The 55,725-nt window shown below is 40.8% G+C and carries 54 protein-coding genes and 2 pseudogenes; 12 read left to right on the forward strand and 44 right to left on the reverse strand.

Going from position 1 to position 55,725, the window contains the following annotated elements; genetic code table 11:
- Positions 1-101: 101 nt before the first annotated feature.
- The 12 genes from ileS to glmU form a co-directional block, all read right to left on the reverse strand.
- On the reverse strand, positions 102-2,900 hold the full coding sequence (ileS, locus tag ACFOSE_RS01020) for an isoleucine--tRNA ligase (RefSeq protein WP_380429328.1): 2,799 nt from the start codon (positions 2,898-2,900) through the stop codon (positions 102-104).
- Between the two features lie 267 nt (positions 2,901-3,167).
- On the reverse strand, positions 3,168-4,019 hold the full coding sequence (locus ACFOSE_RS01025; protein ID WP_380429331.1) for a DivIVA domain-containing protein: 852 nt from the start codon (positions 4,017-4,019) through the stop codon (positions 3,168-3,170).
- Positions 4,020-4,264: 245 nt separating this feature from the next.
- Positions 4,265-5,053 carry a YlmH family RNA-binding protein gene (locus ACFOSE_RS01030; protein WP_380429333.1) on the reverse strand — a complete coding sequence of 263 codons (789 nt, stop codon included), beginning with the start codon at positions 5,051-5,053 and terminating at the stop codon, positions 4,265-4,267.
- Complete coding sequence (locus tag ACFOSE_RS01035) at positions 5,047-5,304, reverse strand: YggT family protein (protein WP_380429336.1); 258 nt, start codon at positions 5,302-5,304, stop codon at positions 5,047-5,049. Before ACFOSE_RS01035 ends, ACFOSE_RS01030 begins: the two co-directional genes overlap by 7 nt.
- Positions 5,305-5,310: 6 nt before the next feature.
- Complete coding sequence (locus ACFOSE_RS01040; RefSeq protein ID WP_380429339.1) at positions 5,311-5,919, reverse strand: cell division protein SepF; 609 nt, start codon at positions 5,917-5,919, stop codon at positions 5,311-5,313.
- A 9-nt stretch (positions 5,920-5,928) separates the two neighbouring features.
- On the reverse strand, positions 5,929-6,603 hold the full coding sequence (locus tag ACFOSE_RS01045; RefSeq protein WP_380429341.1) for a YggS family pyridoxal phosphate-dependent enzyme: 675 nt from the start codon (positions 6,601-6,603) through the stop codon (positions 5,929-5,931).
- A gap of 2 nt (positions 6,604-6,605) precedes the next feature.
- Positions 6,606-7,892, reverse strand: a complete 1,287-nt coding sequence (ftsZ, locus tag ACFOSE_RS01050) for a cell division protein FtsZ (RefSeq protein ID WP_380429344.1) — start codon at positions 7,890-7,892, stop codon at positions 6,606-6,608.
- Between the two features lie 19 nt (positions 7,893-7,911).
- Positions 7,912-9,291: a cell division protein FtsA gene (ftsA, locus tag ACFOSE_RS01055; protein ID WP_380429347.1), complete on the reverse strand. Its 1,380-nt coding sequence runs from the start codon at positions 9,289-9,291 to the stop codon at positions 7,912-7,914.
- Positions 9,292-9,515: 224 nt separating this feature from the next.
- On the reverse strand, positions 9,516-10,208 hold the full coding sequence (locus tag ACFOSE_RS01060; RefSeq protein ID WP_380429350.1) for a 5'-methylthioadenosine/adenosylhomocysteine nucleosidase: 693 nt from the start codon (positions 10,206-10,208) through the stop codon (positions 9,516-9,518).
- Positions 10,209-10,217: 9 nt separating this feature from the next.
- Complete coding sequence (gene macP / locus ACFOSE_RS01065) at positions 10,218-10,466, reverse strand: cell wall synthase accessory phosphoprotein MacP (RefSeq protein WP_380429352.1); 249 nt, start codon at positions 10,464-10,466, stop codon at positions 10,218-10,220.
- Positions 10,467-10,478: 12 nt separating this feature from the next.
- Positions 10,479-11,027, reverse strand: a complete 549-nt coding sequence (locus ACFOSE_RS01070; RefSeq protein ID WP_380429354.1) for an NUDIX hydrolase — start codon at positions 11,025-11,027, stop codon at positions 10,479-10,481.
- A gap of 165 nt (positions 11,028-11,192) precedes the next feature.
- On the reverse strand, positions 11,193-12,572 hold the full coding sequence (gene glmU / locus ACFOSE_RS01075) for a bifunctional UDP-N-acetylglucosamine diphosphorylase/glucosamine-1-phosphate N-acetyltransferase GlmU (RefSeq protein ID WP_380429357.1): 1,380 nt from the start codon (positions 12,570-12,572) through the stop codon (positions 11,193-11,195).
- A gap of 199 nt (positions 12,573-12,771) precedes the next feature.
- Here glmU and ACFOSE_RS01080 point away from each other — a divergent pair, with 199 nt between their 5' ends.
- A complete protein-coding gene (locus ACFOSE_RS01080; RefSeq protein WP_380429359.1) occupies positions 12,772-13,377 on the forward strand; it encodes a TVP38/TMEM64 family protein in 606 nt (201 codons plus the stop codon).
- Positions 13,378-13,434: 57 nt separating this feature from the next.
- Here ACFOSE_RS01080 and ACFOSE_RS01085 read toward each other — a convergent pair whose 3' ends face one another.
- From ACFOSE_RS01085 to ACFOSE_RS01100, 4 genes are all read right to left on the reverse strand, one after another.
- Entirely contained in the window at positions 13,435-14,403 is a 969-nt protein-coding gene (locus tag ACFOSE_RS01085) for a Gfo/Idh/MocA family protein (RefSeq protein WP_380429361.1), read from the reverse strand.
- A 206-nt stretch (positions 14,404-14,609) separates the two neighbouring features.
- Positions 14,610-15,023, reverse strand: coding sequence for a hypothetical protein (locus ACFOSE_RS01090; RefSeq protein ID WP_380429364.1), 414 nt, complete (start codon positions 15,021-15,023; stop codon positions 14,610-14,612).
- A 133-nt stretch (positions 15,024-15,156) separates the two neighbouring features.
- Positions 15,157-17,166: a methionine--tRNA ligase gene (metG, locus tag ACFOSE_RS01095; RefSeq protein WP_380429366.1), complete on the reverse strand. Its 2,010-nt coding sequence runs from the start codon at positions 17,164-17,166 to the stop codon at positions 15,157-15,159.
- Positions 17,167-17,323: 157 nt separating this feature from the next.
- A complete protein-coding gene (locus tag ACFOSE_RS01100) occupies positions 17,324-18,502 on the reverse strand; it encodes a hypothetical protein (protein WP_380429369.1) in 1,179 nt (392 codons plus the stop codon).
- Between the two features lie 230 nt (positions 18,503-18,732).
- Here ACFOSE_RS01100 and ACFOSE_RS01105 point away from each other — a divergent pair, with 230 nt between their 5' ends.
- Genes ACFOSE_RS01105 through ACFOSE_RS01115 form a run of 3 tightly spaced genes read left to right on the forward strand, consistent with a single transcriptional unit; the run spans position 18,733 to position 20,575 of the window.
- Positions 18,733-18,852 carry an SPJ_0845 family protein gene (locus ACFOSE_RS01105; RefSeq protein ID WP_380429371.1) on the forward strand — a complete coding sequence of 40 codons (120 nt, stop codon included), beginning with the start codon at positions 18,733-18,735 and terminating at the stop codon, positions 18,850-18,852.
- Between the two features lie 7 nt (positions 18,853-18,859).
- Positions 18,860-19,762, forward strand: coding sequence for a permease (locus tag ACFOSE_RS01110; RefSeq protein ID WP_380429373.1), 903 nt, complete (start codon positions 18,860-18,862; stop codon positions 19,760-19,762).
- Positions 19,763-20,575: a TIGR03943 family putative permease subunit gene (locus ACFOSE_RS01115; protein ID WP_380429376.1), complete on the forward strand. Its 813-nt coding sequence runs from the start codon at positions 19,763-19,765 to the stop codon at positions 20,573-20,575.
- Positions 20,576-20,912: 337 nt separating this feature from the next.
- On the opposite strand, the gene ftsY is transcribed toward ACFOSE_RS01115, so the two are convergent.
- From ftsY to ACFOSE_RS01145, 6 genes are all read right to left on the reverse strand, one after another.
- Positions 20,913-22,313: a signal recognition particle-docking protein FtsY gene (ftsY, locus tag ACFOSE_RS01120; protein ID WP_380429379.1), complete on the reverse strand. Its 1,401-nt coding sequence runs from the start codon at positions 22,311-22,313 to the stop codon at positions 20,913-20,915.
- 9 nt (positions 22,314-22,322) lie between these two features.
- The gene (locus ACFOSE_RS01125) at positions 22,323-23,141 is read right to left on the reverse strand and encodes a Cof-type HAD-IIB family hydrolase (protein WP_380429382.1); all 819 of its coding nucleotides are present in this window, start codon (positions 23,139-23,141) and stop codon (positions 22,323-22,325) included.
- The gene (locus tag ACFOSE_RS01130) at positions 23,142-23,939 is read right to left on the reverse strand and encodes a Cof-type HAD-IIB family hydrolase (RefSeq protein WP_380429385.1); all 798 of its coding nucleotides are present in this window, start codon (positions 23,937-23,939) and stop codon (positions 23,142-23,144) included.
- Positions 23,940-24,085: 146 nt separating this feature from the next.
- Positions 24,086-24,472, reverse strand: a complete 387-nt coding sequence (locus ACFOSE_RS01135; RefSeq protein WP_380429388.1) for a DUF4430 domain-containing protein — start codon at positions 24,470-24,472, stop codon at positions 24,086-24,088.
- Positions 24,453-24,959 carry an ECF transporter S component gene (locus ACFOSE_RS01140; RefSeq protein ID WP_380429391.1) on the reverse strand — a complete coding sequence of 169 codons (507 nt, stop codon included), beginning with the start codon at positions 24,957-24,959 and terminating at the stop codon, positions 24,453-24,455. Before ACFOSE_RS01140 ends, ACFOSE_RS01135 begins: the two co-directional genes overlap by 20 nt.
- Before the next feature lie 244 nt (positions 24,960-25,203).
- Positions 25,204-26,325: a vitamin B12 independent methionine synthase gene (locus ACFOSE_RS01145; RefSeq protein ID WP_380429394.1), complete on the reverse strand. Its 1,122-nt coding sequence runs from the start codon at positions 26,323-26,325 to the stop codon at positions 25,204-25,206.
- Positions 26,326-26,567: 242 nt separating this feature from the next.
- Between ACFOSE_RS01145 and ACFOSE_RS01150 the strand changes: the two genes are divergently transcribed.
- The 5 genes from ACFOSE_RS01150 (at position 26,568) to ACFOSE_RS01170 (ending at position 30,026) form a co-directional block, all read left to right on the forward strand.
- On the forward strand, positions 26,568-27,422 hold the full coding sequence (locus tag ACFOSE_RS01150) for a glycoside hydrolase family 25 protein (protein ID WP_380429396.1): 855 nt from the start codon (positions 26,568-26,570) through the stop codon (positions 27,420-27,422).
- Between the two features lie 88 nt (positions 27,423-27,510).
- Complete coding sequence (locus ACFOSE_RS01155; protein WP_380429398.1) at positions 27,511-28,488, forward strand: N-acetylmuramoyl-L-alanine amidase; 978 nt, start codon at positions 27,511-27,513, stop codon at positions 28,486-28,488.
- Positions 28,489-28,533: 45 nt separating this feature from the next.
- Positions 28,534-29,007, forward strand: a complete 474-nt coding sequence (locus ACFOSE_RS01160) for an aminoacyl-tRNA deacylase (protein ID WP_380429401.1) — start codon at positions 28,534-28,536, stop codon at positions 29,005-29,007.
- A gap of 2 nt (positions 29,008-29,009) precedes the next feature.
- Complete coding sequence (locus ACFOSE_RS01165; protein ID WP_380429403.1) at positions 29,010-29,375, forward strand: YccF domain-containing protein; 366 nt, start codon at positions 29,010-29,012, stop codon at positions 29,373-29,375.
- Positions 29,376-29,387: 12 nt separating this feature from the next.
- The gene (locus ACFOSE_RS01170) at positions 29,388-30,026 is read left to right on the forward strand and encodes a histidine phosphatase family protein (RefSeq protein WP_380429406.1); all 639 of its coding nucleotides are present in this window, start codon (positions 29,388-29,390) and stop codon (positions 30,024-30,026) included.
- A gap of 54 nt (positions 30,027-30,080) precedes the next feature.
- Here ACFOSE_RS01170 and ACFOSE_RS01175 read toward each other — a convergent pair whose 3' ends face one another.
- From ACFOSE_RS01175 to ccpA, 7 genes are all read right to left on the reverse strand, one after another.
- Entirely contained in the window at positions 30,081-30,836 is a 756-nt protein-coding gene (locus ACFOSE_RS01175; RefSeq protein WP_380429408.1) for a class I SAM-dependent methyltransferase, read from the reverse strand.
- A 272-nt stretch (positions 30,837-31,108) separates the two neighbouring features.
- A complete protein-coding gene (gene thrS, locus ACFOSE_RS01180) occupies positions 31,109-33,052 on the reverse strand; it encodes a threonine--tRNA ligase (protein WP_380429410.1) in 1,944 nt (647 codons plus the stop codon).
- A 247-nt stretch (positions 33,053-33,299) separates the two neighbouring features.
- Positions 33,300-33,617 (reverse strand): MazG-like protein, encoded by a 318-nt coding sequence (locus ACFOSE_RS01185; protein ID WP_380429412.1) that lies wholly within the window; start codon positions 33,615-33,617, stop codon positions 33,300-33,302.
- Positions 33,618-33,923: 306 nt separating this feature from the next.
- Positions 33,924-35,261 (reverse strand): glycosyltransferase family 4 protein, encoded by a 1,338-nt coding sequence (locus ACFOSE_RS01190; protein WP_380429414.1) that lies wholly within the window; start codon positions 35,259-35,261, stop codon positions 33,924-33,926.
- 1 nt (position 35,262) lies between these two features.
- Positions 35,263-36,261 carry a glycosyltransferase gene (locus ACFOSE_RS01195; RefSeq protein ID WP_380429416.1) on the reverse strand — a complete coding sequence of 333 codons (999 nt, stop codon included), beginning with the start codon at positions 36,259-36,261 and terminating at the stop codon, positions 35,263-35,265.
- A gap of 134 nt (positions 36,262-36,395) precedes the next feature.
- Positions 36,396-37,865: an alpha-amylase gene (locus ACFOSE_RS01200; RefSeq protein WP_380429419.1), complete on the reverse strand. Its 1,470-nt coding sequence runs from the start codon at positions 37,863-37,865 to the stop codon at positions 36,396-36,398.
- A 53-nt stretch (positions 37,866-37,918) separates the two neighbouring features.
- A complete protein-coding gene (gene ccpA, locus ACFOSE_RS01205) occupies positions 37,919-38,920 on the reverse strand; it encodes a catabolite control protein A (protein WP_380429422.1) in 1,002 nt (333 codons plus the stop codon).
- Positions 38,921-39,121: 201 nt separating this feature from the next.
- On the opposite strand from ccpA, the gene ACFOSE_RS01210 reads away from it, so the two are divergent.
- Positions 39,122-40,207, forward strand: a complete 1,086-nt coding sequence (locus tag ACFOSE_RS01210) for a M24 family metallopeptidase (protein ID WP_380429425.1) — start codon at positions 39,122-39,124, stop codon at positions 40,205-40,207.
- Between the two features lie 91 nt (positions 40,208-40,298).
- Here ACFOSE_RS01210 and ACFOSE_RS01215 read toward each other — a convergent pair whose 3' ends face one another.
- The 5 genes from ACFOSE_RS01215 to ACFOSE_RS01235 form a co-directional block, all read right to left on the reverse strand.
- On the reverse strand, positions 40,299-41,618 hold the full coding sequence (locus ACFOSE_RS01215) for a ClC family H(+)/Cl(-) exchange transporter (protein ID WP_380429428.1): 1,320 nt from the start codon (positions 41,616-41,618) through the stop codon (positions 40,299-40,301).
- A 103-nt stretch (positions 41,619-41,721) separates the two neighbouring features.
- Positions 41,722-42,621, reverse strand: a complete 900-nt coding sequence (locus ACFOSE_RS01220) for an SLAC1 family transporter (protein ID WP_380429430.1) — start codon at positions 42,619-42,621, stop codon at positions 41,722-41,724.
- Between the two features lie 10 nt (positions 42,622-42,631).
- Positions 42,632-43,696: an acyl-CoA dehydrogenase family protein gene (locus ACFOSE_RS01225; RefSeq protein ID WP_380429433.1), complete on the reverse strand. Its 1,065-nt coding sequence runs from the start codon at positions 43,694-43,696 to the stop codon at positions 42,632-42,634.
- 60 nt (positions 43,697-43,756) lie between these two features.
- Entirely contained in the window at positions 43,757-44,308 is a 552-nt protein-coding gene (locus ACFOSE_RS01230; RefSeq protein ID WP_380429436.1) for a carboxymuconolactone decarboxylase family protein, read from the reverse strand.
- A 465-nt stretch (positions 44,309-44,773) separates the two neighbouring features.
- The gene (locus ACFOSE_RS01235) at positions 44,774-45,037 is read right to left on the reverse strand and encodes a hypothetical protein (RefSeq protein WP_380429439.1); all 264 of its coding nucleotides are present in this window, start codon (positions 45,035-45,037) and stop codon (positions 44,774-44,776) included.
- Positions 45,038-45,195: 158 nt separating this feature from the next.
- Between ACFOSE_RS01235 and ACFOSE_RS01240 the strand changes: the two genes are divergently transcribed.
- Both ACFOSE_RS01240 and gloA read left to right on the forward strand, forming a co-directional pair.
- Positions 45,196-45,873, forward strand: a complete 678-nt coding sequence (locus ACFOSE_RS01240) for an NAD(P)H-dependent oxidoreductase (protein ID WP_380429441.1) — start codon at positions 45,196-45,198, stop codon at positions 45,871-45,873.
- A 36-nt stretch (positions 45,874-45,909) separates the two neighbouring features.
- Entirely contained in the window at positions 45,910-46,305 is a 396-nt protein-coding gene (gloA, locus tag ACFOSE_RS01245) for a lactoylglutathione lyase (protein WP_380429443.1), read from the forward strand.
- Between the two features lie 102 nt (positions 46,306-46,407).
- Here gloA and ACFOSE_RS01250 read toward each other — a convergent pair whose 3' ends face one another.
- The 10 genes and pseudogenes from ACFOSE_RS01250 to ACFOSE_RS01295 form a co-directional block, all read right to left on the reverse strand.
- On the reverse strand, positions 46,408-47,781 hold the full coding sequence (locus tag ACFOSE_RS01250) for an NAD-dependent succinate-semialdehyde dehydrogenase (RefSeq protein WP_380429446.1): 1,374 nt from the start codon (positions 47,779-47,781) through the stop codon (positions 46,408-46,410).
- A gap of 182 nt (positions 47,782-47,963) precedes the next feature.
- Positions 47,964-48,431: an SsrA-binding protein SmpB gene (gene smpB / locus ACFOSE_RS01255; RefSeq protein WP_380429462.1), complete on the reverse strand. Its 468-nt coding sequence runs from the start codon at positions 48,429-48,431 to the stop codon at positions 47,964-47,966.
- A gap of 204 nt (positions 48,432-48,635) precedes the next feature.
- Positions 48,636-50,882 (reverse strand): annotated as a pseudogene (gene rnr / locus ACFOSE_RS01260) (ribonuclease R); the annotation flags it as partial.
- Between the two features lie 86 nt (positions 50,883-50,968).
- Positions 50,969-51,205, reverse strand: coding sequence for a preprotein translocase subunit SecG (secG, locus tag ACFOSE_RS01265; protein ID WP_380429451.1), 237 nt, complete (start codon positions 51,203-51,205; stop codon positions 50,969-50,971).
- Positions 51,206-51,254: 49 nt separating this feature from the next.
- The gene (gene rpmG, locus ACFOSE_RS01270; protein WP_380429454.1) at positions 51,255-51,401 is read right to left on the reverse strand and encodes a 50S ribosomal protein L33; all 147 of its coding nucleotides are present in this window, start codon (positions 51,399-51,401) and stop codon (positions 51,255-51,257) included.
- On the reverse strand, positions 51,401-52,573 hold the full coding sequence (locus ACFOSE_RS01275) for a multidrug efflux MFS transporter (protein ID WP_380429465.1): 1,173 nt from the start codon (positions 52,571-52,573) through the stop codon (positions 51,401-51,403). Before ACFOSE_RS01275 ends, rpmG begins: the two co-directional genes overlap by 1 nt.
- Positions 52,574-52,730: 157 nt before the next feature.
- Positions 52,731-53,481: pseudogene (locus ACFOSE_RS01280) on the reverse strand (class I SAM-dependent methyltransferase).
- A 17-nt stretch (positions 53,482-53,498) separates the two neighbouring features.
- Positions 53,499-54,095, reverse strand: coding sequence for a dephospho-CoA kinase (gene coaE, locus ACFOSE_RS01285; protein ID WP_380429457.1), 597 nt, complete (start codon positions 54,093-54,095; stop codon positions 53,499-53,501).
- The gene (mutM, locus tag ACFOSE_RS01290) at positions 54,092-54,913 is read right to left on the reverse strand and encodes a DNA-formamidopyrimidine glycosylase (RefSeq protein WP_380429468.1); all 822 of its coding nucleotides are present in this window, start codon (positions 54,911-54,913) and stop codon (positions 54,092-54,094) included. The genes coaE and mutM overlap by 4 nt, the downstream gene beginning before the upstream one ends.
- Before the next feature lie 155 nt (positions 54,914-55,068).
- Complete coding sequence (locus ACFOSE_RS01295) at positions 55,069-55,593, reverse strand: mycothiol transferase (protein WP_380429460.1); 525 nt, start codon at positions 55,591-55,593, stop codon at positions 55,069-55,071.
- Positions 55,594-55,725: the final 132 nt, after the last annotated feature.

Below are 55,725 nucleotides of genomic sequence, written 5' to 3' on the forward strand. Positions count from 1 at the left end.
TTTAGTATACTCCTAAACAGAGCAAAAAGCTCTTAGAAATGCAATTCCAAGAGCTTTGTCTTCAGTCTGAAATTCAGCACTTAAGTGCTGAATTTTTTATCTTATTTAGCAGCTTTAACTTCAAAACCTTGGGTTACTGCTTCAGGAAAATTTGCTTCAACAATTTCCGCACAGTGATCACAAATTTTAGCATTATAGCTACGTTTTTTCGTAGTTACATCATTGCGACGACAGCGATCACAGACATCACCTTGGGCATGTTCAACTGTGAAAGTCAAATCATCAAATTGCAAGGCTCCTGCTGGAGCTGGAGCATCTGTTACTGTCAGTTGGGAAACAATCAAAAGCTGAGCGATATCGCTGTCTAAACTGTCCAGTAAGCTTTTCGTTTCTTGATCAGCATAAATGGTCAAATGAGCTTCCAAAGATTTACCGATAAGTTTTCCATTGCGGGCTTCTTCCAAGGCCTTCTGAGCTTGAGTACGGAAATTCATGAAGGTTTCCCAGATTTCAAGTAAAGCCTCCTGATTTTCAAATGTTTCTACCTCCGGCATCTCAGCTAATTGAACAAACTCCTCTTCTTCTTGCTCGAGATAAGACCAGATTTCTTCAGATGTATGAGGCAGAATTGGAGTCAGCAATTTAGTGATTTTAACCAGAATATCATAAAAAACAGTTTGCATTTGGCGACGCACCAAGCTGTCTGCTGCTTCAATATAGACTACGTCTTTAGCAAAATCCAAATAGAATGCTGATAAGTCAACTGTAAGGAAGTTATTAACCGCCTTGTAGGCACTCATGAAATCATAATTTTCATAAGCTTCAAGAATAGTTTTCACCAGTGTATTAAATTTAGCAGTCATATACTGGTCAACCTGACGCAAATTTTCGTAAGCGACGGTATCCTCTTTCTTGAAATCGGAGGTATTAGCCAGCAAGAAACGCAAAGTATTACGAATCTTACGGTAACTTTCTGATACTTGTCCAAGAATTTCCATCGAAACACGAACATCATTATCCGTATCGACAGAGGCTACCCAGAGACGAAGGATCTCTGCCCCGTATTGCTTAGCAACATCATTTGGCAAAATGGTATTCCCTTTAGATTTAGACATTTTCTCACCTTTACCATCGAGGACGAATCCTTGTGATAAGACAGCTTTATATGGCGCATGACCATTGACGGCAGTAGAGGTGATCAGGGATGAATTAAACCATCCGCGGTACTGGTCAGAACCCTCCAAGTAGAGATCAGCCGGATAACCGAGCTCCTCACGAGCATTCATGACCCCCTCCCATGAAGAGCCTGAGTCAAACCAAACGTCCATAATATCCGTTTCTTTGATAAATTTGCCATTTGGTGAACCTGGGTGGCTAAAGCCATCAGGCAAGAGGTCTTTAGCATCACGTTTCCACCAGATAATTGACCCTTCTTTCTCAAAAAGATCAGCCACATGGTCAGTCACTTCTTTTGTCATGATGGCTGTTCCATCTTCTGCATAAAAGATTGGCAGCGGAACACCCCATGAACGTTGACGGGAAATAACCCAGTCCCCACGATCACGAATCATGTTGTAAAGGCGAGTGCGGCCCCACGATGGATAAAAGTCTGTTTTTTCAATTTCCGCTAGAATATCCTCACGGAATTTTGCAACCGAAGCAAACCATTGTGGTACCGCCCGCCAGATGATTGGTTTTTTAGTCCGCCAATCGAATGGGTAGGAGTGGGTGATTTCAGCACTGGCCAAAAGTAAGTCACCTAATTTATCAACTACCGTTGGCAAGACTTTGTCATAAAACTGCCCTTGGAAATCAGGACCGGCTTCTTCTGTCATGATTCCACGACTATCAACGGTTACAGCAACTTCCAAACCATATTTTATACCAACATTATAGTCATCCTCACCAAAGCCAGGAGCCGTATGGACAATACCAGTACCAGAATCAAGGGTAACATGATCACCAACCATAACAAGCTCTTCAACAGCCATATCCCAAGGGTGTTCTGTCTTAATGTACTCCAAATCAGAACCATTATAGCGGTTGATAATCTCGTAGGAATCCCAACCAAAGCGCTCAGCCAATTCTGGCAAGAGTTCTTCTGCCACAATATATTTGCGAGTATCATCAGCCGGTTTCACAACAGCATAGATAAAATCAGCTCCGACAGTCAAACCGCGTGAAGCTGTCACAGTAAATGGTGTTGTTGTCCAAACCACAATATAGGTATCCATATCGAGGATACCTTTACCATCCTTGACCTTATTGGCATAGTAAAGGGAGGTTGATACCAAGTCGTGGTACTCAATTTCTGCCTCTGCTAAAGCGGACTCAGATGACCAAGACCAATAAACTGGCTTGGCACCACGATAGATATAGCCTTTATCAGCCATCGCACCAAAAACACGAATCTGGGCAGCTTCAAAATCGGGGTTCAGAGTAACATAAGGGTTTTCCCAATCCCCAGAAACACCCAAACGTTTAAAATCTTGACGCTGCTTATCTACTTGAGAAAGGGCATAGTCACGACACATTTGAAGATATTCGACCAAGTCAAGTTCTTTGCGCTTAACACCTTTTTTGGCTAAAACCTGCTCGATTGGTAATCCGTGCGTATCCCAACCGGGGACATAAGGAGCACGGTAACCCATCATTGATTTAGAGCGAATAATGATATCTTTAGAAATCTTGTTGAGGGCATGCCCAAGGTGAATATTCCCATTTGCATAGGGAGGCCCATCATGAAGGAAGAAAGCTGGTTTATCAGCGTTCAATTTCTGACGTTTATGATAAAGATCTTTCTTGTCCCATTCAGCCTGCCACTGAGGTTCCTTATTAGGAAGTCCAGCCCGCATTGGAAAGGCCGTCTTACCAAGATTCAAAGTCTCTTTTAATTTCATTTTTACTCCTTTAACACTAATAATATCATCGTTAAATATTGATAAAAGGTAAGAAAAAAGTTTTCATCACAAAGGACGAAAACTCGCGGTACCACCTTATTTCAGATTAGACTCGGGCTAATCCCTCTTTGATGATAAGGTAATCAACCTCCCACCTTACTATCTTTCAGGTAGAAAAACTGTGAAATGATAATAATCTCATCAGGGAATGCAGGACTCACACCATCACCTGCTCGCTGGAAATATCAATGAGATATCTTGTTTTCATTAGTTTTGAATATTTAATTTAAAGGTTTGAGCTTCACCGCCAGCAAGTTCGCTCGCTGACAATTCAGAAGTATCTTGAATAGCATCTTCTTCATCTTGCCCTCCTGCTTCCGCAGCTTCCACCGCAGCAGAAATTTCACCAAGATCAAGTTTTTGTGTTTCTTCAAGAATGCGATTACTCTCTTCGACACGGCGTTGTAATTCAGCCATTTCAGATTCTGTAAATTGACGGGTTGCATCTTCAGCAGAATCAGACTCTGCAATAGTTCCAGCACTCGTTAGATTTTGATTATCATCTAAAACTTTTTCAACAACTTCCTTGAAGGCATCATCAGAATTTTGCAAGTAAACAGCTGTTGGTTGCAGAAGTTCACTCCACTCTTGTGAGTTAATCATATTTAATTGACCTTCAATAGTGCTCAACAAACGTTGGTGGAAGACACGGCTCTGACGCTTAAGCGCTTCTGTTTCAATAGCTACAGCCTTAGCTTCATCAGTTGCATCGCGTAAAATTTTATTGGCACGGCTCTTGGCTTCGTCAATCAACTGGTTGGCATCATAATTAGCCTTACTCAAGAGATTGGTTGCTTGAGTATTAGCAGAAAATTTAACTTTCTCTGCAGTCTCCTGAGCCAAGATAACGGATTGACTCAACGATTCCTTCATTTCATCAAAGTAGACCAGTTTTTCTTCCAGATTTTTAACTTTTGCTTCAAGGTCACGATTTTTTTGAGTCAAATCTTCAAAATCATCAAAGATGATGTCTAAAAAATCATCAACCTCACGTTCGCTGTAGCCACGGAATTTAGTATGAAAAGTTTTGTTTTTAATATCGAGTGCTGTAATTGCCATGTCACCCTCCTTATTTATTTTTTAATTTTTAGTTTGCCCATCGGCCATGAGCTTTACCCTATTTAAACTCTAAAGCGTTCACAAAATCCGAGAATCACCAGTTCTCCCATCCAGCAAACTGACGGGTTATGTCAACGCTTCATCTAAGACCATTCTAAGTCTTTCTTTTTAATCCAGAAATAGTATACCTAAATTTTGTACATGTCACAAATTTTATAGTTACAAAATTCCTAGTATAACTCCCCTTATTTATTGACATATTTTTTAATCGTTAGCTTATGCTTCTTATTTTTAGATAAGCCATCATCACGATAAAGTTCAAAGCGACCATAGCCTCGAACACTTACCAAATCTCCCAATTCAAGTAATTCTGACGGTCTTGTCATAGTCACATAATTCAGCTTTACCTTTTCTTGTTCCACCAACTTACTGGAAATCGAACGTGACAACTTAAAAACTGAGGCGATAAGCTTATCAAGCCTCAGACTGGAGACCAAAACATCTATCTCTTTGGTCTTCTTGTCATGCTTTAATAATTGCGAGAAATCAACTTCTCTAAGCTTTACAGATGTCTTTCCAATTTTTTCGACTGTTGAAAAATAGGTAATCATTGATGTATTAACAATAATTTGAGCACGATTGTCAGCTAAGATGATGTCTCCAAAAACTGTCCGCTGAATACCTAGTTTGTTAATGAAACTCCCCATTATCTGAGCATGGGTTAGCTGATTAAATTTTGAATTATAGCTAATCTCCAGAAGAGACAGGTCAAAATCTTGCTGTTCCAACTCATAATAATCTGGTGCCAGAATGATTTTGGCGTATTCCGTTGGGATATAATCACTCGAAACATAGTAACGAATGCCCATTTGTCCACATACGCTTCCGGTAATCATGACCTGTCTAGGATCCAAAAAATCTGTCACCTGAAAAGTGTAGGTATCTTGAACCCTTTTAGCCAAATCAGTCATCTTATCAATGAAGGTTCTCTCTTCCTTGAGGAAGTGTTGATAGATATCTCGCTCCACTACCATAGCAAAATGAAATAAAGGAGCCTATTCAGAACTTGGAGCAAAATCAAAGCCACTAAAGTTGTGAAATCAAAGCCACCATATTGTAAATTGAAGCGATAAAGAGGCGCCAATAAAGGATCAACTATTTTTTCAATCAATCGCCCCAATGATGACTCACGCGCACCGGGTAACCAAGATAAGAGGGCATAGAGAACTAAAGCAATGCTCAGAAAGCGTATGAAATAATTAAAAATTATGTAGATAGTAACCATGTTAACTCAACGACGCTTCATATCATAGTCAAAAGAAACCTCTTGACTAGAATTTGGCAAATTCATCTCTTCTATATCTACGACAACGTCCTTAGGAGTCAACAAATACATAGAAGAACCAACTTTTTGAAGACTTCCATAAAGGACACGACTAGCGCCGTCAATAAAGTCCAGGCAACGACGCGCCTGAGCCTCCAGCATATATTGGAAATCAATTAAGACACATTCATGCTTAATCAATAAATCAACAATCTCTTGAGCATCCTCATATTTGCGCGGAAACTTCAAGGCAATCGTTGTACCAGAATTACCTGCTGGAGCTGCTACACCAGCAGAGCGCGATGACAAATCTCTAACATTCTCTTCCTGTGAAGAACGATGAGAAGCGGCCTGCCCTTGAGCATACTGTCGCGTAGCTGCTTGAGAACGTTGTTGGGATTGAGGTTGCTGTTGAGACTGTACCTGCTGTTGACGCTGAGGAGCTTGCTGCTGGGGTTGGCGCACTGGACGAGGTCCCTGTGTAGTCGTCGTCTCCTCCTGAGTTTCTTCTACTTCGTTAGCATCATCCGTATCAAAGTAGGAAACGATTTTTTCAAATCTGTCTTTTATAGCCATGATTCTCTCCTATTCTCTAAAGAATGATGTTCCGATTCGGACAAATGTTGAGCCATTTTGGATAGCTATCGGAAAATCCCTGCTCATCCCCATGCTCAAATCATCGAAAGGCATATTCTTTATGTTTCTCTCTTTGAGACTCTGTCTCAAATCATTTGTCTGTTTAAAAATATAATTTAATTCACGTTCCGTGGCATCAATCGGAGCCATGGTCATCAACCCGACAATTTTTAACTTATCATAAGATGATAATTCCTCAAGAACTTCATCAAGCTCATCAGGTTTAAAACCATGTTTACTTTCTTCACCAGATATATTTACTTGTAAAAAGCACTTAATTGGATACTGTGCTCGCTTTTGAATTTCTTTGGCTAACTTCACAGAATCCAAAGCATGGAAGTAATCCACAAGATTGATTACTTCCTTAACTTTGCGCCTCTGCAAGGTTCCAATCAGATGCCAAGTGACATTTTTATCTTTAAGATGCTCATATTTATCGAGAAATTTATCAACGCGATTTTCTCCGATATGCTGAACACCTAAATCTACCAGCTGGGCAACCGTATCACTGTCAACATATTTGGTAACAGCAACTATTGCAACACTTGACTCCGGACGATTCGCCTGATGGATCGCTCGAGCCACTTCTTCATAAACTAAATCTTTATTTTTTTGTAAATCCATGATTAACGATTCTTAAAGAATGGCGGTGTTTCAAGTTCATCATCACCAGTATCAACATCTGAAGCTGAGAAAGAAGAAACATCTAATTGGCTATCCAACTCATTTTCTTTTGGACGGCTGATGTTATCACGACGAAGATCCCAATCTCCAAATGCTGATGGCTGATGTTGCGGTTGAGTTGAACGTGGATTTGCCTGTGGCATCTCACGTTTTTCAGCCATATCAAAATCAAAATTAGATGGGCGGCGTTCAAAGCCAGTTGATTGATCATTGTTAGAACCGGATTGCGTAAATACACGTGATTGCGGCACACCAGCAACCTTCTCAACCTTGTCCGGACGCACACCAGTTGCCACAACAGTCACCCGGATTTCATCCTTCATGCTGTCGTCAATGGCCGTACCCAACCAAATATTGACACCTTGACCAGCTGCTTGACTGACAATTTCAGAAGCTTCTTCGGCTTCAGTCAATGTCATATCAAGACCACCAGTAACATTGACGATGACATCTTCTGCACCATCAATGGTTGTTTCAAGTAAAGGTGAGTAGATAGCCTTACGCGCTGCTTCGATAATGCGTTCTTCGCCAGAACCAATACCGATTCCCATAAGGGCATTACCTTTGTTTGCCATAACAGTTTTCACATCGGCAAAGTCAAGATTGATGAGACCTGGACTTGTGATAAGGTCTGTAATCCCTTGAACACCTTGGCGAAGAACATTATCTGCTTCGCTGAGTGCTTCAAGAAGAGGTGTTTTCTTATCAACAATTTCAAGAAGGTTATTATTTGAAATGATAAGCAGGGTATCAACTTGTTCGCGAAGTTCGTTGATTCCTTCGACAGCGAAAGTTCCACGTTTGTTTCCTTCAAAACCGAATGGACGCGTCACAACAGCCACTGTTAAGGCCCCGAGACTTTTAGCGATACGAGCGATGACAGGTGCAGCACCTGTACCAGAGCCTCCGCCCATACCAGCAGTAATAAAGACCATATCAGCACCGGTAAGCGCTTCAGTCAAAACTTCTTCACTTTCTTCTGCCGCTTTACGACCAACTTCAGGTTGACCGCCAGCACCAAGACCACGAGTCAATTTTGGTCCAAGCTGAATAACTGTTTCTGCTTTAGATGAGCTTAAAGCCTGAATATCTGTATTGGCTGCGATGAATTCAACACCAGCAACACCTTCTTCAATCATGCGGTTAATGGCGTTACCACCGCCACCACCGACACCAATTACTTTAATAACTGCCCCTTGAACAGACGCAGCATCGAATGAAAATGCCATTTTATTTCCTCACTTCAAATTAATCAAACATACTGCCAAAGATATTGCGGACACGATCGGTCATTTTGGGCTTTGGCTTACTTTCCTGTTGTGCATTGTTATTTTGAACAGGTTCTGGAACTGAAAAATTACCAGCCTGTTGTTGAGGGTGTTGCATGACAGGAGTAGATTGTTGCACTTGTTGCGGCGCAACAGTTGGTGTTTCAGGAACTACAGGTTTACGACGAAGGAGTTCTTCACCAAGGACAGCTCCTTGAGCAATGATATCAACTTCACTCATAATACCAACATATTCTACTAGGCTGATAACATTAGCAAACATTGGGTTTCGGATACCAACTTGATTAGGAATATGCAGTTTCACCTGAGTTCCAAACACTTCTTGTGCCAATTCGACAACACCTGGAAGCATAGCGGCCCCACCGACGAGGACGATACCACCAGGCAGGTCGAGCAGACGACCGCGTTCTAAATCTTGTTTAACACGATCAAAGATGTGGCGGACGCGAGCAGTAATGATCTCCGAAAGATAACGTTCAGAAATCTCAACCGGTTCATCGCTACCGACACATTCAACTTGGGCTGTTTCTGTTTGACTAGCTTCAGTCAAGTCTGCCGTCCCAAAATTAAATTTCAAAGCTTCAGCTGTCTGAATTGATGTTTGCAAAACTTTTGAAATATCTTTAGTGACAAAATCGCCACCTTCTGGATAGATATTAGTGTATTGTAACTCTTGAGCTCGCATGGAAGCTACTGTTGTTTGACCACCTCCCATGTCAATGACGGTAGCACCAAACTCACGTTCACCTTCATTTAAAACAGATTTAGCCAATGACAATGGTGTGATGATGATGGTCTCAACAGAAATACCAGCACGTTCAACTGTTGTGCGCAAGTTATGTAAAATAGTGCTTGGACCAGTATAAATGAGACCGCGCATTTCCAGACGAATCCCCATCATACCACGTGGATCACGAATTCCTTGGAAACCATCAACGATAAACTCTTCTGGCACCAATGAAATGACTTCACGTTCTGGTGTGATGCTCTTAGTCAGAGCGGATTGCACTACGCGCTCAATATCCTCATCTTTAATTTCTTTTGATTCAGTGATAACTGGGATCATCCCTTGAGTAGGCTCAATTTGCAAGAGGTTTGCCGGCAAACCAACATTGACCTTATCAATACTGATGCCAGCTTTTTCCTCAGCTTGCTCTACTGCTTCTTTAATGGATGTCGCTGCCGCTTCAATATCAACAATGATTCCGTCTTTTACACCCGAACTCGGTACATTGCTCACACCGATGACGTTCATCTGCCCGTCAACCCACTCAGCAACCAATACTTTAATCGAGCTTGTTCCTATGTCCAAACCTGTAAAAAAGCCATTTCTAGCCATTCACTCGACCTCTCTATCTTTCCGAACTATTCTTATCTAATTACTCTACCGCATTTGGGCAGAGTTACTCAGAAGGTATTATATCATAAAAAAACCGAAAATGGACTGATTTTCTATTTTTTGTCATATATTCTTAATTTCTTTCGAAAACAGCCCAAATAAAATAAAAAAAGAGATTTTCTCTGTCTTTTAGTGACACACTCAAGAAGAGATTTTCTCGTTTTTTAGGACAAAATATGTAAAAAATCAATCAGAATTTCTGCCGAACGTTTACCCGCTTCAATGATAAATTCATCAAAAGTAACATTCGCATCGTGAGCTGCTGTATCGCTCATGGCTCGTACAACAATGAAGGGTTTAGCCGCTGCTTGAGCTGCCTGGGCAATAGCCGCTCCTTCCATTTCAACAGCAAGGACTTCTGGGAAATGAGACTTAATCATTTCCGTTTTGTCCTGATTTGCAATAAAGCTATCCCCTGTCGCAATCAAGCCTATCTTGCTAGGGCATTTGTGCCCCTGCAAAACTTTCTCAAAGGCTGTAATAAAATTGGGCGCACTTTCAAAGTAGAGGGGCTGCATAGACATTTGACCATAAGGGTAGCCAAAGGCCGTCAGGTCAACATCATGATAGACCAAACGATCAGCGACAACTACATCTCCTATTTTAAGACCTGAAGCAAGGGCACCGGCTGACCCAGTATTGATCAAGGCATCCACTCCAAAATGATCCACTAGAATAGCGACAGACATAGCGGACATGACTTTACCAACACCGGATTGTACTAGAATGACTTCATGATTGCCCAGCTGACCGCTATAATAGGTGCTAGTGAGTACCTGCTCCGACCTTTTGTTTTTTAACTGTTGAATTAAGAGCCGAAGTTCCTGCTCCATAGCGGCAATAATCCCTATTTTCATTGAATCTCCTTAGAGCTTAAAGATGGCATAAATCAAAACGGCCAAAAGAATGAGCACAATGATTAGAACCTTGTTGAGTTTGGCCTGAAAAGCACCACGTTTAGCATTTTCAATACGACGACTTTTGTAAGTGTGTTGGTAGTCATCGCCCAAATCTTCAAAAATCTGGGTATCTTGACCATCCATATAGGGATCGTCAAGTTCTTCACCCCGATTAGCACGCGCAATCATATCATCTGTTAATAAAGGCTTCCCCATGAGTAATCCTTTCTACCATTTATTTCCTTGCAAACCCAGATATTGGAGGGCTACAATGGTTTTAGCATCCTTAATTTGACCGCTTTGAACCATGTCCACACATTCCTGATAGGACAGTTCCAGTAGTTCCAGAAATTCATCATCATCTTGAGAACGAGGATTTTCAACAGGCTGGAGATTCTTGGCAAGATAAAGCTTAATCTTTTCATTGCAAAAACCGATAGCCGTGTAGAATTCATAGAGGAGTTCAAGTTGACCTGTATAACTGGTTTCTTCTTCCAGTTCTCTCAGGGCTGCTGCGACCTCTTGACCAGCCTCCCCTTCTTCCAATTTACCGGCTGGAATCTCATAAGAGATATCTTCAATAGCCTTGCGGTATTGCTTAACAATAATAATTTTATTATCAGGAGTAATCGCCAGAACAGCAACAGCACCCCGATGAAAGACCAATTCTCTACTGGAAGTCTTACCATCAGGCAAGGCAACTTGATCCTTAGCCACAGTCATAATTTGACCTTCAAATAGAATGTCTCGCTTGAGTGTTTTTTCTTCAAAGTCCATTGATTGAACCTCCGACTCTTTTTTGATTCTCCTGTTATCAAAAGGATCCAAACTTATATTGTACTATTTTACTACAAATACTTCATAAAAGCCAATTTCAATTTTATAAAGCTTACGGAGCAAAGCAAAAAATCCAACACAAGGTAGTGCCAGATTCATCTTTTATTATTGCTGTGAAGGATGGTGAGCTTTTTTACGAGCGTAACCTTCTTTATTGACTTGATGGCTACGTGCAATAGCAACAGCATCGGCAGGAACATCCTCTGCAATAACAGAACCGGCCGCGGTTAGGGCATTATCCCCCAACTCTACTGGAGCAATGAGTGTTGAATTACTACCAATAAAGACATTATTACCAATAACAGTTGTGTATTTGTTTTGTCCATCGTAGTTGGCCAAAATAGTCCCTGCGCCAAAATTGACATCACTACCGACCTCAGCATTCCCAATGTAAGTTAGGTGTCCTGCCTTGCTATTTTCTCCTAAACGAGAAGCCTTAACCTCCACGAAGTTACCGACATGGGCGCCCTTCTTGAGAGTTGAGTCTGGTCGGAGATGGGCATAGGGACCAACCGTCACATTGCGCTCAACCTTCGAAGACTCAATCATGGAATTAGTAATCACAGCATTTTCACCAATAAGCGAATCCACAATATAGCTGCCATTGGTTAGGACAGCTCCCGACGAAATCTTTGTCTGCCCTTTCAGCGTGACATTTGCCTCAATAATGACATCTGGCGCAATCTCAACATCAACATCAATATAAGTGGCTTTTGGATTTTGGAAAGACACGCCATTTAGCATATGCTTTTTATTGATACGACGGCGCATAACGTCTTCGACTATGGCTAGGGCAGCACGATCGTTAACGCCCAAACTTTCCTCAAATTCATGAAGGGTAAAGGCCCCAACCTTTTCACCATTTTGACGGAAAATAGAGATAAGATCTGTCAGGTAGTACTCTCCTTGCGCATTGTTGGTATTGAGGTCTTTAAGAGCGTCAAAAAGGCGTTTGTTATCAAAAATATAGGTTCCCGTGTTGATTTCTTTGATTTGCTGCTCAAATTCAGAAGCATCTTTTTGTTCAATAATTTTAACCACTTCGCCGTTTTGATTACGAATGATACGACCATAGCCGAAAGGATCTTCCGCTGTTGCCGTTAAAATAGTAGCTACATTTTTATGGTTAACATGGAAATCCACTAAATTCTGTAAACTTTCACCCGTAATTAAGGGAGTATCGCCAGCAATGACCAAGGTTTGACCATCAAGGCCAGCTAGCTCTTCCTGAGCCATCATCACTGCATGACCCGTCCCTAGCTGTTCGGTTTGCAGGGCAAACTCGGATTTCCCTTGCAGAACCTCACGAACTGATTCTGCCTTGTGACCGATAACTGTGATATTTTTAGCTGGAGAAATGGCAGAAACACTTCTAAATACATGTTCTAACATAGTGATACCTGAAACCTTGTGTAGGACTTTAGGCAAGTTCGATTTCATTCGTGTTCCCTTACCTGCTGCTAGAATAATCGCATAATTGGTCATTTTCTTTTTAACAGAGAATAGCAGCTAATCTGCCTTCTCTTTTCCTTTCATTTCTGTCTTTGATGTCACCATCTATTATAGCATACTTATAGCGTATTGCTAAAAAGGATTTATAATAAGTGACAGCCTTTTGATCCATCCTCATCTAAAAATGTGCTATCATAGCATTATGTAAAAATAGAATGAAGGCGAAGTAAAGATGTCAACAAAGATAAAACACAAGCAACATAAGCATATAAGAAAGATTTTTCAAGTGAGTTCCTGGTTCGGTATCATTTTAACAATTATCCTAGCCATCATCCTCTATCAGACAGGTTATCTAACAGATATCAATAAATTGAATAAACTGATTTCTGGAATGGGGCTTTGGGGTGGCTTCTTTTTTGTGCTTATACAAATCATTCAAGTGGTGATTCCCATCATTCCAGGTGGTATTTCAACAGCTGCTGGTGTCATCCTTTTTGGTGGTTTTTGGGGCTTTGTCTTAAACTATATCGGAATTGTCATCGGTTCGCTCATCGTCTTTCATATCAGTAAAATATTTGGGCGCCCCTTGCTTCACTCAATTTTTAAGCCAAAATTGATCGATAAATACGATCACTGGACGCATGATAATAAGAAGTTAACGATTTTATTCGCCATCGCCATTGTATCGCCTGCTGCTCCTGATGACTTCCTCTGTTATCTAGCTGGAACGACGGATATGTCTTACAGGACCTATATCTTGATTATTCTTTTAGGAAAAATCCCTGCTATTATTGCCTATAGTTTTGGATTGACCCAACTCTTTAATTTCTTCCTTTAGTTTTAAAATCGCCTTTGATTTTCTATCAAAGACGATTTTCTTGCTCTTTATTTCTGATTATTTTGACAAATACTCACTAGCCTGTTGTAAAACCGCCATAACCTTGAGACTGTGTTCAAGATAGACTTGGGCTTGAGCATAATCTCGTTCGGAAATCATCGCTTCAAAAGTGAGAAACTCATCGTACATTCGATGCTGTGGTCGGTTATGATTCAAGTGCTGTGTATCTTGGCCATTCAAGCTGATGGTTAGTTCTGGCATCGCATTGGTTGGTCCCAAAACCGCCATGGAACCCTTATCTCCCTGAATGGTAGATCTAATGGCAGCACTGCAGTCTTTGGCACTGATACAAACTGCCTTGAAATGCCCATAGTCCATTACCAAGATACCAGAGGTGTCGACCCCTTTTTCCATGTTGGGCAGATACTGGACCTTTTGAGGCAAGCCAAAGAGACCAACAACCAGATGAATATTATAGATATTAAGATCACGCAGGGCACCGCCTCCCATGTCTAGATTAAAAGCTGGCGCAATCTCACCGCGTTTAAAGGCATCATAACGCGATGAGTACTGGGAATAATTGCATTCGACAATCTTAATATCCCCTAATTTAGCGAGATTGTTCTTTAAAAACTGAAAATTCCCCAGATATTGATTAGTAATAGCTTCGAGAAGAAACAGTCCCCTTTCCTGAGCTATAGCTGCTAGATCTTCTAATTCAGACAGTGTCAATGTAAAGGGCTTCTCACAAATAACATGTTTATCAGCGAGCAAGGCCTGTTTGGCATAGGTATAGTGGGTATGGTTGGGTGTCCCAATATAAACCGTATCAACATCAGGATTTTGTAAAATCTCTTGATAGTCACTGCTAGATTGGGGAATACCATACTGAGATGCTAATTTTTGGGCTGTGGCTAATGAGCGAGGTGTCGATAAAATAGCCAAAAGTTTAATTCCATCAATGGTTTGCAAAACAGGTAAAACTTCTTTAACAATCATACCTGCTCCTAAAAGTGCTAGTTTCATACCAGTACCTCTCTTTACATAGTGATAAATGATTGGACCTTAAGTAACCTGCCAGCAGAAAGAACAGCAAGCCACTTTAATATAGACAGGATTATTATAGCAAATTTTCCAAAGCAAAGAGGTAAAAAACACCTTCTAATTGGGGTCGCGTCCAACTTAGAGATACCAGTTCATCTTACTATTAGGTCACTATAAGCCAGTTAGTCTTACTTGTAATGCACATCATTCATGTATTTTTTAACATATTTATCGTAGTCCGGCTGCTCAGACTTACTCATGGCAAAGTAGACCTCCCCTTTTAAATCATCTTCGCCATCAGTTTTCAAAAGAAGCGCTGTTTTATTATCTTTTTCGGGGAAGAATGCCGTAAAATATTCGCCCCCTGAGGTGAATGTGATATAGCGATTACCATTTTCATTGCCTTTACCATTGACTTTATAACTGATGCTATCGCCATCTAGCTTAATCTTATCCTTCTTGAAATCGATCGTAACATCATTGCCTTGAGCATCCTGGGCCTTCCACTTACCCTGGAGATCTTCTTTCTTAATCCCACAAGCAGTCAAAAAGAGCAAACTGACTGCTAGGAATGTTAAAACAACAAACACTTTCTTCTTCATTATAAAAAATAAAAACTCCTTTAATCGATAGTGTGCATTTATTATAACAAACCTTAAAATTTTTTAAAGTGTTATTTAATTTATATAGAACTGATATGAAAAGTCAACCCCGGATGGAGCTGACTTTATATTATTATCCAATAATAGAACCATTAGGCACAGATGGATCGACCGTCAACAGGGTCAAACCACCAGTATGCTCAGCTGAGAGAATCATTCCCTGACTAACGTATTTCTTCATCATTTTGCGCGGTTTGAGATTGGCAACAATCTGGACTTTTTTACCAACCAATTCCTGCTCATCAGGATAGTATTTAGCAATTCCTGAGAGAATTTGGCGATCTTGTCCATCACCAGCATCTAAGCGGAAGCGCAGGAGCTTGTCTGAACCTTCCACCTTTTCAACTTCTTTGACCTCTGCCACACGAATTTCAGCAGCGTCAAAGGTGTCGAATTTGATATCTTCTTTAGTTGATTTGAGTTCAACTTCTTCTGGATTCCAATCAGCATCAGCTGTTGTCTTATCAGCAGCCATCTGCTCTTTAATATAGGCAATTTCTTGCTCCATATCCAGACGTGGAAAGATTGGACTACCTTTTTCCACCACCTGCACACCGGCTGGCATGCTGGCTAAACTCAGGTTTTCAAGGTCAAAGTTGAGACCAAAGCCCAGTTGCTCCATGATGGCATTTGAGGTTGACATCATGAAAGGTTGAATGAGGTGAGCCACTAGGCGTAAGCTAGCTGCTAGGTGAGCCATGACAGCAGCTAATTCTTCTTGCTTGCTTTCATCTTTAGCTAAAAGCCAAGGAGCTGTTTCATCAATATACTTATTGGTACGAGCAATGATATTCCAAACAGCCTCTAGGGCACCTGGAAAATTTACAGCATTCATCTGTTTATGATAGTCAGCTAAGTTTTCAGCCACTATCTCAGCCAAATCCCCATCAAAATCTGTAACATTCTCGGCATAAGTCGAAATAGAACCATCAAAGTATTTATTGATCATGGCAATTGTCCGATTGAGTAGATTCCCTAAGTCATTAGCTAATTCGTAATTGATACGGCCAACATAGTCTTCTGGAGTAAAGGTCCCATCTGAGCCCACTGGCAGAGAACGCATGAGATAGTAACGCAGTGGATCCAGACCAAAACGCTCAACCAGCATCTCTGGATAGACAACATTTCCCTTAGATTTGGACATCTTACCATCTTGCATAACAAACCAGCCGTGAGCCACCAAACGAGTAGGTAGAGGCAAATCCAAAGCCATGAGAATGATAGGCCAGTAGATGGAGTGGAAGCGCAAAATATCCTTACCGATCATGTGCAACACTTCATGTTGGTCATCATTGTGCCAAAAAATATCAAAATTCCCATGTTCATCTTGGCCATAACCGAGGGCTGTAATGTAGTTGACCAAGGCATCAATCCAAACATAAACAACATGCTTAGGATCCGATGGTACTTTAACTCCCCAGGTGAAAGTGGTGCGAGATACAGCCAAATCTTCCAAACCAGGTTCGATAAAGTTCTTCAGCATTTCATTCATGCGCCCCTTAGGCTGGATGAATTCTGGATGTTCTTTGAAAAAGGCTACCAAACGATCAGCATATTTACTGAGCTTGAAGAAATAGGATTCCTCAGAAACCAACTCCACTTCATGACCGGACGGTGCTAAACCACCGATGACTTGACCGGCATCGTCGTAATAGACTTCGGCGAGCTGACTTTCTGTAAAGAATTCTTCATCAGAAACCGAATACCAACCTGAGTATTCGCCCAGATAAATATCCCCTTGAGCTAGTAATCTTTCAAAAATATCAGCGACCACTTTTTCATGATAGTCATCTGTCGTCCTAATGAACTTATCATAGGAAATATTCAACAAGTCCCAAAGGTTCTTGACACCGACAGCCATATTATCGACATATGCTTGAGGAGTGATACCGGCTTCTTGAGCTTTTTGCTGAATCTTTTGACCATGTTCATCGAGTCCAGTCAGATAGAAAACCTCATAATTCATCATACGCTTGTAGCGTGCTAAAACATCACAAGCAATTGTTGTATAGGCTGATCCGATATGCAGTTTCCCAGAAGGATAATAAATCGGAGTTGTCACATAAAATGTTTTATTAGACATGTTTTTTCCTTTCATTCACCACAATTGAGGCAGCAAGACAGCCACTTTTTTCTGATGAATCCTGTTATTTTATAAAATGATGAAACATTTGTTTCGCGACAGTTTATTATAACACAAAACAGAAACTGAAAAAAGCGAGGATCCCCCGCTTTTTATCTTAATCAATATTATAGTTGTCTTCAAATTTTTTCTTAACGTTGTTGAAGGTTTTCTTGAGCTTTCTGGCCTTAGAATCTGACAAGCGCTGATAAACTGCCTTGGAAATCACCTTACCATTTTGGTCTTTAGTAATGATGGTCAAACGATTCCCTTTGACAGTGTAGTCTCTTGAATAATCATAGTTAGCTACAATACCGTCAATATCATCGTTAACATCAGCAGTCTTAACAGAATTATAATAACCCTTTAGGTCATTCTTTAAAATTTTTGTGACTTGCCTTTCATAAGACTGAGACGATTGCCCGATTTTAATATTTTTATCCCACTGATTAACCTGATAAACATCATCCAAATAACTTCCTAGCGATAGATAAGGATAATTTTTATAATCATTAGCATAGAAATAAGAATCTTCTTGAAAATTGCGATTTTCATCGATCGTTACAAAATCTGAATAGGTATAATCGCGATCTTTATAACGCTTGAGAACATCAACCCATTCTCTGTCTTTTTGATTATAGTAAGACCATTGCGTCAGTTGCCAAGCCCCTTCAATTTTACCAGAATCATAGCGCCACCAAGCGTAACCTCCTGCCCCTGCTAAAAGCAGAAGAAGAAAGGCAACGAGACCACCCAAAACTTTAGGCCACCTAGCCTGCTTCTTAGAAAGCGATACAGATTCAGACTGACTTGAGAAGGTATAGCCCTGACTTGATGGTGAAGTCATATCTGACTGCTCTACTTCTTGCGAAGCAACAGCCAATTGACTTGGTGCTTGATGAACCTCATGCACTCCACCAAAACTAGAGCGGTGAGACGCAGCGGGCTGGGAGGCTGTCTCACCTGCTTTTTCTATCGTTTTTTCTGAATCAGCAACTGATTGCGATTGAGCAGCGGCTGACAGTTCCTGCTCTGATTCTGAGCTAACAACCTCTTGTTTTTGATTTTTCTCCATAGCCATCTCCCGATGGAAGATTGGCTCTTTAGGTTCTTCTTTGACATTCTGATTGGCTATTTTTTCAATTTTAGTGCGGATTTCTTCCCTGTCAGCAACGCCATTAGTTACCTCAGCTGCATCAGTAACCACACCTTGATCCATCGCAGCTTTTAGCTCTTCTGGGCTAGGCCAGCGGCCATTGACGGAAGCAAAAAGCTCTAACCATTCTTGCTTTTTCATTTAATCTAACACCTTCGTATCTTTTATTTTTCTTTAGCTATTATACCATATAAAGACAAACCTTTATATAATCTTAATTTTAGAACATCAATTTTTATTTAACCTATCTAAAAGATATAGAAGGCCAATACCAGTCTTTAGGTCAGCCAAACCATAAGTACAGTTGAGGATAACCTCAATTCTCACCTTGGGGTCTTTTTTTAGTATAATAAATAAAAAGGAGATTTATTATGGCAATTCAATATAAAAAAACTGATGAACTTGAAAAAATGCTAGAAGGTTTTGCTTCATTCCCAGACTTTGAGGAAGGCGATGACCCTAAATTAAAACAAAAGAAAGCTGATAAATAATCTTAAGATGACTATTTTTAACAATCTACCCGATAGTGTTCTGCAATGCTTGGCTATTTTTTTATCCATTATCGTTGAAGCATTGCCCTTTGTTCTTTTGGGATCCATTCTGTCTGGTTTTATTGAGGTTTATCTAACGTCTGAGTTAGTCAATAAATACCTGCCCAAACAAAAATTCTTGCGCATTCTCTTTGGAACCTTCGTCGGTTTTATTTTCCCATCCTGTGAATGCGGGATTGTTCCTATTATTACACGTTTTTTGGAGAAAAAAGTGCCCAGTTATACGGCCGTTCCTTTCTTAGCGACTGCACCTATCATCAATCCTATCGTTCTTTTTGCAACCTATTCTGCTTTCGGTAATTCCTTCTATGTCTTATCACTGAGATTGATAGGGACTATTATCGTAGCCGTCAGTCTAGGAATCTTGCTCGGATTTTTTGTGGATGATAATATCCTCAAAGACGGTTTTGTAACTCATAAGCATGAGGATTACAGTCAATTAAAGGTTGGTCAAAAAATCTTTCAGTCGCTAGCTCACGCCATTGAGGAATTTTTTGATACAGGACGCTATCTGATTTTTGGTAGTCTGGTCGCATCAGTTATGCAAATCTATATTCCAACACGGATTTTAACAACTGTTGGAAACACTCCCTTGCTTGCTATTTTAGTGATGATGCTACTAGCTTTCATCCTTTCACTTTGTAGTGAAGCAGATGCCTTTATCGGCGCCAGCCTGCTACCAACCTTGGGCATCGGTCCTGTAACTGCCTTTTTGCTCATCGGTCCCATGGTTGATATTAAAAATTTGATGATGATGGTTAAGTCATTTAAACCTCGCTTCATCCTGCAATTTGTCAGTGTCTCTAGTATTGTTATTATCATCTACTGTTTGTTTGTGGGGGGATTGTAAATGATTCGATTTCTAATTTTAGCTGGTTATTTCGAGCTTACCATGTATTTACAACTATCCGGAAAACTCAACCAATACATAAACATCCACTATTCTTATCTATCCTATATTTCGATGGTGCTTTCCTTCATTTTAGCCTTAGTCCAGCTAATAATTTGGATGAGAAAAATCAAAATGCACAACCATTTAACCGGTAAATGGGCCAAATTTTTCAGCCCGCTTATCCTTGTTTTCCCTGTCACTGTCGGCCTCTTAGTACCTACAGTGACCCTCAATTCCACAACCGTTTCCGCTAAGGGCTATAATTTCCCACTCGCGGCCGGCTCATCTGGAGGAACCAGCCAAGATGGTACGACCGTTCAATATCTCAAACCTGATACCTCAGACTATTTCACATCATCAGCCTATCAGGCTGAGATGAATAAGGAAATCAAGCACTATTTAAAAAAAGATGAGATTAATATTACCACTCAAAATTATATGGAGGTCATGGAGCTCATCTATCTCTATCCCGATAAATTCGTAGGCAAAACAATCAGTTATACCGGTTTTGTCTACAACGATCCCAGTCAAAAAGATCATCAATTTCTGTTTAGATTCGGTATCATCCACTGTATCGCTGACTCTGGTGTCTATGGCCTTTCCACAACAGGGAATACACAGCACTATAAAGATAATACCTGGGTCAAGGCCAAAGGAGCAATCCATATTGAGTATAATCAGACTTTAAAACAAAGTCTGCCTGTGCTAGAAATGACTTATTGTCACGAGGTGGACAAACCTGACAATCCTTACGTCTACCGTGTATTTTAGTGTAAAAAATAGCAATAAAGAATTTTAGTATTTTGATACTACGACTTTACATTTCAAGACAAAAAATTAGCATTTTAGGATAAATCTATCGCCTTCTTTTAGTATTCAGATATACTAGTCATTAGATGTAACATTTATAAAATATAAACTAGATTACTTTTATTCTTTTTCCAATGTAATCATTCTTTCCTAATTTACCTTTAATTTTAAGAGTAATCTAACTGAGTAAATATTACATCCTATACTACTTCTTTACCTATCCTGTTTGACAGGATAGCGCAAACAAAAACACCCGCCCTCCCAAGCGGGTGTTTTTGTTTTACTCTTATCAATCATTTTAAATAATTCCAGACAAAAGACCTTGCATAAATTCTTCAGACTGAAATTCACCGATATCATCAATTTTTTCACCAAAACCGATAAACTTAACTGGAATATCTAATTCTTCACGAATGGCCAAAACGACACCGCCTTTGGCTGTTCCATCAATTTTCGTTAGCACGATACCTGTCAAAGGAGTGATTTTTGAAAACTCCTTAGCTTGACTGAGGGCATTTTGCCCAGTTGAAGCATCAAGAGCTAACAGAGTTTCATGCGGTGCATCCGGCACTACCCGTTTGACAATGCGACCAATCTTTTCTAGCTCTGCCATAAGATTATCCTTATTTTGCAGACGACCAGCTGTATCAATCAAAAGGATATCAACGCCTTGCGCAACAGCCTGCTCCATTCCATTGAAAACAACACTAGCTGGATCAGATTTTTCAGGCCCTGTGATAACAGGAACATCAACGCGACGCCCCCATTCAACCAATTGAGCCACAGCTCCAGCACGGAAGGTATCAGCAGCAACCAGCATGACCTTCTTGCCTTCTCCTTTGTATTTATGAGCTAGTTTTCCGATAGAAGTCGTTTTCCCAACACCATTGACACCGACAAAAAGCATAACAGTTAGGCCATCTTGGAAATTGATCTGCTCATTGAATTGTCCATCTTTTTCATAGATATCAACTAGCTTTTCAATGACAACGCGACGAATATCTTCTTTTTTCTTGGCATTTTCCAACTTGACCTCAGACCGAAGATCCTCTGTCAAATTAGTTGCAACCTGAACGCCGACATCGGAAAGAATGAGCAATTCTTCTAACTCTTCAAAAAACTCTTCATCAACTCGACGGAAATTAGCGAAGAAAGCATTGAGCCTAGCTCCAAAGCCTGTTCGAGTCTTTTTAAGGCTGCGGTTGTATTTTTCCTGCTCAGTTTCTTGATTTTCTTCAAGGCTGGATTGATTCGAAACGACTTCTTCTTTGGCAGTTGCTTGAGCCATCACGACTTCTTCATCCGATTGAGAAGTTTCGTCAGTCTTTATTTCAGACTCTTGTTCACTTGTTTCTGAATATCCTTGATCTAGTTGGCTACCTTGCTCTGGCTCGGCTTCATTATCTTCAGTTTGTTCAGCAGTTTCAGCCATTTTAGCTTCTAGGGCTGCCTTATGAGCATAATATTCAGCCATAAAATTTTCAACAGCCTTTGCAGAAGCCTCTTCAGTGGATTCGGCTGAAGCATCCTTACTGCTAACTTTTTCTGCTAACTCTGAAGTAATTGACTGATCAGACGGTAAAGGTTTATCTGTTCCTACTGAATGCTCATCTGTTTCTTGAACAGTTGTTTGGGACACTTCTGATGGTTTGTCTGAGTTTTCTTGATTGTTTCCAAATAAGCGGTCAAATAATCCCATAATATCTCCTTACTTGTGTAAAATATAGTGATTAACAGCTTGAGTAACACCGGATTCCTCATTGGTTCTTGTAGTAACAACATTAGCTTTGGCTTTGACGCTAGGAACTCCATTAGCCATAGCGACACCAAGACCAGCCCATTCTATCATGCTTAAGTCATTTTCCTCATCACCAACGGCCATAACCTGACGTCTATCAAGGCCGAGATGTTGGCAAAGTAGTTGTAAGCCTATCGCCTTATGAACACCCTTTGGCATAATCTCCAGAATAATATCACGCGACTTAAACACTTCATAATCTTCACGAAATTTAGCTGGTAACAGAGCAATCCGCTCATCCAAATAGGCTGCGTCACAGACCGTCACGATCTTATTGTAGACAATATCTCTTGGGAGATCGGCTAAGCTAGCAATTTCGACAAAAGTCAACAGAGGGTTCGCCGTATGGTAGAGAGACTTGTACCCCTGACTAGGAATACTATAGACAATTCCCTCACTGAGAATATCAACAGGTAGACCTAAGGGCGACAAAACATCATGAATGGCTTCTAAATCCTCAAGACTAAGTGCCTTCTTGGCTAGGACTTTACCATTATTGCGTTGCACCAAACCCCCATTGAAGGTGATGCTGTAATCATCGGAGTTATTCAAGCCTAGTTCTTCCAACAAGTTACCAATAGCTGCTAGTGGTCGACCTGTAGTAATAACAACCTTGATACCTTGTTGATGGGCTTCTTTCAAGGCTCTAATATTTTCTGGGGTCACTTCTTTTTTACTATTAAACAAGGTGCCATCTAAATCTAGCGCCAAGAGTTTGATATCTGTCATTTATTCTATCAATCCTTCCATATAACTAATAACCGCTTGATCATTGCAGTGACCGATAACCTCATTGGCTAGATCTTTAATTTCTTGACGGGCATTAGCTGTAGCAATGGCTGTTCCAGCAAACTGCATCATCTGATAATCATTCATATTATCACCAAAAGCAATGACCTGACTTGCTTCTATGCCTAGTTCCTGACACATGGATTTCAAACCGGTTGATTTATCAACGTCTAACAAGATAATATCCACAGACTTAAAACCGGTCGTCAAGGCAATGGCTCCTGATAAATGCTCATTAAGCCAAGATTCACGATCAGCCACAGTTTTCTGAGTAAAGTTGACTGTTATTTTAAAAATATCATCATCAAGGTCAGCTAAACTATCGACAGGCTGGACATTTTCATAATAATGCTTAACAAATTCAATGTAGTCTGGGGATGAACTTTCTAAAGTATAAGCTCCCTTTCGACCGGATAAGAGGTATCCGGTCATATCAGGTAAGACATCCAGCTGCTGAGCAATACGCATATAGAAAGCCTCATCCATTTGAGCTTCAAAAAGGACCTGCCCATCGTACTGAACGAAAGATCCATTTTCGGCGACAAAAGCCATATCATGCTCAAATCCTGCAAAGATCTTTTTCAAGGCTAACATGGAGCGACCACTGGCTACGGTAAAAAGCTTTCCCTGCCTTTTATAGGCTCTTAACAGCCTATGTAGACGTTCTTCGTCGAAACTACCATCTTCCTGTAAAAAGGTTCCATCCATATCTGTAGCGACTAGTTTGATATCCGGCACTGCCTTCTCCTTTGTAAAAACATTTATAGTTATTGTAGCAGAATTTCCTATAATTTTCCCCTTTTTTTCCATAAACTATCCAATAGATTGCAAACACTTATTAAAATTTAAAAAATATAGAAGCCAGGTATCCCTAGCTTCTGGACTTATTTATAAACATCCTGATAAAATTCAATCTTATCGCCGTTCTTAACCTTAATTTGGTTAGCAGCCTTAGGTGCGAGCTTATCATTGATTTTGAACATCCAATATTTCCCGGCAGATTCATCTTGTGCTGTTCCATTGATTGAGGTGATGAAACCATTTTTTTCCTCAACCTTGGCATGAGCCTTTAAGACATCCATTACCGTATCCCCTTTTTTAAAAATGAGGTCTTGGTTCTTCTCACCGTCATTCGATTTGATGATGAGGGTTATCTTATTATCTGAGTCAGCTTTACTATTGTCAGCTGTCTTATCAGACTTAGCATTACCACAAGCCACCAAAAGCAAGAGGGATAGAACGATAGCCAAACTAGTCAATATTTTTTTCATGGGGGAGCCTCCTAAAAATAGTTAAGATAATGGGATAGAATAGGGCGGTGGAAATAGCGTGTAAAAAATTGAAGTAAATACCATTTAAAATGTAGGTCCAGACTGGCACATTGTAAATGTAGGCTGAGCCAATATCTAGCAAGATACCATATAAAATAGAAAGACAGGCTACTACGATAATCTGGAGAGAGGCTGATAGCTTAAATGGCAATTGTTTTAAGAATGGATAGCTGAAATACCAGATGATACAAAGCAGGGCAAAGACTAGCATTTGTCTGGCAACGACTTCACCAAAACCTATCAAGAAACCTGTCAACACCATGGTCAAACTCGACAAAAAGATTCCATCCCACAGGCCATAAGCAATGGTCACCACCAAAAAGATAGCAGTGATGGGCTGAATATTGGGTAAACTTGAAAAAGCCTCTCTCAGCACAATACACAGAGCCGTCAACAGAGCCAGTCGGGTCAATCTCTTAAGCGCCATAGCACCTCCTTTCACTACTTCTATTAGTCTATGATAGAAAACTAGGGCTGTCAAGTCGGTAAAATACTTCAATTTTAAACTAATAAATGCAAGGACTTAGTGAAATAAATCCTAAAAGTTTTGATGTGCTAAAAAATACCCCACACAGTGATATTGACAAACTCTGATAGCAACATCACAGTAGTGGAGCACTCATTATTCTTTTTAGAGGACGATGGAAAAATCATTGGGTGAGTTATCTTATTTACTCACCGTCTCCCCATACCTTTTGGGTAATCGTTCGAATCAGTTGGAGTTTCTTCCATTCATCGGCTTCGGTTAAGATATTGCCTTCCTCAGTCGAGGCAAAACCGCACTGGGTTGAAATACCAAGATTCTCAAGAGGGATTAGCCGAGCTGCTTCTTGGATACGAGCAATTACTTGATCTACATCTTCAAGGACAGGACTCTTAGAAGTAATCACCCCTAGAATCAATTGGACCTGCTTACGACCATTCCAAATATCTGTCAGAGGAGCAAAGCTCCCGCTGCGGGCATCATCATATTCTAAGAAGAAAATATCATAATTGAGCTGACCGAGATATTTAGCTACCGTATCATAACCACCTTCAAATAGATAGGTAGACTTAAAGTTGCCACGACAGATATGGGTAGCCAAGGTTAGATCTTCTGGCAGTCCAGCTAGAGCTTTATTGATAGTGTAGACATCATCTTTAGCTATTTTTTGTAAGCGAGCAGTTTCTTCCGGATCATTTTTATGGTCTTCAAATTGTTGGATGAGATAACCCCAAGTCGTATCATCCAGTTGGACATAGCGAGCACCTAGGTCATAAAAATGTTGAATGGTATCGTGGTAGGCCTGAGCCAGACCATCTAAAAAGTCCGTCCAACTGCCATAATAATCCAAAGCCAAATCACTGCGATAATCACGTTCAATGACTAAAGATGGACTTGGAATAGTCACCTTGGGAGTGATACCGTTGGGTGTGATAGATTTTAAGTACTCAAAATCACGATAGAAAGGGTGCTGAGGATTTTCAGTCACTTTACCATTTAAACGAACATTGGTTGTCCGAGTCTTAGCCCCGTGGAATTTATAAGAATCTTTTTGTTGATAAGCTTCAAAACCATTTAAATTCCATAGAAAATCAAGATGCCACCAAGAGCGACCAAATTCACCATCAGAGACAACCTTGAGCCCATTTTCAATCTCATGACTGACAAGATTAGCTACCAATTTATCTTGGATAGTCAAAAGCTCTTGCTGGCTAAGCTCTCCTGCGGCGTATTGTTCACGCGCTTCTTTCAAGTCTGCTGGTCGTAAATAGCTTCCTACATGGTCAAAATGGTATTTAATTTTCGTCATAATCGCTTCTCCTTCATATTATGCCTTTATCAGGATAGGAACATCCTGATAATTGCCCTTATTTTATCACTAAGCTATATAGTTGTAAAATATATATTTTTTATTATTTTACATAGTTATTAACTATACATCAGATTTTTTTATTCTCATAGAGTCACTAATTAATGATTCTATTCTCAAAGCAACCTATTTCAGTTATACAACTTTGATTTTTTTAGACTTTTACGCTACAATAGTTTTTAATGAGAAAAAGAATTAAACCGATTGTCGTTTATGTCTTTCTAGGTTTGATTGGGATTTTCTTGAGTATTGCAGCTGTGACAGCCAATAATCTACAGAACTCTACCCTAGAGTCTGCTAAAAAGACTATTCCTTCTGCAACGTCAACACCTCGCTCAAAGACATCAGCGCCTAGTTCATCGGACGACGATAACTTAAATCTTGATCCGATTGTTGATTTATCGGGCTGGCAGCTTCCTAAACAAATCGATTATGACACCCTATCTCAGAATATCTCAGGGGCTATAGTACGTGTTTATGGTGGTTCTCAAATCTCCAAGGATAGCAATGCTGCCCATTCGACTGGTATTGATAAATCGTTCAAGACACATATTGAAGAATTACAAAAGCGTGATGTCCCCGTAGCTGTTTATAGCTATGCTCTGGGGGGCTCTGTTAAGGAAATGAAGCAAGAAGCCCAAACTTTCTATAAGAACGCCTCCCCTTATAAACCTACCTATTATTGGATTGATGTCGAAGAAGAGACCATGAAAAATATGGATAAAGGAGTTGAAGCCTTCCGCGCTGAATTAAAGCGTCTAGGAGCTCAAAAAGTAGGAATTTATATTGGGACTTATTTCATGACTGAGCAGGAAATTTCAGTGAAAAAGTTTGACTCTGTCTGGCTGCCAACTTATGGCTCTGATACTGGTTATTATGAAGCACAGCCAGAGACCGATGTTGATTATGACCTTCATCAGTATACTTCTCAAGGTTGGTTGCCAGGCTTTGATGGAGCCGTTGACTTGAATCAAATCAACCCTAATAAAGACACACGTCAGGTATTTGAAAAGCTCTTTGGTGACATCAAGGAGTAACAACTAGACGTCATCGCTAAATCACCAAGGTTGGAGACTTTTTGTCCCAACCTTATTTTAAACGCTAATCAAAAGGGAAAAGAAAACAATGAGCACGAGCATTTTCAAAAGCTGGACTGGGATAAAAAAGAGTAAATATGGCAGAGAATATCTACTAGCAGGGGCCGGTATTATCATAACTCTTGGTCTCAGTATCTTCCTTTTGAAAGCCTATGTTTTTTACGGCAAATCAGAACTTATGTATTCTTACCAAGCTGACATTCAGATGACTTCTCATGCTAAACAGACGAGTGCTGTTTATACTGATATTCATACGCTCAAGGGAACTGCTGTTGTCTCATCAGGGACGCCTTTAACAGTGATCGGTTACGATGTTGTTAAACACAGGATGGAAAAACAGGTTTACGCCCGAATCAAGATTGATGATGAGATCTTTTATATCCAAGCCAAGTCCCTAGCCTTAAAACAAGATAATCCCGTCAATGCCTACATTGCACGTCTAGATTACCCCAAGGTCGAAATAAAAGAAAATATTTATTCTGGTTTTAAAAAATCACCCTACCAGACAAAAACAGGAAAAGCGGCTGGTATTGTTATTCATGATACTGGAACAGAAAATTCTACTGTCAAAGATGAAATTACTCATATGGAAAATCAGTACGCTGACAGTGGAGTCTTTGTCCATACTTTTATTGATGACAAAACGATTATGACCATTGCCAACCCTAATTACGAAGCCCAGGGAGCAGGCCTTGAAGCCAATCCCTATTACCTGCAGTTCGAGATGACCCATGTCTATACCAAGCAAGCTTTCACCAAACAAATTGCCAATGCTGCTTATTATACGGCCTATATGCTCAAAATTAACAATTTGGCGGTAACTTTAGGCAAGAAAGATGGATCCGGAACAGTTTGGACCCACGATAGAGTTTCTCGTTATCTTGGCGGAACCAACCATATTGATCCCAAGGACTATTGGTCCGATTCTGCCGGTCAATTCTTTGGTAGTAGCTATGATGAAGAGGATTTTATCCAACTAGTACAGACCTACTATAATCAGCTGTAATATGCTATAATGGAGCAGAAAGATTAGTGATTTTTAGAGGAAATAATGGCGAAAAAAGCTAAAATCAAAAAGACCTTGGTCGATCAGATTCTGGACAAGGCTAAAATTCAACATGATTCCCTGGATTTTAATGGACTTGATGGTGACTATCCTGAGGGTATTGAAGCAGCTAATATTTTTAAAACTTTAGCGCTAACTGGTGACAAAACCGGTCCGATTATCGGCATTCTTCCCATCACAGAGCATCTATCCGAAAAGAAATTAGCCAAGATTTCAGGCAATAAAAAAGTGAGTATGATTCCACAAAAAGATCTGGAAAATACAACTGGCTATATCCACGGGGCCAACAATCCCGTTGGTATCCGCCAGAAGCATCGCTTCCCTATCTATATTGATAATAGTGCCTTGAGCATGGGAAAGATGATTGTATCAGCTGGAGAATTAAAGCGTTCCATTCGCATTGATAGCCAAGAGTTAGCTGATTTTGTCTCGGCAGATTTTGCAGATATTAAGGAGTAATTATGCGCCTATTAGGTAATTTAATTTGGTTTCTCTGCTCAGGATTGTGGTCGGGGCTCGCTTGGTATGCCATTGGGATACTGCTCTGCCTCACAATCATTGGGATACCCTTTGGTTTACAATGCTTTAAAATTGGAAGTTTCGGTTTTTTCCCTTTTGGCAAAACAATTGTTCCGTCTTCTCGTTTTTCAAATCTACTCTTTAATCTTATTTGGATTTTCCTCTTTGGCTGGGAGTTAGCACTTATGCATCTAGTCAGTTCCGCCCTGCTTTGCCTTACAATTATCGGCATCCCCTTCGCTCTACAATCTATCAAAATGGCTGGAATCAGCCTCTTACCTTTCGGTGTTACTATTACAGAAATTTAATTAGGAGAAAACATGCGCTTATATTTTGTCAGACACGGTAAAACTCAGTGGAATCTAGAGGGACGTTTTCAAGGAGCTAATGGAGATTCACCACTTTTAGAACAATCTATTCGGGATCTAACAGAACTAGGTCGCTATCTATCAGATATTCGTTTTGATAAGATCTATACCAGCGACCTTAAACGAGCCAAGGAAACAGCCTTAATCATTAATAAGGAGAATCGATTCTCTACTGATATCTTTCCGGAAAAAGCTCTGAGGGAATGGGGCTTAGGACGGTTAGAAGGTCATAAGATTTCGACGGTCACTTCTATTTATCCCAAACAGATGCAGGCTTTTCGCCATAATCTAGCCAAATTTGACAATACCTTTTTCGGAGCTGAATCGGTCTATCAGGCTACGCAAAGAGTGGCTAAATTCGTAGCAGGCCTAGATTATCAAACCGATCAAAATGTCCTCTTGGTTGGCCATGGCGCCTGTTTTACGGCTGCTATCAATTATCTTCTTGGTTTAGAACCTGCACAATTACGGGAAAATGGGGGATTGGATAATGGGAGCCTGACCATTTTAGATAGTCCAGATGGTCAGCACTTTGAATTAATTCGCTGGAATGATACCTCTTACCTAGATAACCAAGGAGAGCCATCATAATAAAAGACGAATAGAAACTCAAGAATTTTATATTCTGGTTTTCTATTCGTCTTTTTATATCAACTTTTTAAAACCGTAATGAAATTTCTGACTAGGTTTAAGTTGACGCTCAAAACCAAATTCTTCAAAAACTGAGTCTCGAAAATGGGCTTTGATAATAATTTTTTCTTTAGCCACGCGCTGGGCTTCCTTCATCAAGTCATAGCTTAGGGGACTCGTGTTTGCCAAGGGGCTCAATGCTTCAAGATTGCTAGATTCAACAATCTTTTCAGAAAACATAGGGTCTATATAAACAATATCAATACTCTTATCAGGCTGCTTACTCAAATAACTAGTAGCCTCTTGATTGATCGTTTTTATAGAGCGCATAGCCTGATTGAGTTGAGGATTCTCTGACACAAATCGCTGCAGTCCCTGACTGACTACCAAATAGATGAGGGGATTAGACTCTAGTGCAGTAACCAGATGTCCAGCATAAGCCATCACTAGACTATCGCTAGCAATACCCATTGTCGTATCCAAAACAATTTTTGGAGTAACTCCTAGAAGATCCAGCAAGGGATCGTGTTGAGCCTTAATACGGAGCATAGCCGTATCGGGATGAAAATAGAGCTTACTCCCATCTCGGTTGACAAAAACTAGTTGATCCTGATAAACAGTCAGTATCCCCTTATCATAGATTGCTAGAAGTTTACGGATAGAACGTTTGCGTCGCTCAATATAAATCACGCCATACTGTTGGGCTAGTTCCCTAGCTTGTTGAACCAATGAGGGATTTTGACCAAGACTAGTCGTTACAATAAAATCCATAATCTCATGACAACTCCTTTTCTGCTAACTTAATATTTTCTTTCACAAATCCTCAACCCTAATCACACCCAGAAGAATCTTTTACATCGTTGGTTTAGGAAAATCGATCTTCTCTTTTCAAATTTCGTTAAAACCAAATTTTCTAATTCTTTATCTGACACATTTTCTCCTTACACTTTCTGAAAGTTATTTGATCACTGTACTTCTCAATCGTTTGACAATACGATTATAGCAAAAAGAAGCCTTAAGAGACTTCTTTTGTGACTCATTCATTATTCGGCGGGTTTAGATTTTCTCGCAATATCTGCTAGGATGTTGTCAATAAATTCTGCGATGCTTTCAGTATGAGTGATTTTGCTACCGTAACGACGGACATTGACCGCTCTTTCTTCCATTTCCTTGTCCCCAACAATCAATTGATAAGGAATTTTTTGCGTTTGTGAAGCGCGGATCTTGTATTGCATTTTTTCGTTGCGGTCGTCTACTTCTATGCGAATACCGTGATCTTTGAGAGTCCTAGCAACTTCCCAAGCATAGTTGAGGTGAGCCTCATTAGAGATTGGAATTACCGAAACTTGTTGTGGGGCCAACCAAGTTGGAAAAGCCCCTTTATAGGTTTCAATCAAGATAGCAGTGAAGCGTTCCATGGTTGAGATAACTCCGCGGTGAATCATCACAGGACGATGTTCTTCCCCATCGGCACCCGTATATTTAAGATCAAAGCGCTCTGGCAACAAGAAGTCTAACTGGATGGTCGAGAGGGTTTCCTCATTACCGAGGGCAGTCTTCACTTGGATATCAAGTTTTGGACCGTAAAAGGCTGCTTCTCCTTCTGCTTCGAAGTAGTCCAATCCCATATCATCCATAGCATCTTTCAGCATACGCTGTGCATTTTCCCACATAGCGTCATTATCATAATATTTGTGGGTGTCTTCAGGATCACGGTAGGACAGACGGAAACGATAATCCGTCAAGTTAAAGTCTTCGTAAACATCAAGAATTAACTGCAAGGCCCGTTTGAATTCTTCTTGAATTTGTTCTGGTGTCACAAAAATATGACCATCATTCAAAGTCATTTCACGCACCCGTTGCAAACCAGAAAGGGCGCCAGATTTTTCATAGCGGTGCATCATGCCAAGTTCAGCAATACGAATTGGCAATTCGCGATATGAATGTACATGGTGTTTATATACTTCAATATGGTGCGGACAGTTCATTGGACGAAGAACAAATTCCTCTCCTTCTCCCATATCCATAGTTGGGAACATATCTTCACGATAATGGTCCCAGTGACCTGAAGTTTTGTAAAAATCAACTGAGGCCATTGGTGGCGTATAAACATGTTGGTAACCCGATGCCAATTCCTTGTCTGTAATATAACGTTCTAAGGTACGGCGGATTGTTGCACCGTTTGGCAGCCAGAATGGTAGACCTTGACCGACTTCAGGATTGATCATGAACAAATCCAACTCTTTACCCAATTTACGGTGATCGCGTTCCTTAGCTTCCTCCAATCGTTGAAGATAGGCTTTGAGATCCTTCTTATCAAACCAAGCAGTACCATAAACCCGCTGCATCATAGCATTATCACTATTACCACGCCAATAAGCACCAGCTACATTGAGCAGTTTAAAGACTTGGATACGACCTGTTGAAGGCACGTGAGGACCGCGGCAAAGGTCGACATATTCTCCTTGACGATAGATGGTCAAACCACCTTCATCTTCGGAATGTTCCTCAATCAACTCTAATTTATAAGGGTCGTTCTCAAAGATTTCCCTTGCCTCATCCTTAGTCACTTCTTCACGGATTGATGGGAAGTTTTCTTTGATGATTTTCTTCATTTCCTCTTCGATACGAGGCAGATCCTCATCTTTAATTTGACCAGCTTCATTATCGGTATCGTAGTAAAAACCATCTTCAATAGCTGGACCGACACCTAAATGAATATCGGGGAAGAGACGCTTAGCTGCTTGGGCAAACAGATGGGCTGCCGAGTGGCGCAAAATAGGCAGAGCATCCTCATGATCAGGTGTCACAATTTCAAGACTACCATCTTCTGTTATAGCTCGAGTTGTATCAATCAATTTGTCATTGAATTTACCAGCTAAGGTTTTTTTAGCCAGAGAGTTACTGATAGATTGTGCAATTGCAAAAGTAGTCGTACCAGATTCAAATTCGCGTATAGCTCCATCTGGGAAAGTAATGTTTATCATAATTAAGATACCAAGTCCGACAAGAAAACAACTGAAGAATAAGAAACTGATAGGAAATCCTGATTTCCTAAGCAGTTTATCTTTTTTCCGAGTTTTCCGGACGGGTTCAGTTCCTTTCTATAAATTTTTTGTCTGTATACCTTTAGTGGTCGGCAGGCAAGCTGCGGCTGACCAAGTCATTTCATTGCTATAATTGGAGACTTTGTCGCTCCTCTTACTCGGCGAAAATAGTGATAATTAGCTCACTTTAGTCGTCAATATGTAGCTGCTTTTCCTTCTCAGACAGAAAAGTCTCTATTTCTGTCTGAATATCTACATCCAAACGGTCGGCTAATTCCAGCAGCCACCAGATATTTTCAGCTAATTTTTGTTCCAAAGTATAGGGCGTTTCATCATAATAACGACCCCGTTTGGTCATCACTAGACGCTGGAGATTGCCAATATCATTACTAAGAGCCAGGAGGTCTTCTTCTACCGTCCATTTGGACTCATGATGCTTGATTTCTAATTCATGATACGCCTGTCGAATCGCTGAGCTGCGACTAATAAGTTCATCTGTTAACATTGAAAGCCTCTCTTTTTTGTAAAAAATAAAAGCGACCTCCTAAAAGGACGTCGCAACGTGGTTCCACCTTCATTTATCTAGGACAAAAACTCAGCCTAGACCTTAGATCGGCTATATCGTGGCCACCGTTTTATGTTTGCATAAAAGCTAGGAAGGAGTATCTTTTGATAGGTCTGTGCTTTCTCACCGGCCAAGCACTCTCTTAAAGACCAAACACAAAAAACATATCTTCACCCTTTATTATAGCAGGAAGAAATTTAATTTCAAGTCATACCAATTTCTGATTTACGTATCTCATTGTTGACACTACTCGTTCAAAAAGTCCCAAATAGATTTAACCATTTTTCGCGGTGCCTTGACGACCTTACGTGAGGTTCTAACAGTTGTCTGTGCGGCCTTTTTGGGCAGACGGACAGCAGATTTAACCAAACGCACCGAACGGTCTGTCGGACTTCCTTTAACTGTTAAAGAAAATTTACTGCTACGCTGGGTAGAATGAGAAATCAGTACATCCAGATAGAACTCATGGATCGATTTAGCAAAATGGCCTGCTGAAACCTCATAGCGTTTGCGATCCAACTGATCAGGAGTCAAATCCGGAGTCAGGGCAATAGCATCTAAAATTGTATCAGCCAAATCCTTATCATGATAAAAGAGGTTACCAAACATGCGGTTGGTGATCAGATCATCCAGATAGGGATTGCCATGGGCAATAATGGGTGTTCCCATCGCTAGACTTTCAATATAAGTTAATCCTTGTGTTTCACTGGTTGAAGCACTGACAAAAAAATCAGCCGCCTTATAATAGACCTTCGTATAATCATGGGGAATCATACCTGTAAAAATTACTGCATTATCAATCTCCAGCTTTTGGGTTTGTTTCTTAAGCTCAGAAAGATAAGGCCCATCTCCCACGATAATCAGCTTAACCTTATCATTTTCAGCTAAGACTTGAGGTAGGGCAGACAAAACCCCTTGGATATTTTTTTCGGACGAAATACGCGACAGGCTGAGCAGCATGGTTTCATCATCTGCTATGCCCAGATCAGCTCTCACTTTAGCGATATCAGTATCTGTAACCTCTTCACAGGCAAAATCTTCCAGCGGAATACCTGTTGGTATAACCCGCTTAGGAATTGTCACCCCATAACCATCCAAGAGACTTAAAACAATCCGACTAGGACAAATAACGCCGTCAAGGTCATTGAGATAGCCTCGCATAATATATTTAACCATGCTGGGACGAATCAATCTTCCTTTGGCAATATAGTCTACATAATCTTCATACTGAGTATGGTAAGTATGAACTACTGGGATATGGAGAGCAGCTCCTACCCATTTTCCGAGTAATCCTAGACTAAACTCTGTCTGTGTATGGATGATATCAAGCTGATATTCTTTGGCAATCTTGTAAGCAGTAACGACCCCTCGGTAGACGACCCGACGATCCGTAAAGGAAACAAAGGGCACACTCGGTAAACGGATGATGGTTGGGTCTTCATAGCGCTTAACGCCCTTGTCTGTACCTGTAAAAATATAAACCTCATGTCCCTTGGCTTCCAAGGCTTCCTTTAAAGTCCGAATACTGGTTGCAACACCAGAAACTTGGGGAAAATAGGTATCGGTAAATAATCCTACTCTCATCTTATAACTCCATAACTTTTTGATAGACAGCCCCCAATTCCTTGGAGACATTTTCAATGGAACGACTTTGAGCAACAGCATAACCCGCAGCTGTCTTATCGCTCTGACCATTGATGACACGATAAAGGCTGTCCATAAATTCCTCATTATCTTGGCAAAGCTCAGCGACCGACTCATCAATCCAACCTTGGTAGACCGGAATATCTCGCAGTACTACAGATTGGTGACTAGCCAGAGCTTCTAAAACGACAATGCCTTCAGTCTCCTCATAAGAAGGAAAGAAAAAGGCATCAGCACCACTCATAGCACCCTCGAAGATATCCCCCTTGAAATAGCCCGGAAAGAGTACATTATCAGGATGCTCTTTTTCAACAAGCTTACGGATATCTGCCGGAATAACCAACTCGTTAATTTTACCAAACCAGATAAAACGCACATCAGGCATTTGTTCCGCTACTTTGACAAAATCGAAAATCCCTTTGCGTTTGAAATACAAACCCGCTGAAATCACAACCTTCTGGTCAGCCTCAATCTCAAAATAATTGCGGAAGGCTTTTTCTTTAGCTGCATCTGGCTGGTAATTAGCGAGATCAATGCCATTTGAAATAGCGCTGATTGGGGTTGTCACACCGTAATTTTTAATTAAGGACTTTGAATAATCCGAAGGCGTTATGATATAATCGGCCGCTTGATAAATCCTCTTCAAATAAGTTTTAAAGACTGGTGCGACCAAATTAGATCCGATAAAAGAATTACGAAAATCTTCCATGGTGGAATGCCCATGGACGATAACTTTTTTCCTGTGTTTTTTGGCAGTGTTAAGAAGGGCCAGACTCTTTGGTCCATAGGTATTGATATGAACAATATCATAATCGTCCTTGGGATTGGTCGTATAGGGAATGCCTGCTAGATCCAGCGCTTTTTGCTGATGCTTAATAGCACGGCCGATCCCTGATTTACCAACTAAATGTTCACCTTCAAGATAGAGTAATACTTTCATAAACACCATTATATCTTATTTTCCCTCAAAATTCATGAACCGTTAAAAAAATCAGCCCAAAGGCTGATTAAAATTTCTAATAGACAACTTGGGCCTTAAATCTGGAATAAGCTAGAGTAGAAAATTTGAAATCTTTAAGCAGATTCAAGAGTCTGATTATTAATCCAAACAGAGACGGACTGACCCTGAACAGGAAATTCCGCCCAACCATCTTCACCTATTTGAACCTCTTCAGGACTAACCCCCATAATATCTACAAAAGTCTTACCAGCATTTGATACTCCCAAATCCATTCGCTTAGAAGTCGCTTGATCGTTACTGATAAGGACAACTGAACCATCAGGGTGTTCCTCAGACCCCAGATTTACCCAACCGATACAGTCGGGAGCATCCAAATAATCAATCTGCTCACCATAGACATGGTACTGTCTCACATAGAGTAATTTGTCTAACTCATCTTGGAAATCTTGTTGAGCAAATTCGCCACTGATTCCATAGTAATCACCATAAAAAACACAAGGCAAACCTTGCTGACGCAAAAGAATAATACTGTAAGCCGCTGGTTTAAACCATTCTGCAACTGTCGATTCTAAAGCCTGACCCCTTTGAGTATCATGGTTATCAACAAATGTCACAGCAGACTCAGGATTATTTTGAACCAGCGTTCCTTCAAAAACCTGTCTGAGATCATAAGCGCTAGCAACCTGACTGGCATCAAATAAGTTTTGATGCAACTTAACATCAACCAAATCAAAACTATAGTCAATATTAGCTAGATATTCCTTATTGCTCTCTTGGTCACCATTCCAAAACTCACCAAAGACGTAAAAATCATCCCCCATCTTTTTCTTAACATTGTAGATAAAGTTCTTCATAAAATAGGAATCGATATGCTTGACAGCATCCAAACGAAAACCTTCAATACCAGTTGTGTCAAGGAACCACTCCACCCAATCATCAATATTTTTAATGACTTCGGGATGCTTAAAGTCCAAGTCAGCATACATAAGATAATCATAATTACCGTTTTCCTGATCAACCAACTGACTATCCGCCCAACCCTTGTTGTCTCCTTGGATTTGGAAGATGCCCTGTCTACTACTGGCTGCATCAAAATCTGTTCCTGTAAAGTGATACCAATGCCAGTGGAAATCGTTGTAGATATCATGACGACCATCAAAAGTAAAGTGAGTCCATCCTTGAATGGTAAAAGGTTCGGAGAGAATCTTAGTACGGTCATTGGGGTCTACTTCTACAACCGTGAAACTTTCTGTTGAGTCAGCTGATGCCTTATGATTGAGGACCACATCAGCAATCGGACTAATCCCATTTGCCTTTAGAGTCTCAATAGCATTCAAATAGTCTTCTTTACTACCATATTTAGTACGGATAGTCCCCTTTTGGTCAAACTCTCCTAAATCAAAAAGATCATATACGCCATAACCCACATCACTGGATGATGTACCTTTGAAAGCTGGTGGTAGCCAAACCATACTAATTCCAATTTCTTTTAAATGCTGAACATCCCCAGCCAAGCGCTGCCAATGCTGACCATCGTCTGGCAGATACCATTCGAAATATTGCATCACAACATCATTACTCATAGCAACCTCCTCTAGGTTTTAAAGACAAAAAGCCCGAAAGCGGACTTTTTTACTTACTTGCTGGATTCTCGCTTGGTCAAGCCATGATTCAAGATGATATCATGCTCATCCAGCTCATCCTTATTCATGATTTTGGTCAACATCCGCATGCTGACAGCTCCCAAGTCATAAATTGGCTGACTTATCGATGTCAGGTTAGGACGGGTATACTTAACAATTGGAGAATCATTGCTAGTAATAACTTCAAAATCATCTGGCACTGATTTGCCAGCCGCAAATAGACCATTAAGGAGACCAGCCGCCAGTTCATCTTCACTAACATAAGCTGCTGTCGCACCTGAATTAAGGACGCGCTCAGCTAGGGCATAGCCCTCATCATAATTGTACTTAGCTTCAAAAACCAGACTTTCTTGGAACTTGATCCCTGCCGCTTCCAAACCTGACTTGTAGCCTGCCAAACGAACTTTGCCATTGATGTCATCAATCAGTGGACCAGATACAAAAGCAATCTCCTTGTGGCGTTTGGCTAAATCAGCAAGAACATCTTCCGTCGCCTTTTTATCATCAATCGTCACACTTGGAAATTGATGGTCAAGATCCACAGTTCCAGCTAGAACAACTGGTGTCCGCGAGCGAGAAAATTCGAGACGAACCTTATCTGTCAAACGGTGCCCCATAAAGATAATACCATCAACCTGTTTAGCAAAAAGGGTATTGATAACATTAACCTCATTATCATCGTCTTCATCACTGGAAGCTAATATAATATTGTACTTATACATTGAAGCGATATCGTCAATTCCCTTAGCTAGGATTGAAAAATAACTATTAGCGATATTAGGGATAACAACACCAACGGTTGTCGTTTTCTTACTAGCCAGACCACGAGCCACTGCGTTAGGACGATAGTCCAAACGTTCAATCACTTCTAAAACTTTTTTTCGGGTATTCTCTTTTACATTTTTATTGCCATTAACAACTCGGCTAACTGTTGCCATAGAGACGCCTGCTTCACGCGCCACATCATAAATGGTAATGGTATCATCAGTATTCATGCGAGCCCTTCCTTTCTATATGAAAATCACGCTTTCAAGCTTATTTTATCATATAATGTAAACACTTTCAAATGAAATAATGTAAATTTATTTAAAAATGTATGCCTTTTCAAAAAGAAAAGAAAATTTAGGAAAAACTTGCAATTTATTAGATTTTTTGCAAGAATAAGGGCAAGAATTATCACGAAAAGAGGTTTGGACATGTCAAAATTTAATCAAATTCGCAGTTATCTGACCCAAAATCGATCTCGTTTAGCTGTTATCTCTGACCCTGTCACAGTTAACTACCTGACTGGCTTCTACTGCGATCCGCATGAACGCCAAATGTTCTTATTTATATACAGCGACCGTGAGCCTGTGCTTCTGGTGCCTGAATTAGAGGTAGATCGGGCTAGCCGCAGCTTGACATTCGATGTTTTTAGCTATCAGGACTCGGAAAATCCTTGGCAAAAAATTAGACAGGCCCTGCCAAGAATTGACTCAGAAATCATCTTTGCCGAATTTGATCATTTGAATGTCACTAAATTCCGAGGGTTACAATCAGTTTTTCTGGGAAAATTTGAAAATATCACCCCGTTGATTCAGGAAATGAGACTCATCAAATCTCCTGAAGAAATCAATAAATTGTTGGTTGCTGGTGTCTATGCTGACTATGCAATTAAAGTTGGTTTAGACAATATCAGGGCCGGACGAACCGAAATGGAGCTCGTTGCCCAAATTGAATTTGAGCTCAAGAAAAAGGGCATTAGTCAAATGAGCTTTGACACCTTGGTCTTGTCTGGAAATAATGCAGCTAATCCACACGGCATTCCTGGAAAAAATCCCATTCAAAACGATGCCTTGCTTCTTTTTGACTTAGGTGTAGTCTGCGAAGGCTATACATCTGATATCACACGAACCGTAGCTATCGGTCGACCAGACCAATTCAAAATAGATATCTACAATCTCTGTCTGGAAGCCCAACTAGCAGCTCAAAACTTCATCAAACCCGGCGTAAGAGCCAGCGAAGTGGACGCTGTTGCTCGTGGTGTCATCGAAAAATCTGGCTACGGACAATATTTTAATCACCGTCTGGGACACGGTATTGGAATGGAAGTTCACGAATACCCTTCTATCATGGCTGGCAATGATCTAGTCATCCAAGAGGGGATGTGCTTCTCTGTTGAACCTGGTATTTATATCCCCGGCAAGGTCGGTGTCCGCATCGAAGATTGTGGCAGCGTTGGTAAAAATGGCTTTGAACCCTTCACCCAAACGGGTAAGAAACTGCAGTATTTTGATTTGTAAGATTCAAATAAAAGAAGAGAGTGGGACGACAAAATCAGTTGTTCGAAGAACTTGATTTTGTCGTCCCACTCTCTTTTATTTCTATTTTAAATCATAGAACCAGTGTTATGGTATTGCCAAGAATCAGCTTAGTGTTTCCCGAAACGACAAGATTCTTACCGTTTTCTATTTGACTGGTAATCAGCACATCTTTAGAAAGTTCCAGCTCATAGATAGATTTACCAGCAATCCTGATTGATACAGGCAGCTCAATCCAGGTCAGCTTGCTTAAAGCGGTACTGGGGTTCTTCCCTTCAAAGAGACATTCCAGCATAGCTTCATAAACGGGAGCTCCACCCAATAAATCTATAACAATATAGGCAGCTAGGGTAACCGTCCCTAAAGCCATCAAGTGCCTTAAATCTCCCACCATTTCACAGACTAAAATCATAGCTGTTAGAGGAGCCTTGGAAATAGCTCCTAGACAGGCTCCTAGTGTTAAAATGGGTAAAAAGATTCCCCCCGGTAGACCTGAACCATAACTAACCATACTGTACAAAAAACGCGGGGCAAAGTAGCCTAAAGGCATAATGAGAACAAATGCAATCAAGCTATGGTGCTGCGGTTTCAAATGCAGCCAATGACCGATTCTGGCATAATAACGAGAAATACTGAGAATGACAATTTCATAATGATAGGCCAGTATCCCAATCAGCAGACCCATAACTAGAAAAATTCCATAAGAGGATAAATTGGGTAAAGAGAGGCTGCTTGGCATAGCTAATACTGGTGTCTGACCGAACACCCGCAAAGAAATCAGATTCGCTGTTAAACTGGCAGACAGAGCCGTAATCCAAACACGGCTGGAAAAATGATGGTAAACCTCTTCTATAACAAAAAGGAGGCCAGCAATCGGTGCATTAAAAGCAGCAGAAACACCCGCTGCAGCTCCGCTAGCAATCAGAATCCGTTCTTCTAGCTTACTTAGTTCGAGATATTCAGCAACACCTTTAGCACTCAAGGCTCCAATCTGAATATTAGGACCTTCGCGGCCCAGCAGAAGATCGCTAGAAATTCCCATGATACCCGCAATAAATTTTCTCCAAAGCACCGGCCACGAATTATGGCTCATGAGTCCTTTGAGCTCTGCTTCAACCTGAGGAATTCCAGAGCCCTTGATATCAGGTTCAGATGACATCATAACACCAAGGAGATAGGTATAAAGTAGATAAATGATAAAAATAATCATTAAAAGCCAAGACATCCGATGGGAAAACTCATAACCCTTTTGAAACTGTGCAAATATCAGACCAATGAGATAGCGAAAGGCACTAATAGCAAAGCCCGAAAATAGGCCAACCAATATGCCTCGAAAGACTGAACTCAAAATCGAACTGGACAAATAACCAAATTCTTTTTGCTGATTTTGCATCTTGACCTCCTGATATGATTTAGATTCGCCAGTTGTTCAGACAATCTAGACTGGACCGCACTGTTCTTACTCTTTAAGAGAACTATTCTTGTCATTTTCTTATTTATAGTACATCAGACTGTTTCTTTGACCAAAGAAAACAGCTGTACAAGAAGAGAATCAGACAAACGGTTAAAATCACCAATCCGCTTTCTAAAAAGGATAAATATCTGAAAATTACCGGCAGTTTTAGCCGAAGTATGCTTAACTTCAATGCAGTTGCAGAAATAGCCAGTGGAAAAGTTAAAGCGGACCACAGCGGACTGAATTCCTGCATCAAAATACAACTTATCTGATAAAGACTCCAAATATAGATAACTTGAGACAGCATCAAAAGTAACACAGCTAACCAACGCTGCCAACCTTCCAAACTTAAGTAAGCCACCAACAAAAGAGAAGTTGGAGCCGCTAAGATAACTAAAAGTGGTCGCTGAGAATTTTTCAAAGGGAACTGATAAAGACGCAGAACAATTGCTGGAAAAACTAATAAATATAGTATCAGGGCCAACAACCAGCTTAACCACGATAAGAGCTGCTGCGAATAGGTCATACCTGAGACAGCAATGGTCGCTATGCCAACGTAAACAATCACCCAGCTAGGATAAACCAAACTCAGATCTTTCCTCAACGCAAAGAACCAACTAAACCAAACAAGGTAGATAAGAAAAGATAAGGCAGCTGCTCCCCAAACGACAGTTCCAAGGTGCAATATTGCGCTCAGAAGCTGGAGACCCATAAAAAATGTGGCAAAGCTTGATGCGGTAATCGGCGATCTTAGATCTTCCTTGGTTTGCGGCCATGACAAAATAAGTTTTAAGAAGATTGTCAGAAAAATTAAGATTCCCAAAAAATAGCACAGATAAGATGCTGGCAGGCTAATGAATTTAAAAAGATTTCCCGTTGCAATCAGGGCTAATCCCAATCCCGAAATAGCAAAAGGAAGCCTGATTAGAAAAACTTGCATAGACTTTTTCCTAGCTTACTGCTAATATATGGCGAAGCTGAACTGCACTTGGCGAAACGATTGGCAGAAAAGCTCCCTCCTTCCAACGACGAGCAAATCCTGATGAAGAATTCTTAAAGTAAGCCCGGCCGCCGCTGGACTGCAGTTCCAGTAAAAGGGCATTAGTAACAACATCTACAATATCAATCCGAAGTTGAAAGAGTTCTCTAGGATGATGAATGAAATAATCATTATCCTCTAATCCTGTATACAGATCTGTTTGAATTCGGTTTAATCCTGCTTGAACCGCTTCATACTCATCTTTTAAGACTAATCTGCTTCTGGAGAGAGTTGAGGCTACTTCATCCAAAGAACGATGAGCTAAACCAAATGCTAAGCCAAATTGGTAGCCTAGAAAAGTCGGGCGTGTTTGGGCTATAAAATCTGAACCATTTTCCGATAAAATCCAGTGATCATCCAGAACAATATCATCAAAGGTAAGTGAAGCGGTATTGGCACCCTGAAGAGCCATAAATTCTAAATCAGAAGAACGCTCAATACCAGCAGATTGTGGGACCGCCAAAACAAGCGGTTCTTTATTTTTATCATCGCAACCTGCTGCAAAAAGCACGGCAAAATTATCTGAACGGACATTAGTCACCCAGGGCAGACAGCCACGTAGGTAGCGCCGACCATTTTTTTCAATGACTTTAACATTAAGTTCCTCAATCTTAGAAAGGAATTTAATAGCATTGGATAAACCTGTTCCGCCAGCTAGCTTTCCTGTTAGAAGTTCTGGCAGCCAAGTATCACGCAGATAGGTATTGCTGCTTTCTAAAATATTATTAATAAGGGTACGATGTCCCCAGCCAATAAAGGCAGCTGACAATGAGTACCTGCCAAGTTCGCTCAGGGCATCGATAACATCTGTAGCTGTACCGCCAGACCCTCCAATTCCTGTCGGTACACCGATTTTGAAGACTCCTTCTTCAGCAATACGTGTCAGTAATTCATCAGCACTCCCGCCTGATTCTTGATCAATATCTTGGGCATTAGCTTCAAGCCAAGCCGTAAATTCCTTTGAAAGATAGGTCATAGCATTCCTCCAATTCATTAGTTAAGCTATTTTTGTCCTTCTTAGCTCTAACTGATTGACTTATTTTGCATACTGCTGCAGTTCTTCATTAATCGGTGTATCAGCCATATTATTAGCATAATTACAAAGCGTTGCAAGACTGACCCCCAACACAACATCGAGGGCATTTTCACGAGTATAGCCAGCTTCGAGAAAATCAGCAAAAGCCTCATCGCCCACACGTCCCTTAGTATTGATAACAGCAATTGTAAACTTAGCCAATGTATCCAGCTTTGGATCATCATCAATCGGCGTGGTATTTCTCAGGGCTTCCAGCAAATCCGGTGCCATATGAATCTGTTTAATTGAAAAGGCCGTATGCCCTGCCACACAGAAAGCACAGCCGTTAGTTACGGCAGCTGTAATCTGAACAACTTCGCGCTCTGTTGGGGTCAGACTGTTACGACGATTAATACCGCCTACAGTACGATAGGCTTCAAGTGCCGTCGGTGCATTAGCCAAAAGCCCGATAAGATTAGGAATATAACCGCCATTATCTTCCTTAACAGTCTTAAGAACGTCCTTAACTTCGTCTGGTGCTGATTCAATTGTATGTATAGTAAATTTAGACATAGTAGATACCTCTCTTTTTTTGGCTATCTTACCATGTCCTTTCCCTTTTGTATAATTTAACTTTTTTATAGCCGGCTATAAATTATTGATATGTGAAAAATGAGCATAAAAAATGACAGAACACCAAAAATATGAAAGCCCTGTTATTCTACCCAAAAGAGGAACAAGACAAAAACGTCTCATCCCTCTTTTATAAGCTATTAATGCTCTAATTCCCCGGTAAATTAACAATAAGAATACCAGTGATAATGAGAGCTAGTTCTATAATTATACAAAGATTGAGTTTATCTTTAAAAATGAAAATTGAAAAACTGCGGTCAGTATCAGGTCCAGACCTGAGCCTAAGACCAAGGCAAAACCATTGTTAATGCCTAGCAGATTACCTGTTGCCCATTTTGCTAGAGTTGCAGCTTTACCATCATTTAAAACAGCTACAGGAAGATTATATTTGGCTGTTCAAACCGATTAGGCTTCAAAATCATCAAGATAAGTAAGCAAGTCTCCCTTATAAATAGTTCCTGCCTGTGTATCTACTGTTTTCGGACAGGAAATAGTCAGCTCAGAAATTCGGTCTTTAGCAGGCACGATTATACTATCCATCAGTTTTTGTAAGTTCTCCAAGTTATCGGCTGAGGGTAAAAAAGCAAGCGGCTTCTCCAATTCAAATGTTTCAGAAATCAGTGCAGACTTGATTTTAGTTTCTCCAAAATCAAGAACCAGAATGGTCATATCTGTTTTCCTTGTGTTATTGTTTTTTATGATACTTTATTTTTTCAGAAAGCTTAGTTATTGTTAATTCCCAGATTTTTTAGCAGCTGTTTTCACGGCTAGAAAATTCTCTTTGAAAGTGCTATTATAATTAGCAGATCATCTCACAGGAGGTTATTATGTCAAAAGATGCTATAAAAAAACAAGTTCGTGCTGCTTTTGATCACCGTGTCGCAGTGCGCATCTATAATGATCAAGATATTAGCAAAGAAGATATGGAATACATCCTAGATACTGCTTGGCTTAGCCCTTCTTCTATTGGTTTGGAGGGCTGGCGCTTTGTCGTTTTAGGTCGCAAGCAGATTGCCAAGCACCGCAAAGCTCTAAAAGTTCTGGCTTGGGGAGCTCAGTCTCAATTGGACACGACTAGTCATCTGGTTCTGCTTTTAGCTGAGAAAAATGTTCGCTACGACAGTGAATCCGTCAAGGAAAGTCTGCTTCGCCGCGGAATTTCTCAGGGTGAGAATTTGGACATGCGTCTTAATCTTTACAAAACATTCCAAGAGGAAAATATGAAAATCGCCGACAATCCGCGTGCCGTCTGGGATTGGGCGGCCAAACAAACCTATATCGCTATGGGCAATATGATGACTGCTGCTAGCATGATTGGCATTGATTCCTGCCCAATTGAAGGATTTGATTATGATAAGGTCAATGCTTATCTAGCTGAAGCTGGTATTATCAACTCCGAAAAAGAGAGTATTGCCAGCATGATTTCTTTTGGCTACCGTTTGAAGGATCCTAAACATCCACGCAGCCGTAAGCCTCGCCAAGAAGTCATTACTTGGCTGGAATAAAGTATTGATATTTGATAAAAAGGAAAGGAAATTCTCATGAAATTTTTACACACCTGCATCCGCGTTAAAGATTTGGAGGCTTCACTTAAGTTTTACCGAGAAGCACTCGGTTTCAAGGAAGTCCGCCGCAATGATTTTCCGAAATACCAGTTTACTTTAGTCTATCTTCAATTGGAAGACGATCCTGACTATGAACTGGAATTGACCTACAACTATGGCCACGACGCCTATAATCTTGGCGATGGTTATGCTCATATCGCTGTTGGTGTTGATGATCTTGATACAGTACATGAAGCTCATAAAGCAGCAGGTTATACCGTTACCGATCTCTCAGGATTGCCTGGTAAACCTAAAATGTATTACTTCATCACCGATCCAGATGGTTATAAGATTGAAGTCATACGGTTAAGTCTGTTCAGCACACGCCAATAAGTATAAAAAAGACAATCGTTCCCACATTGTTTTCTCTAACAGAACTTTTTTAACATAACAGAACCGCCCGGATATAATATTTGGGCGGTTCTGTTATAGGTATTAATATTTAGGAGTGTACACCAGATGTTCATTAACAAAGGCATCAAAGCCCAATTGGCTCAGCTCACGTCCATAACCTGAGTTTTTAACCCCACCGAATGGCAGTTCCGGTAAGGACGCCCAAGCTGAGTTGATGAAGCTCATCCCCGTCTCAATCTGTGCAGCCACATATTCAGCATGACCTGGATTGCTTGAAAATACCGTACCACCAAGTCCATAGCTTGAATCATTTGCTAAGGCAATAGCCTCTTCTTCTGATGCAACCTTATAGATAGAGGCTACTGGACCAAAGATTTCTTGATTATAAATAGGATTATCTTTGCTGATATTTATCAAGACAGTTGGCAAGACAAAATTACCTGGATGCTCAATTGGTTGGTTGCCATAAACAACTTGAGCACCATTATCCACGGCTAATTTTATTTGTTCAAGCACTTCTTCCTTAGCACTAGCTGAAGATAGAGGAGCTAGTGTCGTTGCTGGATCCATTGGGTCACCCCACTTAGCTGATTTAAAGGTCTCAACCATCATATCTACAAACATATCATACTTGTCTGCCATAACAATAAAACGCTTCGATGAGGTGCATACTTGCCCGGCATTATAGAGACGTGCATAAAAAATAGTATCCTTTAGCAGATCAAAATCGGCATCATCTAAAATGATAAAGGCATCGTTGCCACCCAGTTCCATAGAAGATTTTTTCAGATTCTTACCAGCTTCTGCCGCAATAGAAGCACCTCCACGCTCGGATCCTGTTAAACAAACACCGGCAATACGCGGATCAGCAATAATATCTGAAACTTGCCTGTATGAGACGAAAAGATTTTTAAAAGTCCCCTTGGCCGCACCTGCTTCATTAACTAAATCTTCAAACGCTTGAGCTGAAGATGGGCAGCTAGAAGCATGCTTGAGAACCATTGGATTTCCAACAATAAAGTTTGGCGCAAAAACACGCATGATTTGATAAAAAGGGAAATTCCAAGGTTCTACAGCTAAGAGAACGCCTGTCGCTTGTTTGAGATAGTAAGCTTCTCCAGTATCTGTTTGCAGTGGAACAGGGGCAAGAAATTCATCGGCTTTGTCAGCATAGTAGTCTGCAATATCCGCACAGAGTTCAACCTCACCCTGAGCCTCCCTAAAAAGCTTCCCCATATCCTTGGTCATGATTTCAGCATATTTATCACGATCATGGCGTAAGAGATTAGCTATTTGATGAAGCTGAGCCTTGCGTATTTCTAGTTGTTCTTCTTGACGCCAAGTTTTATAGAGATTATGAGCTATCCCTAAGGCAGTTTCCACATCAGCATCCGTAATATTATCATATTCCTTGAGTACTTCATTAGTATAAGGATAAATTGTTTTGTAAGCCATAATTGCCTCCTTTGTTTTGTATATAAAGTACTTACATTTCTATTATGGCACTTTTGAAAGCATTTTCAAATTTTTTAATTAGAATATTCATTAATTTAATAATTCTAAAAAATCTGGAAAACCTTAGAACGAATAAAAAGATAAATAAAGGAGATACTTATAGAGAGCCTTTATTTATCTTTTTAGTTTCTATTAAAATTTTTTATCTGCCGTTTTATATCACGTTCCTGTTCACGGCGTTTGATTGTTTCGCGCTTATCATAATCGTGTTTACCCTTAGCTAAACCAATCAGAACTTTGGCAAAGCCGTGTTTTATATAAACCTTAAGCGGTATCAGAGTCATGCCACTATCTTTAAGTTCGTTCTCCAATCTGCTAATTTCACGCTTTTTGAGCAGCAATTTACGGGTCCGCTCAGGCTCCTGATTCCAAATGTTCCCCTGTTCAAAAGGTGCAATGTGGACATTGACCAACCAAGCTTCACCATTCTTGAGCTGGGCATAGCCATCCTTGAGCTGGATACGGGCAGCTCGGATTGATTTAATTTCTGTTCCTGTCAGTACCAAACCAGCCTCAATAGTATCTACGATAGTGTAGTCATGCCGAGCTTTTCTGTTTTGAGCAAGTGCATTATTAGTATCCTTAGAAATAAAAATCACCTCATTTCTCCTTGCATCATCCTATCAAATAGACTAGGTCCCCCTATTTTTCTTACGTCTACGAACAGTTTCACGTCCTTTTTTATCATTGTGTGGACGATTTTGATTTTTGCGCTTGTCCGGCTTTTTGGCTGACTTGCGCTGACTGTCATAAGAAAAATCACCGTTCTTCTTGGTCTTCTTATAATCTCCGCCCTTGTATTTACTACCGTAGTCAGAGCGACGATCACGACGAGGTCCACGATGGAACTCACGCGTCTTCTCTTGACGTGCTTTACGCCCTTCGAGGTCTACCTTTTCAACGATATCAAAGTCACTTGGAAGATAGGAAAAATCAATATCCCCCGTTTCCTTATCTGCCCTGGTTAATTTGACACGGATTGGTTGACCGACACGGAAGACCTTACCAGACTTCTCTCCCTGCAGGGTCATGGTTCTTTCATTATAAGTATAAAATTCAGAAAGAGTGGTGATATGGACCAAACCTTCCACCGTATTAGGCAATTCAACAAACATCCCAAATTTGACAACACTAGCAATCAAGGCGTCAAATTCTTCTCCCACATGACCTTCCATGTACTCAGCCTTTTTCATGGCTTCAACAGTACGCTCGGCCTCAATAGCTCGGCGCTCCAAGGTCGATGAGGAAGAAGCCAGTTCTGGAATCACTTCTGCGAAGTGCTCCTTTTTTTCCTCTGTCAAATCACTATATTCACGCACCATACGGTGAACCAGCAAATCTGGATAGCGACGAATAGGACTGGTAAAATGAGTATAGTAATCAGCTGCCAGACCATAGTGACCATGATTATGCTCTGAATAGCGAGCCTGCTGCATGGAGCGCAACAACATCATAGCCATTACTTCTTGACCAGGTTGCCCCTGCATTTTGGTCATAAATTCCTGCAGAGCCTTTTGGCTGAGATTATTAGCTGTACCGTAAATCTGGATGCCAAATAGGGAGGCATAATCCATGAATTTCTGCAGTTTTTCAGTCTTGGGCTGTTCATGAATACGATAGATGAAGGGGAGCTGGGCCTTGGCAAAATGCTCAGCAACGCATTCATTGGCTGCTAGCATGAAGGATTCAATCATCCGCTCAGCAATACCACGATCGCGTACAACGATATCTATCGGCAGTCCCTTATCATCAACCAAGGTCCGAGCTTCGGCTGTATCGAAATTCAGAGCTCCGCGACGAACCCGCATATCCTCTAAGATTTTATGAAGTTCGGCCATCTGAGTGAGCGCTTCCATGATGGGCTTAAACTGCTCGATAACTTCTTGATTCCCCGCCAACATTTCATTGACATCATCATAGGTCATGCGGAAGGTCGTCTTAATAACGGTCTGTCTAATCTGATGAGCAACCACACGACCTTGGGGATTGATTTCCATGATGGCTGATTGAGTCAAACGATCCACATTAGGATTGAGCGAGCAAATACCATTAGATAAACACTCAGGTAGCATTGGAACCACACGGTCAGTAACATACACAGAAGTCCCACGAACAATAGCTTCACGATCCAGCGCAGAGCCTTCTGTAACATAGTAGGAAACATCCGCAATATGGACCCCAAGCTCGTAATTTCCATTATCTAAGCGTTTGATATGAACAGCATCATCTAGATCCTTAGCCTCTTTACCATCAATGGTAAAGGTAATCTCATCGCGCAAATCAAGCCGACCAACCATATCGCTCTCGGATGGTGCATCTGAAATAGCCTGTGCTTCGGCCATAACATCTTCAGGAAATTCAGAAACAATGTCCATCGATTCCAAAACTTCCAAGACATCGATACCAACATCTCCTTGATGACCGACGATATCACGGACAGTTGCAACAAAGTAATCATGGTGACGAGTAGGATATTTCTCAATATCTACCTTGATGATTTCAGTCCCGTCAAGAACAACAGGTTCCTTTTTAATATAGATCTTTTGACTAATCTTTTGATTCTTAGATTTAATATAACCGGCATATTTGGGACGTTCATCATCCAGAATAAATTTACCAACAACTGTCTTGATGGAGCGCTCAATGACTTTGACCACACGAGCTTCAGCCGCCGTCCCTTTTAGACGGTTGGCAGGTTTCTTGATTTCAACAGCGACAGTGTCACCGTCAATAGCATAACTAACATCAGTACGGCCGATAAACATGTCCTCTTCATCATCGCTGACATGGAGGAAACCAAAGCCGGCCTTATTGGCGCGAAAAACGCCCTGAACCGTGATTTCTTTCTTCTTTGCCTTTTCCTTGCGTAGGGAGATATAACCATCGTTGTTGAAGCGCAGTTGCCCCTTACTCTCTAACTTGGAAATAGCTTTGATGAGCTCAGGAAACCTCTCAGCTCCAGACATATCCAGAGCGGCTGCCAGATCATTGATATTGGATCTGCCTTGATCCTTGAGGTATTTAATTATTCTTTCTTTCATTTAACTGTCTTTCTTTTCTCGATAGTAGGTGGAGGATTCACAAAAAATGAGCCAGACAAAGTCTCGGCTCACTTTCGCAATTACAATTACTTACTTGATAAAATCGCAAGTACTAGGGCATCCGCTAACCAAAAGAAAACGAGAATACCTGTAAAACGTTGCATAAAGGCTTCAAAGCCGCGTGCTTTTGTACGCTCAAACAGGGCTTCAGACCCACTGCTATCAAATACATTGCTACTTGGATTTTTTTGTGGCTGCATAAAGATTGCAATAATCAAAATCACAGACATTACAAGCAGTGCCGTCAGCAAAATATCATACATATTTCTGTTTCCCTCCACTATTGTCCTATGTAGTGTATCATAATTGCCCTCAAGATTCAAGATGAAGGGTCACTTTTCTCTCCTTGGGACAGTATTTCAAAATCTGAATTTTTTCCGGATGATTAGTCTTATTTTTACTGGTGAGATAATTTTTACTGCCGCAAGAGCTGCATTTTAAATTGATTTTTATGCGCACTAGATTTCCTTAACTTTCAAATAATGTCTGAAATTGATTAAACTCCAAGTGAAATTAATAAAGACGATGACACTGGTCGCATAAAAGACCCAATGATAACCTAAACCAGCAGCCACGCTCGAGCCAATAAAAGGACCAATGACCTGTCCCATGTTGGTAAAAATCTGATTATAGCTGAAAATCCGTGATAGCCCCTCTTTGGGGGTAATCTTAGTCAATAAAAAATTGACACTAGGCATGAGGGCTCCCATTCCAAAACCATAGAGAAAACGTAACATCCCTAACTGGAAAGGTGTTTTTGCATGCGCAAAAGAAATATACATACAAAAACTGTAAAAAAGAGCCAGCAATAACAAGCGGTGATTCCCAATCTTATCGCCAATTCTCCCCAGAAAAGAGCTGGATATCATGCTAGAAAATCCCATGCTGGAGACTATTAGACCCGATACAAACATGAGGTTTTCAGTCTGACCAAGATGACGGATATACAGTGTCAAAATCGGTGCAATGGACTGGGCCGAAATTTGAATAATCATGCTGGTCACAAAAAGCCCCAGCATAACCTGACGGTTTTTAATTTGCTTCAGTAAATCTTTGGTTGGCAGTTCATCACTTCTTTTAATCGGTGTAAAGTCTTCCTTAATCAAAAAGATGGTCATAAAATTCAGCAGCAAAAGCAAACTGCCGACAAAAAGAAAGAGATTGCGAATGCCTAGAAGATCGGCAAAATAACCTCCCAAAAGAGGGCCAATCAAAGTACCAGCCGTAACTCCTGTTGCTAAGGTTCCTAATGCATAGCCTAGTTTTTCCTGCGGGGCCTGACCCGCAATTAAGGCTGTAGAATTAGGTACATAGCCTGCAAAGGCTCCATTGATGAACCTTAACGTCAAGAGCCAAAAGACATTGGGAACAAAGGCTAAGCCTCCCATGGTAAATGCCATGACCAGACTGGCCCGAATCATCATGGGCTTACGCCCATAGCGGTCAGCCAACTTCCCCCAAATAGGAGCAACCAGGGCTGAAGCCAGAGCCGACAGTGACACTGACAGACCTGCATAGAATTCCACTCTGCTTGGATCAGCGCCCAGTTCTTCCACAAAAAGCGCCATGAAAGGCATAACCAGTGAAAAACTTGCTCCAGTCAGAAAATTGCCAAACCAAGCGACTCTCATATTCTGCTGCCAGTTTACAGTCACAACACTCTGCGCTTCTATAATTCATCATCTTCCTTCTCTAAACTGCTTCATTATTATAGCATAAAAGAGATCTTTTTGATTAGCAATCCGTCTTATTTGAAACTGTTTTTATTTTTCTTCACAGCTGGCAAGACTAGGCTTTTGGCTTATGAGCTGCAATGAGAAACTGTAGGGGCAGATTTTGGGAATCCTTTTTGAGGACATAGCTGCCTGAACGCTCTTCCATCAAATCCGGCCAAATATTCCAAGAGGATTGCTGACTTTCATCAACCCTGTCAATCTGTAAACCTGCTTCAATATAAGATCCCTCGTCTTCCCAAGTCATAGGCTCTGTCTGTTCAAAATAAGGCTGTTCGATTTTAAAGCCTTGACTGATATCCTCACCAATGGTCATAAACATCGGATGGTCATCGCGAATGATAAATTTGCCGCCGGGTTTCAAAAGGCTGGCAACAACTCTGCCCCAAGCAGCAATGTCTGGCAGCCAGCACAAGACACCCAAAGACGTATACACCAAATCAAAGTCTCCCTCAATGGCTGCTCTAGCATCATAGACATTTGCTTCTATAAATTCAATATTGGCATTGGCCTTTTCAGCTAACTCTTTAGCTAGCGCGCTTCAAAGATTCATCAGAAAGGTCTAAGCCTATGAGACGCTCAGCTCCTAAGCGTGCTAGGCTAATAGTATCTGTGCCTAGATGGCACTGGAGATGTACAACATCTTTGCCTGTCAGATCTCCTATTAAATCCTTATCCTGAGCTATTTCCGGTGTGACATAATTTTTGTTTTCTAAGAGTTTATTAATTCCATAGCCTGACTCTTGATGCAGACGGGCACGGTCATTCCAGTTGCTGCGATTATCTTCAAAATAATTTTCATCCATTGCCTTTTTCCTTTCAATCAACCATCTGCCAAATGTTTTAACTGCAGCCCAAGCTGCTGCAGAGTCTCTTTCGGACTGCCATTATTGTCAATGATAACCTGAGCAAATTTCTTTTTATTCTGCAAGGGCATCTGGGCAGCCAGCCGTTTAGCAGCCTCATCAAGACTGTAGTGATTGCGCTTCATCAGTCGTTCTAACTGCTTATCCTCATCTACATAGACTAACCAAATTTCATCAAACCAGTCCTGATAGTCCAGCTCCAGCAAAAGCGGAATATCCATAAAAAAGATAGGCTCTTTAGCAGCCAAAGCATCACGTCTGCCTGCCAATTCCTCACGGATAATCCGATCTTGCAGTTTGGCAGATTTTTCCTGATTTTCCTTGCTGGAAAAAATCAGCTGAGCTAATTTAGGTCTGTCCAGCTCCCCATCAGCCGCTAAAATTTCTGTCCCAAAGGCAAGAATGAGTGCCTGATAGAGGCTTCCCCCCTTTTTTTGCAGCTCATGCACGACCTGATCAGCGTCTATGACCTGATAGCCAGCTTGGCGAATTTGTTCAGCGACAGTGGACTTGCCGGAGGCAATACCGCCTGTAATTCCAATAATCTTGCTCATCGTTTTTGACAGGACGGGCAAAAATACGTCCCGCGTCCTCCTACTTTGATTTTCTGAATCTCTGCTCCACAGCGAGAACAAGGCTCGCCCGATTTGCCGTAAACCTCTAAATACTGCTGCATGGTTCCATCTTCACCGAGTGCGTTGCGGTAAGTACGAATAGTCGAGCCGCCTTTTTCAATGCCCAGCTGCAAAATATAGATGGTTTCGTCATGGATCCGCTTGATTTCAGCTTTTTTCAAGCTGTCAGCCGAACGTTCCGGATAGACTTTGGCTGCCCAGAGAACCTCATCAACATAGATATTGCCTAGGCCGGCAACTAATTTTTGCTCCAAAAGCAGTGGTTTGATAGGCTTATGAGAAGACAAGACAGCCCGCTCAAAAGGAGCTAATTTAAAATCTTTTTTGCTTGGCTCAGGCCCCAATTTCTTTTGTTTAAAATAGGCCTTCTCAGCCGATTTTGCCAGCAGTTCAAAGGTCCCAAATTTACGGACATCCTGATAAACCAAGGTTGAGCCGTCAGCTAAGTGAAAGAAGACATGAAAGTGCTTATTATCAGGCACTTGTTCAGGAAAGAGCAGATACTTGCCTTCCATGCGCAAATGCGAAATCAGCACTTGAGCGCCTAAATCAAAAATGAGATATTTACCGCGGCGGCGCATAGAGTCAACAGTTTGACCTGCTAAGTCCAGCTGAAAGCTGTCAAAATCTGTCTTGACCATCTTGGGCACACGCACATCCACTGATACAATCTTTTTACCAACAATCAACCGCTCTAAACCGCGTCTGACTGTCTCAACCTCTGGTAACTCGGGCATATCTAAGATATCAGGAGCAGCCGGAAAAGCTAATAGAAACAAGGACAAGTCAGAAAATTTAGTTTTCTATGCTTATTATCTTTTTCATCAGCTTTTCCTCATGGAATTTATACTGCCCCTTCCTTTCTTTCATTAAATTTTATATTTTTTACAGCTTAATCCTTCAAGCCCAACAAGCGCCTAGCATAGATAACCTGACCTGAGTGCATAGCAGCATCATCAATGATAGATACTAAACGGGCACCACGAGTGACCGCAGGTGTCCAAGAATCGTCCACAATATCATCGAGGCTATCTTCATCAAGTGACTTGAGATAGTCTTTAGTGAGATTGACAGCTGCAACCAGATAGCCCAGCACAAGACTCAAGTCATCCACCTGAACTTTTTGGGCTTCCTCCAAAGAATGCCTCCAGTCTGGCGTATCATCGGGCAAGTCCAAATGAAACTTTTCTTTCCAGCCTTGGCTAAACCAGATAGGTACCTTATCTGCTAAATCAGAAATCTGCAAATCCATTTCACGCGCCGTATGCCAAGCCAGCCAAGTCATGGATTTAATTTGACCCGAAACTTCTACAGCCGAAAAACGATTAGCTGCATCAATACTTACGCCGTCAAATAAACGCTCAATGCGTTCCTGTGCGCGTTCCACGCTTTCTATTAACATATCTAAATAAGTCATACTCCCACCTCCTCGTAAAATAAGTTTATGGGGATTTTTCGATCCCAAATTTTAATCATTGTTATAACATTAACTTGACTAGTGCAAGGTTTTTCAGAACAATAGAGTCATGGAATGGTCTCATGGTTGTTT

The sequence above is a fragment of the Streptococcus dentapri genome (assembly GCF_042649885.1).
Classification (GTDB): domain Bacteria; phylum Bacillota; class Bacilli; order Lactobacillales; family Streptococcaceae; genus Streptococcus; species Streptococcus dentapri.

What these genes read in the sequence shown, in the direction of transcription:
- ileS (WP_380429328.1), bottom strand. Translation starts at nt 2,900, where the DNA reads ATGAAATTAAAAGAGACTTTGAATCTTGGTAAGACGGCCTTTCCAATG.
- ACFOSE_RS01025 (WP_380429331.1), bottom strand. Translation starts at nt 4,019, where the DNA reads ATGGCAATTACAGCACTCGATATTAAAAACAAAACTTTTCATACTAAA.
- ACFOSE_RS01030 (WP_380429333.1), bottom strand. Translation starts at nt 5,053, where the DNA reads ATGGTAGTGGAGCGAGATATCTATCAACACTTCCTCAAGGAAGAGAGA.
- ACFOSE_RS01035 (WP_380429336.1), bottom strand. Translation starts at nt 5,304, where the DNA reads ATGGTTACTATCTACATAATTTTTAATTATTTCATACGCTTTCTGAGC.
- ACFOSE_RS01040 (WP_380429339.1), bottom strand. Translation starts at nt 5,919, where the DNA reads ATGGCTATAAAAGACAGATTTGAAAAAATCGTTTCCTACTTTGATACG.
- ACFOSE_RS01045 (WP_380429341.1), bottom strand. Translation starts at nt 6,603, where the DNA reads ATGGATTTACAAAAAAATAAAGATTTAGTTTATGAAGAAGTGGCTCGA.
- ftsZ (WP_380429344.1), bottom strand. Translation starts at nt 7,892, where the DNA reads ATGGCATTTTCATTCGATGCTGCGTCTGTTCAAGGGGCAGTTATTAAA.
- ftsA (WP_380429347.1), bottom strand. Translation starts at nt 9,291, where the DNA reads ATGGCTAGAAATGGCTTTTTTACAGGTTTGGACATAGGAACAAGCTCG.
- ACFOSE_RS01060 (WP_380429350.1), bottom strand. Translation starts at nt 10,208, where the DNA reads ATGAAAATAGGGATTATTGCCGCTATGGAGCAGGAACTTCGGCTCTTA.
- macP (WP_380429352.1), bottom strand. Translation starts at nt 10,466, where the DNA reads ATGGGGAAGCCTTTATTAACAGATGATATGATTGCGCGTGCTAATCGG.
- ACFOSE_RS01070 (WP_380429354.1), bottom strand. Translation starts at nt 11,027, where the DNA reads ATGGACTTTGAAGAAAAAACACTCAAGCGAGACATTCTATTTGAAGGT.
- glmU (WP_380429357.1), bottom strand. Translation starts at nt 12,572, where the DNA reads ATGACCAATTATGCGATTATTCTAGCAGCAGGTAAGGGAACACGAATG.
- ACFOSE_RS01080 (WP_380429359.1), top strand. Translation starts at nt 12,772, where the DNA reads ATGTCAACAAAGATAAAACACAAGCAACATAAGCATATAAGAAAGATT.
- ACFOSE_RS01085 (WP_380429361.1), bottom strand. Translation starts at nt 14,403, where the DNA reads ATGAAACTAGCACTTTTAGGAGCAGGTATGATTGTTAAAGAAGTTTTA.
- ACFOSE_RS01090 (WP_380429364.1), bottom strand. Translation starts at nt 15,023, where the DNA reads ATGAAGAAGAAAGTGTTTGTTGTTTTAACATTCCTAGCAGTCAGTTTG.
- metG (WP_380429366.1), bottom strand. Translation starts at nt 17,166, where the DNA reads ATGTCTAATAAAACATTTTATGTGACAACTCCGATTTATTATCCTTCT.
- ACFOSE_RS01100 (WP_380429369.1), bottom strand. Translation starts at nt 18,502, where the DNA reads ATGAAAAAGCAAGAATGGTTAGAGCTTTTTGCTTCCGTCAATGGCCGC.
- ACFOSE_RS01105 (WP_380429371.1), top strand. Translation starts at nt 18,733, where the DNA reads ATGGCAATTCAATATAAAAAAACTGATGAACTTGAAAAAATGCTAGAA.
- ACFOSE_RS01110 (WP_380429373.1), top strand. Translation starts at nt 18,860, where the DNA reads ATGACTATTTTTAACAATCTACCCGATAGTGTTCTGCAATGCTTGGCT.
- ACFOSE_RS01115 (WP_380429376.1), top strand. Translation starts at nt 19,763, where the DNA reads ATGATTCGATTTCTAATTTTAGCTGGTTATTTCGAGCTTACCATGTAT.
- ftsY (WP_380429379.1), bottom strand. Translation starts at nt 22,313, where the DNA reads ATGGGATTATTTGACCGCTTATTTGGAAACAATCAAGAAAACTCAGAC.
- ACFOSE_RS01125 (WP_380429382.1), bottom strand. Translation starts at nt 23,141, where the DNA reads ATGACAGATATCAAACTCTTGGCGCTAGATTTAGATGGCACCTTGTTT.
- ACFOSE_RS01135 (WP_380429388.1), bottom strand. Translation starts at nt 24,472, where the DNA reads ATGAAAAAAATATTGACTAGTTTGGCTATCGTTCTATCCCTCTTGCTT.
- ACFOSE_RS01140 (WP_380429391.1), bottom strand. Translation starts at nt 24,959, where the DNA reads ATGGCGCTTAAGAGATTGACCCGACTGGCTCTGTTGACGGCTCTGTGT.
- ACFOSE_RS01145 (WP_380429394.1), bottom strand. Translation starts at nt 26,325, where the DNA reads ATGACGAAAATTAAATACCATTTTGACCATGTAGGAAGCTATTTACGA.
- ACFOSE_RS01150 (WP_380429396.1), top strand. Translation starts at nt 26,568, where the DNA reads ATGAGAAAAAGAATTAAACCGATTGTCGTTTATGTCTTTCTAGGTTTG.
- ACFOSE_RS01155 (WP_380429398.1), top strand. Translation starts at nt 27,511, where the DNA reads ATGAGCACGAGCATTTTCAAAAGCTGGACTGGGATAAAAAAGAGTAAA.
- ACFOSE_RS01160 (WP_380429401.1), top strand. Translation starts at nt 28,534, where the DNA reads ATGGCGAAAAAAGCTAAAATCAAAAAGACCTTGGTCGATCAGATTCTG.
- ACFOSE_RS01165 (WP_380429403.1), top strand. Translation starts at nt 29,010, where the DNA reads ATGCGCCTATTAGGTAATTTAATTTGGTTTCTCTGCTCAGGATTGTGG.
- ACFOSE_RS01170 (WP_380429406.1), top strand. Translation starts at nt 29,388, where the DNA reads ATGCGCTTATATTTTGTCAGACACGGTAAAACTCAGTGGAATCTAGAG.
- ACFOSE_RS01175 (WP_380429408.1), bottom strand. Translation starts at nt 30,836, where the DNA reads ATGGATTTTATTGTAACGACTAGTCTTGGTCAAAATCCCTCATTGGTT.
- thrS (WP_380429410.1), bottom strand. Translation starts at nt 33,052, where the DNA reads ATGATAAACATTACTTTCCCAGATGGAGCTATACGCGAATTTGAATCT.
- ACFOSE_RS01185 (WP_380429412.1), bottom strand. Translation starts at nt 33,617, where the DNA reads ATGTTAACAGATGAACTTATTAGTCGCAGCTCAGCGATTCGACAGGCG.
- ACFOSE_RS01190 (WP_380429414.1), bottom strand. Translation starts at nt 35,261, where the DNA reads ATGAGAGTAGGATTATTTACCGATACCTATTTTCCCCAAGTTTCTGGT.
- ACFOSE_RS01195 (WP_380429416.1), bottom strand. Translation starts at nt 36,261, where the DNA reads ATGAAAGTATTACTCTATCTTGAAGGTGAACATTTAGTTGGTAAATCA.
- ACFOSE_RS01200 (WP_380429419.1), bottom strand. Translation starts at nt 37,865, where the DNA reads ATGAGTAATGATGTTGTGATGCAATATTTCGAATGGTATCTGCCAGAC.
- ccpA (WP_380429422.1), bottom strand. Translation starts at nt 38,920, where the DNA reads ATGAATACTGATGATACCATTACCATTTATGATGTGGCGCGTGAAGCA.
- ACFOSE_RS01210 (WP_380429425.1), top strand. Translation starts at nt 39,122, where the DNA reads ATGTCAAAATTTAATCAAATTCGCAGTTATCTGACCCAAAATCGATCT.
- ACFOSE_RS01215 (WP_380429428.1), bottom strand. Translation starts at nt 41,618, where the DNA reads ATGCAAAATCAGCAAAAAGAATTTGGTTATTTGTCCAGTTCGATTTTG.
- ACFOSE_RS01220 (WP_380429430.1), bottom strand. Translation starts at nt 42,621, where the DNA reads ATGCAAGTTTTTCTAATCAGGCTTCCTTTTGCTATTTCGGGATTGGGA.
- ACFOSE_RS01225 (WP_380429433.1), bottom strand. Translation starts at nt 43,696, where the DNA reads ATGACCTATCTTTCAAAGGAATTTACGGCTTGGCTTGAAGCTAATGCC.
- ACFOSE_RS01230 (WP_380429436.1), bottom strand. Translation starts at nt 44,308, where the DNA reads ATGTCTAAATTTACTATACATACAATTGAATCAGCACCAGACGAAGTT.
- ACFOSE_RS01235 (WP_380429439.1), bottom strand. Translation starts at nt 45,037, where the DNA reads ATGACCATTCTGGTTCTTGATTTTGGAGAAACTAAAATCAAGTCTGCA.
- ACFOSE_RS01240 (WP_380429441.1), top strand. Translation starts at nt 45,196, where the DNA reads ATGTCAAAAGATGCTATAAAAAAACAAGTTCGTGCTGCTTTTGATCAC.
- gloA (WP_380429443.1), top strand. Translation starts at nt 45,910, where the DNA reads ATGAAATTTTTACACACCTGCATCCGCGTTAAAGATTTGGAGGCTTCA.
- ACFOSE_RS01250 (WP_380429446.1), bottom strand. Translation starts at nt 47,781, where the DNA reads ATGGCTTACAAAACAATTTATCCTTATACTAATGAAGTACTCAAGGAA.
- secG (WP_380429451.1), bottom strand. Translation starts at nt 51,205, where the DNA reads ATGTATGATATTTTGCTGACGGCACTGCTTGTAATGTCTGTGATTTTG.
- ACFOSE_RS01275 (WP_380429465.1), bottom strand. Translation starts at nt 52,573, where the DNA reads ATGAGAGTCGCTTGGTTTGGCAATTTTCTGACTGGAGCAAGTTTTTCA.
- coaE (WP_380429457.1), bottom strand. Translation starts at nt 54,095, where the DNA reads ATGAGCAAGATTATTGGAATTACAGGCGGTATTGCCTCCGGCAAGTCC.
- mutM (WP_380429468.1), bottom strand. Translation starts at nt 54,913, where the DNA reads ATGCCCGAGTTACCAGAGGTTGAGACAGTCAGACGCGGTTTAGAGCGG.
- ACFOSE_RS01295 (WP_380429460.1), bottom strand. Translation starts at nt 55,593, where the DNA reads ATGACTTATTTAGATATGTTAATAGAAAGCGTGGAACGCGCACAGGAA.